Annotated in this window: 57 protein-coding genes, 2 tRNA genes and 1 riboswitch (1 of these 60 cut by a window edge); of the genes, 35 read left to right on the top strand and 24 right to left on the bottom strand. The window is 61.1% G+C overall.

Annotated elements, in window-relative coordinates:
- Together V6M90_RS03825 and V6M90_RS03820 are read left to right on the top strand one after the other, a co-directional pair.
- A protein-coding gene (locus V6M90_RS03825; protein WP_332846103.1) for a tRNA (adenine(22)-N(1))-methyltransferase crosses the window boundary here: on the top strand, positions 1–298 show its 3' end. It extends 398 nt beyond the left edge of the window; 298 of the gene's 696 nt are visible here — the last part of the coding sequence; its start codon lies off the left edge, out of view; the stop codon is at positions 296–298.
- Positions 299–656: 358 nt separating this feature from the next.
- On the top strand, positions 657–2714 hold the full coding sequence (locus V6M90_RS03820) for a methyl-accepting chemotaxis protein (RefSeq protein WP_078733976.1): 2058 nt from the start codon (positions 657–659) through the stop codon (positions 2712–2714).
- A gap of 114 nt (positions 2715–2828) precedes the next feature.
- Here V6M90_RS03820 and V6M90_RS03815 read toward each other — a convergent pair whose 3' ends face one another.
- Positions 2829–3950: a lactonase family protein gene (locus tag V6M90_RS03815; protein WP_305427534.1), complete on the bottom strand. Its 1122-nt coding sequence runs from the start codon at positions 3948–3950 to the stop codon at positions 2829–2831.
- Between the two features lie 126 nt (positions 3951–4076).
- Between V6M90_RS03815 and V6M90_RS03810 the strand changes: the two genes are divergently transcribed.
- From V6M90_RS03810 to V6M90_RS03800, 3 genes are all read left to right on the top strand, one after another.
- Positions 4077–4952 (top strand): hypothetical protein, encoded by an 876-nt coding sequence (locus V6M90_RS03810; protein WP_042945904.1) that lies wholly within the window; start codon positions 4077–4079, stop codon positions 4950–4952.
- A gap of 220 nt (positions 4953–5172) precedes the next feature.
- Complete coding sequence (locus tag V6M90_RS03805) at positions 5173–5631, top strand: REP-associated tyrosine transposase (RefSeq protein ID WP_332846102.1); 459 nt, start codon at positions 5173–5175, stop codon at positions 5629–5631.
- 160 nt (positions 5632–5791) lie between these two features.
- Complete coding sequence (locus tag V6M90_RS03800) at positions 5792–7528, top strand: OPT family oligopeptide transporter (protein WP_332846101.1); 1737 nt, start codon at positions 5792–5794, stop codon at positions 7526–7528.
- A 24-nt stretch (positions 7529–7552) separates the two neighbouring features.
- On the opposite strand, the gene V6M90_RS03795 is transcribed toward V6M90_RS03800, so the two are convergent.
- Both V6M90_RS03795 and V6M90_RS03790 read right to left on the bottom strand, forming a co-directional pair.
- The gene (locus V6M90_RS03795; RefSeq protein ID WP_078733974.1) at positions 7553–8179 is read right to left on the bottom strand and encodes a glutathione S-transferase family protein; all 627 of its coding nucleotides are present in this window, start codon (positions 8177–8179) and stop codon (positions 7553–7555) included.
- Between the two features lie 62 nt (positions 8180–8241).
- The gene (locus V6M90_RS03790; RefSeq protein ID WP_003175160.1) at positions 8242–8700 is read right to left on the bottom strand and encodes a VOC family protein; all 459 of its coding nucleotides are present in this window, start codon (positions 8698–8700) and stop codon (positions 8242–8244) included.
- 196 nt (positions 8701–8896) lie between these two features.
- On the opposite strand from V6M90_RS03790, the gene V6M90_RS03785 reads away from it, so the two are divergent.
- The 6 genes from V6M90_RS03785 to gbdR all read left to right on the top strand — a co-directional run bounded on the left by V6M90_RS03785 (position 8897) and on the right by gbdR (position 16229).
- Positions 8897–10948: a 2Fe-2S iron-sulfur cluster-binding protein gene (locus tag V6M90_RS03785; RefSeq protein ID WP_332846100.1), complete on the top strand. Its 2052-nt coding sequence runs from the start codon at positions 8897–8899 to the stop codon at positions 10946–10948.
- Between the two features lie 143 nt (positions 10949–11091).
- Positions 11092–11721, top strand: coding sequence for a glutathione S-transferase family protein (locus tag V6M90_RS03780; RefSeq protein ID WP_003175158.1), 630 nt, complete (start codon positions 11092–11094; stop codon positions 11719–11721).
- Between the two features lie 25 nt (positions 11722–11746).
- The gene (locus V6M90_RS03775) at positions 11747–12667 is read left to right on the top strand and encodes a LysR family transcriptional regulator (RefSeq protein WP_332846099.1); all 921 of its coding nucleotides are present in this window, start codon (positions 11747–11749) and stop codon (positions 12665–12667) included.
- Positions 12667–13563: a LysR substrate-binding domain-containing protein gene (locus V6M90_RS03770; protein ID WP_003175156.1), complete on the top strand. Its 897-nt coding sequence runs from the start codon at positions 12667–12669 to the stop codon at positions 13561–13563. Before V6M90_RS03775 ends, V6M90_RS03770 begins: the two co-directional genes overlap by 1 nt.
- A 150-nt stretch (positions 13564–13713) precedes the next feature.
- A complete protein-coding gene (gene gabP, locus V6M90_RS03765; protein ID WP_141063221.1) occupies positions 13714–15120 on the top strand; it encodes a GABA permease in 1407 nt (468 codons plus the stop codon).
- A 23-nt stretch (positions 15121–15143) separates the two neighbouring features.
- Positions 15144–16229, top strand: coding sequence for a choline metabolism transcriptional regulator GbdR (gene gbdR / locus V6M90_RS03760; RefSeq protein WP_003175154.1), 1086 nt, complete (start codon positions 15144–15146; stop codon positions 16227–16229).
- 37 nt (positions 16230–16266) lie between these two features.
- Here gbdR and V6M90_RS03755 read toward each other — a convergent pair whose 3' ends face one another.
- Together V6M90_RS03755 and V6M90_RS03750 are read right to left on the bottom strand one after the other, a co-directional pair.
- A complete protein-coding gene (locus V6M90_RS03755; protein WP_141063219.1) occupies positions 16267–16647 on the bottom strand; it encodes a cupin domain-containing protein in 381 nt (126 codons plus the stop codon).
- Positions 16648–16770: 123 nt separating this feature from the next.
- Positions 16771–17382 carry a LysE family translocator gene (locus V6M90_RS03750; RefSeq protein ID WP_003175152.1) on the bottom strand — a complete coding sequence of 204 codons (612 nt, stop codon included), beginning with the start codon at positions 17380–17382 and terminating at the stop codon, positions 16771–16773.
- Between the two features lie 114 nt (positions 17383–17496).
- On the opposite strand from V6M90_RS03750, the gene V6M90_RS03745 reads away from it, so the two are divergent.
- On the top strand, positions 17497–18360 hold the full coding sequence (locus V6M90_RS03745; protein WP_003175151.1) for a LysR family transcriptional regulator: 864 nt from the start codon (positions 17497–17499) through the stop codon (positions 18358–18360).
- A gap of 58 nt (positions 18361–18418) precedes the next feature.
- On the opposite strand, the gene V6M90_RS03740 is transcribed toward V6M90_RS03745, so the two are convergent.
- Entirely contained in the window at positions 18419–20185 is a 1767-nt protein-coding gene (locus V6M90_RS03740) for a S8/S53 family peptidase (protein WP_332846098.1), read from the bottom strand.
- A 129-nt stretch (positions 20186–20314) separates the two neighbouring features.
- Between V6M90_RS03740 and V6M90_RS03735 the strand changes: the two genes are divergently transcribed.
- The gene (locus V6M90_RS03735; RefSeq protein WP_332846097.1) at positions 20315–21790 is read left to right on the top strand and encodes an MFS transporter; all 1476 of its coding nucleotides are present in this window, start codon (positions 20315–20317) and stop codon (positions 21788–21790) included.
- Positions 21791–21813: 23 nt separating this feature from the next.
- Here V6M90_RS03735 and V6M90_RS03730 read toward each other — a convergent pair whose 3' ends face one another.
- Positions 21814–22233, bottom strand: coding sequence for a DUF6691 family protein (locus V6M90_RS03730; RefSeq protein WP_003175147.1), 420 nt, complete (start codon positions 22231–22233; stop codon positions 21814–21816).
- Positions 22234–22235: 2 nt separating this feature from the next.
- A complete protein-coding gene (locus tag V6M90_RS03725; protein ID WP_003175146.1) occupies positions 22236–22667 on the bottom strand; it encodes a YeeE/YedE family protein in 432 nt (143 codons plus the stop codon).
- A 153-nt stretch (positions 22668–22820) separates the two neighbouring features.
- Here V6M90_RS03725 and V6M90_RS03720 point away from each other — a divergent pair, with 153 nt between their 5' ends.
- Positions 22821–23324: a GNAT family N-acetyltransferase gene (locus V6M90_RS03720; RefSeq protein WP_042945036.1), complete on the top strand. Its 504-nt coding sequence runs from the start codon at positions 22821–22823 to the stop codon at positions 23322–23324.
- Positions 23325–23353: 29 nt separating this feature from the next.
- On the opposite strand, the gene V6M90_RS03715 is transcribed toward V6M90_RS03720, so the two are convergent.
- Positions 23354–23710 (bottom strand): hypothetical protein, encoded by a 357-nt coding sequence (locus V6M90_RS03715; RefSeq protein WP_003175144.1) that lies wholly within the window; start codon positions 23708–23710, stop codon positions 23354–23356.
- 480 nt (positions 23711–24190) lie between these two features.
- Here V6M90_RS03715 and V6M90_RS03710 point away from each other — a divergent pair, with 480 nt between their 5' ends.
- Complete coding sequence (locus V6M90_RS03710; RefSeq protein WP_141063216.1) at positions 24191–25513, top strand: chloride channel protein; 1323 nt, start codon at positions 24191–24193, stop codon at positions 25511–25513.
- Between the two features lie 19 nt (positions 25514–25532).
- On the opposite strand, the gene V6M90_RS03705 is transcribed toward V6M90_RS03710, so the two are convergent.
- Positions 25533–27152 (bottom strand): methyl-accepting chemotaxis protein, encoded by a 1620-nt coding sequence (locus V6M90_RS03705; RefSeq protein ID WP_332846096.1) that lies wholly within the window; start codon positions 27150–27152, stop codon positions 25533–25535.
- A 351-nt stretch (positions 27153–27503) separates the two neighbouring features.
- Here V6M90_RS03705 and V6M90_RS03700 point away from each other — a divergent pair, with 351 nt between their 5' ends.
- From V6M90_RS03700 to V6M90_RS03685, 4 genes are all read left to right on the top strand, one after another.
- Positions 27504–27857 (top strand): hypothetical protein, encoded by a 354-nt coding sequence (locus V6M90_RS03700; RefSeq protein ID WP_003175140.1) that lies wholly within the window; start codon positions 27504–27506, stop codon positions 27855–27857.
- A complete protein-coding gene (locus V6M90_RS03695; RefSeq protein ID WP_050784884.1) occupies positions 27858–28298 on the top strand; it encodes a hypothetical protein in 441 nt (146 codons plus the stop codon). It abuts the gene before it with no gap.
- 82 nt (positions 28299–28380) lie between these two features.
- Entirely contained in the window at positions 28381–28902 is a 522-nt protein-coding gene (locus V6M90_RS03690; protein ID WP_141063215.1) for a hypothetical protein, read from the top strand.
- A gap of 141 nt (positions 28903–29043) precedes the next feature.
- Positions 29044–30048 (top strand): tetratricopeptide repeat protein, encoded by a 1005-nt coding sequence (locus tag V6M90_RS03685; RefSeq protein WP_332846095.1) that lies wholly within the window; start codon positions 29044–29046, stop codon positions 30046–30048.
- 104 nt (positions 30049–30152) lie between these two features.
- On the opposite strand, the gene V6M90_RS03680 is transcribed toward V6M90_RS03685, so the two are convergent.
- Positions 30153–31094: a hypothetical protein gene (locus V6M90_RS03680; RefSeq protein ID WP_042945895.1), complete on the bottom strand. Its 942-nt coding sequence runs from the start codon at positions 31092–31094 to the stop codon at positions 30153–30155.
- Positions 31095–31406: 312 nt separating this feature from the next.
- Between V6M90_RS03680 and V6M90_RS03675 the strand changes: the two genes are divergently transcribed.
- The gene (locus V6M90_RS03675) at positions 31407–32009 is read left to right on the top strand and encodes a hypothetical protein (RefSeq protein WP_332846094.1); all 603 of its coding nucleotides are present in this window, start codon (positions 31407–31409) and stop codon (positions 32007–32009) included.
- Positions 32010–32114: 105 nt separating this feature from the next.
- On the opposite strand, the gene V6M90_RS03670 is transcribed toward V6M90_RS03675, so the two are convergent.
- Positions 32115–32753: a hypothetical protein gene (locus tag V6M90_RS03670; RefSeq protein ID WP_003175135.1), complete on the bottom strand. Its 639-nt coding sequence runs from the start codon at positions 32751–32753 to the stop codon at positions 32115–32117.
- Positions 32754–33312: 559 nt separating this feature from the next.
- Between V6M90_RS03670 and V6M90_RS03665 the strand changes: the two genes are divergently transcribed.
- Positions 33313–33669, top strand: coding sequence for a hypothetical protein (locus tag V6M90_RS03665; RefSeq protein ID WP_042945032.1), 357 nt, complete (start codon positions 33313–33315; stop codon positions 33667–33669).
- Positions 33670–33813: 144 nt separating this feature from the next.
- Here V6M90_RS03665 and V6M90_RS03660 read toward each other — a convergent pair whose 3' ends face one another.
- Complete coding sequence (locus V6M90_RS03660) at positions 33814–34203, bottom strand: hypothetical protein (RefSeq protein ID WP_332846093.1); 390 nt, start codon at positions 34201–34203, stop codon at positions 33814–33816.
- Positions 34204–34473: 270 nt separating this feature from the next.
- Between V6M90_RS03660 and V6M90_RS03655 the strand changes: the two genes are divergently transcribed.
- A complete protein-coding gene (locus V6M90_RS03655) occupies positions 34474–34707 on the top strand; it encodes a hypothetical protein (RefSeq protein WP_003175134.1) in 234 nt (77 codons plus the stop codon).
- 3 nt (positions 34708–34710) lie between these two features.
- Here V6M90_RS03655 and V6M90_RS03650 read toward each other — a convergent pair whose 3' ends face one another.
- The gene (locus V6M90_RS03650; protein ID WP_332846092.1) at positions 34711–34941 is read right to left on the bottom strand and encodes a DUF6124 family protein; all 231 of its coding nucleotides are present in this window, start codon (positions 34939–34941) and stop codon (positions 34711–34713) included.
- 377 nt (positions 34942–35318) lie between these two features.
- Between V6M90_RS03650 and V6M90_RS03645 the strand changes: the two genes are divergently transcribed.
- Positions 35319–35891 carry a nucleotidyltransferase family protein gene (locus tag V6M90_RS03645; protein WP_332846091.1) on the top strand — a complete coding sequence of 191 codons (573 nt, stop codon included), beginning with the start codon at positions 35319–35321 and terminating at the stop codon, positions 35889–35891.
- A gap of 19 nt (positions 35892–35910) precedes the next feature.
- Here V6M90_RS03645 and chrA read toward each other — a convergent pair whose 3' ends face one another.
- Entirely contained in the window at positions 35911–37122 is a 1212-nt protein-coding gene (chrA, locus tag V6M90_RS03640) for a chromate efflux transporter (RefSeq protein ID WP_332846090.1), read from the bottom strand.
- Positions 37123–37255: 133 nt separating this feature from the next.
- On the opposite strand from chrA, the gene tspO reads away from it, so the two are divergent.
- From tspO to V6M90_RS03620, 4 genes are all read left to right on the top strand, one after another.
- Positions 37256–37696, top strand: a complete 441-nt coding sequence (gene tspO, locus V6M90_RS03635) for a tryptophan-rich sensory protein TspO (protein WP_332846089.1) — start codon at positions 37256–37258, stop codon at positions 37694–37696.
- Positions 37696–38658 carry an alpha/beta hydrolase gene (locus V6M90_RS03630; RefSeq protein WP_003175129.1) on the top strand — a complete coding sequence of 321 codons (963 nt, stop codon included), beginning with the start codon at positions 37696–37698 and terminating at the stop codon, positions 38656–38658. Before tspO ends, V6M90_RS03630 begins: the two co-directional genes overlap by 1 nt.
- Before the next feature lie 103 nt (positions 38659–38761).
- Positions 38762–39301, top strand: coding sequence for a hypothetical protein (locus V6M90_RS03625; RefSeq protein ID WP_332846088.1), 540 nt, complete (start codon positions 38762–38764; stop codon positions 39299–39301).
- 85 nt (positions 39302–39386) lie between these two features.
- A complete protein-coding gene (locus tag V6M90_RS03620) occupies positions 39387–39611 on the top strand; it encodes a hypothetical protein (RefSeq protein ID WP_003175127.1) in 225 nt (74 codons plus the stop codon).
- 166 nt (positions 39612–39777) lie between these two features.
- On the opposite strand, the gene V6M90_RS03615 is transcribed toward V6M90_RS03620, so the two are convergent.
- Together V6M90_RS03615 and V6M90_RS03610 are read right to left on the bottom strand one after the other, a co-directional pair.
- Positions 39778–40410: an SMI1/KNR4 family protein gene (locus V6M90_RS03615; RefSeq protein ID WP_003175126.1), complete on the bottom strand. Its 633-nt coding sequence runs from the start codon at positions 40408–40410 to the stop codon at positions 39778–39780.
- A complete protein-coding gene (locus tag V6M90_RS03610; RefSeq protein ID WP_232291261.1) occupies positions 40411–40860 on the bottom strand; it encodes a hypothetical protein in 450 nt (149 codons plus the stop codon).
- Between the two features lie 296 nt (positions 40861–41156).
- On the opposite strand from V6M90_RS03610, the gene V6M90_RS03605 reads away from it, so the two are divergent.
- The gene (locus V6M90_RS03605; RefSeq protein WP_232291260.1) at positions 41157–41477 is read left to right on the top strand and encodes a GNAT family N-acetyltransferase; all 321 of its coding nucleotides are present in this window, start codon (positions 41157–41159) and stop codon (positions 41475–41477) included.
- A gap of 79 nt (positions 41478–41556) precedes the next feature.
- Here the strand turns inward: V6M90_RS03605 and V6M90_RS03600 are convergent, their stop codons facing one another.
- The 4 genes from V6M90_RS03600 to V6M90_RS03585 form a co-directional block, all read right to left on the bottom strand.
- Positions 41557–42321 carry an ABC transporter ATP-binding protein gene (locus tag V6M90_RS03600; protein ID WP_141063208.1) on the bottom strand — a complete coding sequence of 255 codons (765 nt, stop codon included), beginning with the start codon at positions 42319–42321 and terminating at the stop codon, positions 41557–41559.
- Positions 42318–43322, bottom strand: coding sequence for a FecCD family ABC transporter permease (locus V6M90_RS03595; protein ID WP_305427510.1), 1005 nt, complete (start codon positions 43320–43322; stop codon positions 42318–42320). Before V6M90_RS03595 ends, V6M90_RS03600 begins: the two co-directional genes overlap by 4 nt.
- Positions 43319–44329 carry an ABC transporter substrate-binding protein gene (locus tag V6M90_RS03590; protein WP_332846087.1) on the bottom strand — a complete coding sequence of 337 codons (1011 nt, stop codon included), beginning with the start codon at positions 44327–44329 and terminating at the stop codon, positions 43319–43321. Before V6M90_RS03590 ends, V6M90_RS03595 begins: the two co-directional genes overlap by 4 nt.
- Positions 44330–44443: 114 nt before the next feature.
- Positions 44444–44637, bottom strand: a riboswitch (cobalamin riboswitch).
- Positions 44638–44674: 37 nt separating this feature from the next.
- A complete protein-coding gene (locus tag V6M90_RS03585; protein WP_332846086.1) occupies positions 44675–45601 on the bottom strand; it encodes a DNA/RNA non-specific endonuclease in 927 nt (308 codons plus the stop codon).
- 132 nt (positions 45602–45733) lie between these two features.
- Between V6M90_RS03585 and V6M90_RS03580 the strand changes: the two genes are divergently transcribed.
- On the top strand, positions 45734–46795 hold the full coding sequence (locus tag V6M90_RS03580; protein WP_332846085.1) for a M4 family metallopeptidase: 1062 nt from the start codon (positions 45734–45736) through the stop codon (positions 46793–46795).
- Positions 46796–46823: 28 nt separating this feature from the next.
- Positions 46824–47129 carry a protealysin inhibitor emfourin gene (locus V6M90_RS03575; RefSeq protein ID WP_003175118.1) on the top strand — a complete coding sequence of 102 codons (306 nt, stop codon included), beginning with the start codon at positions 46824–46826 and terminating at the stop codon, positions 47127–47129.
- A 42-nt stretch (positions 47130–47171) separates the two neighbouring features.
- On the opposite strand, the gene V6M90_RS03570 is transcribed toward V6M90_RS03575, so the two are convergent.
- Positions 47172–48563 carry an aldehyde dehydrogenase family protein gene (locus V6M90_RS03570; protein WP_141063203.1) on the bottom strand — a complete coding sequence of 464 codons (1392 nt, stop codon included), beginning with the start codon at positions 48561–48563 and terminating at the stop codon, positions 47172–47174.
- Between the two features lie 103 nt (positions 48564–48666).
- Between V6M90_RS03570 and ptrR the strand changes: the two genes are divergently transcribed.
- Positions 48667–49545: a putrescine utilization regulator PtrR gene (ptrR, locus tag V6M90_RS03565; RefSeq protein WP_003175115.1), complete on the top strand. Its 879-nt coding sequence runs from the start codon at positions 48667–48669 to the stop codon at positions 49543–49545.
- A gap of 38 nt (positions 49546–49583) precedes the next feature.
- Here ptrR and V6M90_RS03560 read toward each other — a convergent pair whose 3' ends face one another.
- Complete coding sequence (locus tag V6M90_RS03560; protein WP_003175114.1) at positions 49584–49793, bottom strand: hypothetical protein; 210 nt, start codon at positions 49791–49793, stop codon at positions 49584–49586.
- Between the two features lie 99 nt (positions 49794–49892).
- Positions 49893–51089: an amino acid aminotransferase gene (locus tag V6M90_RS03555; protein WP_305427506.1), complete on the bottom strand. Its 1197-nt coding sequence runs from the start codon at positions 51087–51089 to the stop codon at positions 49893–49895.
- Positions 51090–51432: 343 nt separating this feature from the next.
- Between V6M90_RS03555 and uvrB the strand changes: the two genes are divergently transcribed.
- The 4 genes from uvrB to V6M90_RS03535 all read left to right on the top strand — a co-directional run bounded on the left by uvrB (position 51433) and on the right by V6M90_RS03535 (position 55495).
- A complete protein-coding gene (uvrB, locus tag V6M90_RS03550) occupies positions 51433–53448 on the top strand; it encodes an excinuclease ABC subunit UvrB (protein ID WP_003175112.1) in 2016 nt (671 codons plus the stop codon).
- Between the two features lie 187 nt (positions 53449–53635).
- Complete coding sequence (gene gltX / locus V6M90_RS03545; RefSeq protein WP_003175111.1) at positions 53636–55117, top strand: glutamate--tRNA ligase; 1482 nt, start codon at positions 53636–53638, stop codon at positions 55115–55117.
- 147 nt (positions 55118–55264) lie between these two features.
- Positions 55265–55340: transfer RNA gene (locus V6M90_RS03540), tRNA-Ala, on the top strand.
- Positions 55341–55419: 79 nt separating this feature from the next.
- Positions 55420–55495: transfer RNA gene (locus V6M90_RS03535), tRNA-Glu, on the top strand.

Below are 55495 nucleotides of genomic sequence, written 5' to 3'. Positions count from 1 at the left end.
GTTGATGCGCAACGGCTACCGTATCGTCAGTGAAGACCTGCTGCACGAACAGCGTTTTTACTACGAAATCATCGTCGCCGAGCGCTCGGAGCCGGTGGTGTATAGCGCTGAAGAATTGTATTTCGGCCCGCTGCAATTGCAGGCGCGCACACCGGTCTTCCTGGCCAAGTGGCAGCGCGCGTTGCGCCTCAAGCGCAAGACCCTGGCCGGCTTTGAACAGGCGCGGCAGACGGTACCCGAGGCGAAGCTGCAAGAGATTGCCCGGCAGATTCGGTGGATCACTCAATTGCTGGCTTGATCGCTACATGCACGCCAAATAGGGCGTTGCAACCGGCCTTGCGAATCACAGGTCCAGCCCTTCAAGTTTGATCGGTTCGCGGCCGATAACGTGTCTGTGACTGAAGGTGTTCAGGGAGGCACCTCGGGCAGCGTCTCCGTCGGTTACAGCGGCCTTGTCGACGCTGAGTGCTTTTGCCCCATTTTCGTGCGCGCCACCGGCTCCATAAGCACACCGAGCGCCCTGTTTCAGGGCTCCGTGCCGGCGGCCCGTATCTTGCTAGTGCCAAGCTAATCAATGACATGGCATTTTGCCGTTAGTCATTTCAAGGCTTGGCCCGCCATTTAATTGTGTGGGTTGTTTTTGGGAGTGGTCGGACATGCACAGCTTGTTATCACCCGGTATCCGCCTGCTCGGACGTTTCGGATTCGCACGTAAATTCCAGATTCTGTTTTTCCTGTTCATGCTGCCCCTGGCCGGTAGCCTGTGGATGATCGGGCAGGACTATCGCGACAAATTAAGCGTGATTTCCAACGAGCAGTCCGGCGTTCGCCAACTGTTGGCCCTGGACACGCTGGACGGGCAACTGACCGCGCAGCGCAACCTGGCCGCGCGCTGGAAGGCTGCGGACATCCTGCACGCCCCGACGCCGGCGGCGAAGGCAGCCATGGACAAGGTCGATGCCAATTTCCCGCTGATCCAGCAAAGCCTGCAAGCCTTGGGCGAGGCACTCAAAGCCCAGAACGCCAGCGCCGATATTCTCGCGCGCTTCGATGCGTTGCAGGCCACGGTCAAGGGCATGGACTCCGAGTCTCTGCGTACCGTGGGCTGGTGGCCGGACGGTTACGACCGTTTCACCTCGGCCCTGAGCGCCATGCAGACCCTGCGCGAGCAGATCACCCTGGACGCCGGCCTGATTCTCGATCCCTGGCTGGAAACCTACATGCTGATGCAGATGGGCACGCAACAGACGCCGGACCTGATCGAGCGCATCGGCCGTATGGCGAGTGTCGGGCAGTCATCCATTGCGTCCGGGCAGTTCACCCTGCAAAGCCGCTTGCAGATGCGCGACCTGCGCAGCCGCATTGGCGACGCGCGCGATCAGTTGGCCAAGGCTGCGACGGCGCTCAAAGCCAAGCAGTTCGACGGCATGCAACCCTGGACCGCGCAGTACGACAACAGCCTGCAGCTGTTGGATAACGAACTCAAAGTGCTCGATGACGGCGTGTTCGGCGGCAGTATCAAGCTTGACACCGCCAGCTTCGAGCGCAGTGTCGACGCCACGCTCGCCTCGCTCGGCGCGCTGCGCGTGCAGTCGCTCACCTCCCTGGACGCGCGCTTGAGCTACTACCACAACCACGCCAACCAGCGCTTCATTCCCCTGGCGCTGACGTTCAGCCTGCTGGCCTTGGCCGCGCTGTACCTGTTCATGTGCCTGCAAGCCTCCATCCGCCGCAGTGCCAGTGGCATCACCACCCTGGCTGAATCCCTGCGTGACGGTAACCTGTGTGTGGAAGTGGCGGTGCAGGGGCGCGACGAACTGGCCGTCATCAGCACGGCATTGAACGTGGCGGTGGTGCAACTGCGCACCAGCCTGCTCGGGGTCAATCACGAGACTCAGCAACTCGGCTCTGCCGTGCTCACGCTCAATTCGCAATCGGGCAGCACCCTCACCGAAGTCGAAGACCAGCAACATCAGATCAGCCAGATCGCCGCCGCCGCCACGCAGTTGGCCGCCACGTCCATGGGCGTCGCCAGAAGCTGCGAACAGGCCTCGGGCAGCGCCCAGCAAACCCGGCGCATCGCCGAAGACAGCAGCCGCGACAGCCAGCGCACCACGGCGAGCATCCAGCAGCTTAACCAACGCCTCACCGACACCGCCGAGGCGTTGCAGCAAGTAAGTCAGCAGGGGCAGCAGATTCAGTCGGTGGTCGACACCATTCGCGGCATTGCCGAACAGACCAACCTGCTGGCGCTCAATGCGGCGATCGAGGCGGCGCGTGCCGGTGAGCAGGGCAGGGGCTTTGCGGTGGTGGCCGATGAAGTGCGCAGCCTGTCACAACGCACCCAGGCTTCCACGGCGCAGATCGCCGGCACCGTGGACAGCCTGCGTGCGACTGTCAGCCAGGCGGTCACCCTCATGGGCGCCGCGTGCGAACAAGCACTCACCGATGCTGAATCCGTCACCGGCCTGGGCGCGCGGTTGGGCGAGATTGCCGGCGCGGTGCAGAACGTCACCGACACCCTGGCGCAAATTGCCACGGCGGTGGAGGAGCAAGCGGCGACGGCGGACGAAGTGAGCGGCAATATCCAGCAGGTCGACCAGGCGGCAGGGCGCTTGCTGGACGGCGCGCGGGCAGTCAATCGTGCGGCGGACACCCTGAGCAAGGGCAGCCAGGCGTTGAGCGACAACACCGCGCGGTTTCGTTTGGGCTGAAGGTCAAAATCGCCCGAAGAGCGAAAGGTCCATGGCGAATTTGCTGTTGTGGTGAGCGGGGCAAGCCCGGCTCACACATTTTTGAGCTGCATCGTTCGCGAATGGTACTGAGGGTTACTTCGCCTGGGTACGCAACACCTCAATCCACAACGCCCCCTTGCCCGACGCGGCTTGCGCCACCCGTTTCAGCGCCCCGTTGGCGCTGACCGCATAGGCACCGACCGTGTCGCTTTTTTCACCCGTCACCAACAACCACTGCCCGTTGGGCGAAAACGCGATATTGCGTGGCTGTTTCTCGGCCACCGGGTAATTGTCGAGAAAGCGCAGGCCGCCTGTGGCCGTATCCACTGCAAACGCCGACACCGAACTGCTGGTGCGTTCACTCATCAGCAGCAGCTTGCCATCCGGCGACAGGCGCAGGTCGGCGGCCCAGATCCGTGGCGTCGGGTCGTCCTTCAAATCATTGTTACGCGCGTCGCGCACTTCGCCGTGGGCCAGGTTCAAGCGCGCGGGGATGCCGTTGGCCACGCCGATCTGGGTCAGCGCGCCGGTGCTGTCGTCGATGGCGAACGCGGTCACGGTGCCGCTCATTTCGCCGACTACATACAGGTATTTGCCATCGGCCGAAAACGCCAGGTGCCGAGGGCCGGTATTGGCCGGCACGCTCACGAAGCCCGTGCCGATCGGCGTGAGTGCGCCGGTGTTGGCGTCGAAGCGGTATTGCAGCACATGGTCGGTGCCCAGGTTGCCCGCGTAGGCAAAGCGATTACTCGGGTCGGTACGCAGCGAGTGCGCGTGCAGGCCGGTCTTGTAGGTGAGGATTGGTTCGGCCTTGTCGACCGGCTGCACGCTGAGCAGGTCGGCACCGTAGGACGCCGCGAGCAGATAACGCCCGGCACGGTCGGTGGCCAGGTAGGCCATGCTGTCGGCCAATGGTGCCTTGGACGTTGGCGTCAAATGCCCGCTGGCCGGGTCAATGCTGAACGCCTGCACCTGAAACGGCTTGACCCGTAACGCGGCAAACAGGGTCTTGCCGTCCGGGCTCAGCGCCATGGGGTTGACCTGATCACCCGCCGTTACCTGCTCGACCAGGCTCAGCGCACCGTTGCTTTCGTCGAGGCGGTATTGGGAAATCAAACCATCGCCGGGGCTGGAGATGTAGGCAAAGGTGGCGGCACTGGCATGTGCGCCGAGGCCGCAGGCAATGGCGGCGGCCAGGATGAGGGGCTTATTCATGAGCGAACCTTTATTGCTTTGATTGTGGTCAGTCATCGTATGACTATGCGCGGATCTCGGCAATGGCTGTTTGGTCGGCTCACTTACTTCTTCATCTTGGTGCCTCACACGGGCATGATGCGGGCCATGAACGACGATCCCAACGCACGCTACTGGCGCTTCTATACACCTGATCCCGGCATTGGCCCGCGCGAACAGGCGCCGATACTCGCCCAGGAACTGGCCTGGGCCCGTGAGCATGCGAGCGGGCACCGCTTCAACTGGATTGTCGTGTTAACGCCGCCGTTGTGCTTTGGACTCTACCTGCCGAGCCTGGTGTTTTTACTCAGCCTGTTGCTGTATCGCGCCGTGTTCGAGGCGGGGTTGGACGTCGATCGCCTCATCGGTGACTCGTTTGGCTGGCAGACGCTGGCAGGGGTGGTATTCACCGCCGCCTGGGCGCTGCGTAACTACCGCCGCGATACCCATGACCCGATCAACCTTTACTGGCAAGCCATGCCGGACCAGGGCGTGATCGAGCTGGAACGCCACACCCTGGTGTCGGCCACCAGCCTGTGGGCTTCGGATTTCGATCCGGACTGCAACGCCCTCATGCAATGGAAAAACGGCCGTCTTGAACGCACCCAGAGCAGCGGGGTGTCGCAATGGATTATCGCCATGACCACGGCGGGGCACTGGCTGGTGATCAGGGACGAATACCCCGGCGACTTCACCTACAACCGGGTCGGGCACATGCCGCCAGCGGACAGACAACTGCAACCCCGCCAGCACCTGGCGATTGCCTTTGCGCCCCGCACCAACCTGGTACTGGGTCGTCGATTTGACGGCGAATCGATGCCCCTGACCCACACCGCCTATTGGTTGTCGGCCGATGAACTCAAGCGCCTGACCGACGTTGCACATCACTGGCGATTCTTTCCCCCGGACCGCTATGGCGTGGTGAATACCCAGGATGCGCCGTGGGTGCAGCGGCTGTTGGAGAAGGCAAACGGGTACCTTTAGTGAGCGGGCTTGCCCCGCGCTGGGCTGCGCAGCGGCCCCAAAACCCGATACCGCGATTGACCTGAAGTACACGGTGTTTTGGATGGGGCCGCTTCGCAGCCCAGCGCGGGGCAAGCCCGCTCACTACAGGGTATGGATACATTCGGTCATCAAGCGATACGGGGTCGTTACGCGCCACGCGCTAGCGTTAAAGCTCTTCAGGACTCTCAAGAGCAACGGAATGCGCCCTACGCCTCAATCACACCGTCTGCGTCACGGTCGTTACTCGGAACATAGCCGCAGCTACCTCATCACCCTCGTCGTTCATCATCGTCAGCGCCTGTTTACGGACCTTTATCTTGGTCGTCTGCTGGTTGCCGAGTTCCGGCAGGTTCACGAACTGGGGCTGGTCGATTCGCTGGCCTGGGTCATCATGCCCGACCACATCCATTGGTTGTTCGAGTTGAAGCAGCAGGGGTTGGCCGATGTGATGCGGCGTACCAAGTCGCGCAGTACGCTAAACATCAACCGGCGCCGTCAAAGCAAGGAGCGTGTCTGGCAACCCGGTTATCACGATAGAGCGGTGCGTGCAGAGGATGATATTCGCAAGATGGCGCGTTACATCATTGCCAACCCGTTGCGAGCCGGTTTGGTGGAGCGGGTAGGCGATTATTCGCTATGGGATGCTGCGTGGCTTTGAAGAGGGGAGCGGGCTTTTGTGGGGATTGAGGTCTCTGTGGTGAGCGGGACAAGCCCGCTCACCACAAAAGCGGGTGTGTCAGCGGCTGGCCCAGGAACCTTTCGCGCTCTACAGGGCTCACTTGTCAGGTCGCCCTGTTTCATCGCCGAAAGGAATCCGCATGCTTTCAGCCTCGCCAGCCCTTGCCCGGCACGCCCCCGTCGAACGCGAACTCAGCCTGCGCGCCGTCATCATGGGGACGCTGCTCGGGATCCTGCTCACCCCTTCCAACGTGTACGCCGGCCTGAAGATCGGCTGGTCGTTCAACATGTCGATCATTGCTCTGTTGGTGGGGTATGCGATCTTTCAGGGCCTGGCCAAGCGCTCGTCCGGGCAACTGCCGTGGACGCTGCATGAAAGCAATATCAACCAGACAGTCGCTTCGGCCGCCGCCTCAATTATCTCAGGCGGGCTGGTGGCGCCGATCCCGGCCTACACCCTGCTGACCGGACACCAACTGGACGCGCTACCGATGATCGCTTGGGTGTTTTCGGTGAGTTTCCTGGGCATCTGGATCGCCTGGTACCTGCGGCCGTCGCTCCTCAATGACAAGGCGCTGAAATTCCCCGAAGGCATGGCCACTCTGGAAACCCTGCTGCATATCTATAACCACGGCCGCGAAGCTGCGACACGCCTTAAGGTGTTGCTCAGCGCCGCGTTGTTGTCCGGTTTGGTGAAGTGGGTGGATACCTTTTTGTGGGCCTTCCCGCGCCTGTCGCCAACGGCCCAGCTGGAGCGCCTGACCTTCACGGCCGATCCTTCACTGTTGCTGCTGGGGTTTGGCGGCATCATCGGTATTCGCGTCGGCCTGACCCTGTTGCTCGGTGCCTTGCTCGCCTGGGGCGGCCTGGGTCCTTGGCTACTGGCGCAAGGCTTGGTGACTTTGCCGCCAGGCAGCACAGGCCCGCAGTTCGCCGCTTTGGTGGAGTGGCTGTTGTGGCCGGGCGTGAGCCTGATGGTGTGTTCGACGTTGGCGTCGTTAACGATCCGTCTGTGGGCGTTGCGCTCCTCCACCAAGGCCGGCGGTAGCGCCATCTGGACTCTGCCAAAACCTGGGCCCGCCGCAGGCTTCGTGTTGTCGATTGCATTCGTGGTGAGCCTGCAGGCGCTGTTGTTCGGCATCAACCTGTGGATGGCGTTATTGACCATCCCCTTGGCGATTTGCCTGGCCGCCGTGGCCGCCCGTGTAGTGGGAGCCACCGGCATTCCGCCGATTGGCGCCATCGGGCAATTGTCCCAACTGAGTTTCGGCATTGTCGCGCCCGGCCAGGTGCCGATCAACCTGATGAGCGCCAACACCGCCGGCGGCTCGGCCGGACAGTGCACCGACCTGATGAACGACTTCAAGGTAGGCAAGGCGATTGGCGCCACGCCGCACAAGCAGGTGATCGCGCAGATCCTGGGGATTTTCATCGGCAGCATCGTCGGCGTGTTCGCCTACCTGGCGCTGATTCCCGATCCGCAGTCCATGTTGCTCACCGAGCAATGGCCGGCACCGGCGGTGGCGACCTGGAAAGCCGTGGCGCAAACCCTCACCCATGGGCTGGATTCGTTGTCGCTGAGTATCCGCTGGGCGATTGCCATTGGCGCGGTGCTAGGCGTGCTATTGGGGGCGTTTGACAGCCTGTTGCCCGCGCACCGCTCCCGTTACCTGCCCAGTGCCGCCGCACTGGGGCTGGCCTTTGTGTTGCCAGCGTCGGTATCGCTGATGATGGCGCTGGGCGCGATACTGACCTGGCTGGTGAGCTGCCGCTGGCCGAGCCTCACCGAGCGCTTCGCGATTACCGCAGCGGCGGGGTTGATTGCCGGGGAGAGCATCACCGGGGTAGGGGCGTCGTTGTGGCAGATGCTCCGATAGCAGCCACAACTGAGTGCCTGTTATCTATTTGGCAAACGCATACTCGCCACCCTGTTCCAGCGCCTGGCGATACGCCGGCCGCGCCTGGAACCGCTGCACCCACGCCGCCAGATGCGGGTAGGCCTGCAGCTTGCCCTGGGCCTTGGCGATTTCGCCGATAAAGCTCATCTGGATATCCGCGCCGCTCAGCTCATCGCCCAAAAGGTACGGCGTCGTTGCCAGCGCGTCGTTGAGATAACCGAGGTAGTTGGCCACTTCCGATTCAATCCGCGGATGCAACGGCGCACCGGCATCACCCAGCCGCCCCACGTACAGGTTGAGCATCAGCGGCAGCATGGCCGAGCCTTCGGCGAAGTGCAGCCACTGCACGTACTGATCGTAGTCCGCGCTCGCCGGGTCCGGTTGCAGACGGCCTGCGCCATGACGGCGGATCAGGTAGTCGACGATGGCGCCGGACTCGATCACCACCTTGCCTGCGTCTTCGATCACCGGCGACTTGCCCAGCGCATTGATCGCCTTGAGTTCAGGCGGTGCGAGGTTGGTCTTCGGGTCGCGTTGGTAGCGCTTGATTTCGTAGGGCAGGCCAAGCTCTTCGAGCAGCCAGAGGATGCGCTGCGAACGTGAGTTGTTGAGGTGGTGAACAATGATCATGGGAACTCCAACGGGCAAGGGGTAGGTGTAGGAACAGACTGCTGTGCGGGCGCAGAGTGCCCTCAATCGGCAAACGCCGCCTCGATGAAAGCCTCCAGGCCTTTCTCTTCCAGAATCTCGATGGAGAAATGCCCAAAGCGCTTGGGCAGCCAGATAATGCGCCCGCCGGCCGGCGTTTGCAGGTTTGCCTTCGCCAGTGGCCGGCCGTTCTCATCTTCGGGTTGCACGCCCGAGGCCATCAGTTCGTCATAGGCGACCTCAATGTCCGGCGTCGTGTAGCAATGGCGATAAATCATGCCTTCGCCATGGGCGTCCAACAGCTCCCGCAGGTTGCCCGCGATCGGCTGAACCAGCATGAAGCGCTCCTGGCCCATCAGCGCCACGGCATAACGCACATGCAGGCCGCCACGGTCCCAGACGAACGTCTTGGAAATACGCGCCTTGAGGATTTGCGCGTAGTAGGTACAGGCCTCTTCAAGGTTGGCGACCAGTACGTCGACGTGACTGAATTTCAGGTCCATGGTGTGCCTCCATTACGAATCGACGACCATCGTAACCACGATAGGTATCACAGGGATATCCCATCTCGCCGACATCCTTTCAGGCACTGAAACACTGAATTGCCATTCGTGCAGGTTCCGTCCACGACCCGATAGCGCAAAAATCCAACCGCGCGCCGTGCTTGCTTAACCCGAGGCGCGACCGAGGAGAGCACCAATGGACGAGATCTCGACACTGCCGGCCTCACCCTGGCACGAAGGCGAGCTGGCCTTGCAACGCACGGTTGGCGCGGTAGACATGATGGCCGGCGTGGGCCAGCGGCAAATGGCTCGTGACTGGATGCCGGACCAGCACCGCGAATTCTATGGGCAACTGCCCTTTGTGGTGCTGGGCAGTGTGGATCGCCAGGGGGATGTGTGGGCGACCCTGCGCAGCGGGCAGCCGGGCTTCATGCACTCACCCACCCCGCATACCCTGCGGATTGCGCTGGCGCCACAGCCCCAGGACCCGGCCCAGGAGGGCTTGGGCGAAGGGCGCGCCATCGGCATGCTGGGCATCGAGTTGCATACCCGGCGCCGTAACCGCATGAACGGCATTGTGCGTCGGCAACTCAAGCAGGGCGTTGAGATCGAAGTCACCCAGGCCTACGGCAACTGCCCGCGTTATATCAACCTGCGTCAATACCGCGTGGTCGACGAGCTGCCCGGCGCGGCCATCGAATTACCCGCCAACGACCCGCTGATCCGACGCCTGGTGACCACGGCGGACTCATTCTACGTGGCCACTTACGTGATCCGTGACGGCCAGACGCAGGTTGATGCATCCCACCGTGGCGGGCTGTCGGGCTTCGTGCGCATGGAGGCGGACGGCAGCCTGACCATTCCGGATTTCTCCGGCAACCTGTTCTTCAACACCCTGGGCAATATTTTGCTGAACCCGCGTGCTGGCCTGACGTTCGTCGACTTTGGCAGCGGTGACTTGCTACAGATGAGCGGCAGCGCCCAGGTGCTGCTGGATGACCCCGAAATCGCCGCGTTCCAGGGCGCCGAGCGGCTGTGGCGGTTTACCCCGCAACGCAGCGTCTACCGCAAGGCCGCGCTCGGGTTGCGCTGGGAGGACCAGGCCGAAGGGGTGTCTCCCAGTTCATTGATGACGGGTAACTGGTCACAGACCGCCGAACGGCTCAAGGCCCAGGCCCTCAGCGCCCAATGGCGGGCGCTGCGGGTGGCGCGGGTGGTTGATGAGAGTGCTCACATCCGCTCGTTTTACCTGCATGCCGACGACGGTGCCGGGCTGCCCGTGTATGTGCCAGGGCAACACCTGCCGGTGCGCGTGACGTTGCCGGGCCATGCGGGGGCGATGATTCGCACCTACAGCGTCTCCAGTGCGCCATCCGATGAATTCCTGCGCATCAGCGTCAAGCGCGACGGCGCAGTGTCGTCGTACTTGCATGAACAGCTTCAGGTCGGCGATCGGCTGGAGGCGCGGGCGCCGCAGGGGCACTTCACGGTGCGGCCCGCCGAGCGTCGACCGTTGGTGCTGCTGGGCGCGGGTGTGGGGATCACGCCATTGCTGTCGATGCTGCGCGAGGTGGTGTACGAGGGCAAGCGCATCAACCGCATGCGCCCGACCTGGCTGATCCAAAGCGCACGCACCCAAGAGGCGTTGGCGTTCGCCGATGAGCTAAAGGCCTTGGTGGCGCGGGCCGGCGACAAGCTGCGCTGGCTGCGGGTCGTCAGTCAGGCGCCTGGTTCGGGGCCGGGGGAGGGCTACGACGCGGTGGGCAGGATCGACCTCGCGCTGCTCAAGTCAGTGCTGCCGTTGGACGACTACGACTATTACCTGTGCGGCCCCGGTACCTTCACCCAGGCGCTGTACGACGGCCTGCGCGGTTTGCGTATCCCGGACGAGCGCATTCATGCGGAAACCTTCGGGCCGTCCACGCTGGTGCGCGACGCTGAGGTCAGCGTGACGGCACCGCCACAGCCGCCGGTCTCCAGCGAACCGGTGAAAGTGCTGTTTGCCACCTCCGGCAAGGAAGCGCGCTGGGAACCCGGCACCGGCACCTTGCTGGAGTTGGCCGAAGCCCGTGGCCTCAACCCGGAGTTCAGTTGTCGCGGCGGCTCGTGCGGTACCTGCAAATCCACCTTGAGCCGTGGCCAGGTGCATTACCTCAACACCCCGGCCGAGCCTTTGGCACACAACGAAGTGTTGATCTGCTGCGCCGTGCCGGCCCAGGGCAGTGAGCCGTTGGTGCTGGATATCTGAGCGCCCGCCGTGCCGTCGATTGTTGCGGATTCTGAAATGCTGAACTGTAAACCGTGGTTATTCCGCTGTTGAACGCCGTAGCTGAACATAGCGCCACCGACGCACAACGCGTCGTCAACCCAACCTTGGTAATGGAGCACGTCATGTCCCTGAACGCGATCAAACTGTACCGCCACCCCCTGTCCGGCCACGCCCATCGGGTCGAGCTGATGCTGTCGTTGCTGGGCTTGCCCGTCGAGCTGATCTCGGTGGACCTTGCCAACGGCGCGCACAAGGCCCCCGAATTTCTGGCCCTCAATCGCTTCGGCCAGGTGCCGGTGATTGACGACAGCGGCACGGTGCTGGCCGACTCGAATGCGATCCTCACCTACCTCGCCGTCAAATATGGCAACGGCCAATGGCTGCCCGCCGATGCGCTGGCGCAGGCCAAGGTGCAGCGCTGGTTGTCGGTAGCGGCCGGCCAGATCAGTGCGGGTCCTGCCACGGCGCGGTTGATCACAGTGTTCGGGGCAGCGTATAACGCCGAGGACGCGATCGCGCGCTCCCATGCCTTGCTCAAAGTCATGGAGCAAGAATTGGGCGACAGTGCGTTCCTGGCCGGCGACAAGCCGACCATCGCCGATATCGCCGCCTACACTTACGTGTCCCACGCGCCGGAAGGCAATGTCGACTTGAGCGACTACCCGCAGGTGCGTGCGTGGCTGAGCAGCGTTGAAGCGTTGCCCGGTTTTGTCGGCATGCAGCGCACCGCGATAGGCCTGCAACAGGCGTGATTCACACCACCACAACGGGTTTGCCATGGATCGCTTTCAAGAAATGCAGGTGTTTGTCAGCGTCGCGGAAGAAGAGGGTTTCGCCGCCGCAGCGCGTCGCCTGCATATTTCCGCGCCGAGCGTGACGCGGGCCATTGCGGCCATGGAGGAGCGCATCGGCACGCAGTTGCTGGCGCGAACCACGCGCAGCCTGCACCTGACCGAAGCCGGCCAGCGCTACCTGGAAGATTGTCGGCGTATCCTGAGTGAACTGGACGAGGCCGAGCAATCCGCCTCGGGCGGCTACTCGTTGCCGCGCGGTCACCTCACGGTGACCGCGCCGGTGCTGTTCGGCGAACTCTACATCGCACCGTTGCTGACCGATTACCTCGACCTCTTCCCCGCCGTGCAGGTCAACGCCTTGCTGGTCGACCGGCTGGTGAACCTGTCGGATGAAGGGATCGATGTGGCCATCCGCATCGGCCATCTGCACGACTGCCAGCAACAGGCGATCAAGGTGGGCGAGGTGCGCCAGGTGATCTGCGGCGCGCCGGAATATTTCGCACGGCACGGCCGGCCCAGCCATCCACAGGATTTGAGCCGCGCCAACGTGGTGATGTCCAGCGCCAGCACGTTGTTGAGCGACTGGCACTTCAGCAGTGACGCCGGGCCACTGAGCGTGCGCGTGGAGCCGCGCTTGGTGGTCAGCGCCAACCAGGCGGCGATCCATGTCGCCCGTGAGGGCTGGGGGCTGACCCGGGTGTTGTCGTATCAAGTGGCGCAACGCGTGGCCGATGGCGAACTGGACCTGGTGCTCGAAGCGTTCGAGCCTGCCGCGTTGCCGATTCATGTGGTGTACCAGAACACCCCGAGGGTGCCGGCCAAGGTGCGCACCTGCGTGGACTTTCTGGTCGAGCGCCTGCGCGAGGATTTCAGGCTCAAACCTGTGAAGCCTGGCGCCGCTTGATGGACCGCTACCATGAGATGCGGATGTTCCGCGCCTTGTCGCAGCGCCCCAGCCTGGCCTCGGCGGCGCGCTTTCTGAATGTCTCCGGCCCGACGCTGGTACGCGCCATCGCCCGTCTGGAGTCGCGGCTTGGCGTGCCGCTGGTGGTACGCAGCACACGGGGCGTTGCGCTGACCGAGGCCGGTGCGGCGTTCATGGCCGACTGTTCGCGCATCCTCGATGATATCGAGCAGGCCGAAGTCTGCGCCAAGGGCTTGCACGTGCAGGCACAAGGCAGTCTGCGGGTGCATCTGCCGTTGCTGTTCAGTCGTTATGTCATGGCGCCGATGCTCACACGCTACATGGACCTGTACCCGCAGGTGCGGCTCTTTGCGCATTACCATGACCGCGTCGTCAACCTGCATGAGGAAGGCGTGGATGTGGCGGTGGTGATGGGCCATTTGCCCAGTTCCTCATTGATCGCACGCCCGGTCGGGCAGGTGCGCTCGATCGTCTGCGCCAGCCCAGCGTACCTGGCCATCCATGGCGAGCCCCTGGTTCCGGAGGACCTGCTGCGGCATCGGCTGATCGCCGTGCAGGCCCATCAGGACAAGGTGCAATGGCCGTTCCAGGTCGGTGCCGAGACCTGCCTGTTCAAGGCGCGCCCTCACCTCGGTTGCTCCACCGTCCAGGCGGCCATCAGCGCTGCCGCCCAGGGTGCCGGGCTGGTGCGGTGTGAAAGTTATCCGCTGTACGACTATTTGCAGAGCGGGCGGCTGCGCCCTGTGTTGGGCGCCTACGAGACCGCGTCGCTGCCGGTGCAGGTGGTCTATCGCGAAGGCCTCAAGGCACCGATTCGTGTGCGCAGCCTGGTTGATTTCCTGGTCGAGCACCTGCGCGAGCATCCGGCGTTGTGATTGAGCCGACAGCCACCGACACCCACGAACGGGGCGGGCGGATTGCCTGCGTGTCGACATCAAGCATGACAATGGCGCAACCAGGCTACTTGGGCATCGCCGAGCGCACTTAAGGTGGTGCGCATTCGGTCGCAGAGAACAACAAGAACAATGAATAGCTTGAACTCCATGGATTCCAACGCTCAGTTGGCGCAAGGCTTCAAGCCGCGCCACGTCACCATGCTGTCCATTGCCGGGATCATCGGCGCGGGGTTGTTCGTCGGGTCCGGGCACGCCATCGCGGCCGCCGGGCCGGCGGTGTTGCTGGCCTATCTGGCCTCCGGTTTGCTGGTGGTGCTGGTGATGCGCATGCTCGGCGAAATGGCCGTGGCGCGGCCCGACACCGGCTCGTTTTCCACCTACGCCGACCAGGCCATCGGCCCTTGGGCGGGGTTTACTATCGGTTGGTTGTACTGGTGGTTCTGGGTGTTGGTGATCCCGATAGAGGCACTGGCGGCGGGGCATGTGCTCACCCAGTGGTTCCCGCAGGTGGATGGTTGGCTGTTCGCCTTGCTGTCGATCATCCTGCTGGTGATCACCAACCTGTTCAGCGTGGCCAAGTACGGTGAGTTCGAGTTCTGGTTCGCGATGGCCAAGGTGATCGCCATCATCGGGTTTATCGGCCTGGGGTTCAGCGTGTTGATGGGCTGGATTCCCGACCGCGAAGCCAGCGGCCTGAGCCGGTTGATGCAGGAGCACGGCGGTTTCGCCCCCAACGGCCTGTCGGCGGTGGTGGGCGCGTTCATTACCATCATGTTCAGTTTCATCGGCACCGAAGCGGTGACCATCGCGGCGGCCGAGTCGAGCAACCCGGCGCAGAACATCGCCAAGGCCACCCGTTCGGTGATCTGGCGTATCGGCATTTTTTACCTGCTGTCGATCTCCATCGTGATTTCCGTGGTGCCGTGGAATGATCCGCTGCTGGCGTCGGTGGGCTCCTATCAACGTGCGCTGGAGTTGATGAACATCCCCCATGCCAAGTTCATGGTTGACCTCGTGGTGTTGATCGCCGTGGCCAGTTGCATGAACTCCTCGATCTACATCTCTTCGCGCATGTTGTTCTCCCTGGGCAAACGCGGCGACGCGCCGCAAGCTCTCAAACGCACCTCGGCGGCGGGCGTGCCCAGGGCCGCGGTGATCGCCAGCACCATCATCGGCGCGGGTGTGACGTTGCTCAGTTACTTCATGCCGGCCGGGTTGTTCCAGTTCCTGCTGGCCAGTTCCGGCGCCATCGCGTTGCTGGTGTATCTGGTCATCGCCATTTCCCAACTGCGCATGCGTCGGTTGCTGCGGCGGCAAAACGTCGAGTTGAGCTTTCGCATGTGGCTGTTTCCCTGGCTGACCTACCTGGTGATCGTGTTCATCTGCCTGGCGCTGGGGGTGATGATGGTCACGCCGGAACACCGCACCGAAGTGTCGTCGACCATTGGCCTGGCGCTGGCGATTGCCTTGATCGGCCTGGTCACGGCACGCCAGCACGGCCCGGCGGCCGAAGCGGTTTCGCTGGGGCAATCCTGATCAGCCACCGGGGAGTATCGGCCATGGCTCCTGACGCGCCTGCCTGCCAGACCATCGGCTTTTTGCTGCTGGACCAGTTCACCCTGATTTCCCTGGCTTCGGCGGTCGAGCCCTTGCGCATGGCCAACCAATTGGCCGGCGAAGAGCTCTACCGCTGGCAAACCCTCAGCTTCAACGGCCAGCCGGTGTGGGCGAGCGATGGCGTGCCGGTCACGCCGGATGCCTCGACGCAGGCCCCGCACAGCTTCGACGCCGTGATCGTGTGCGGCGGCGTGGGGATCCACACGGCGGTGAAGCCCGAACACATCGCCTGGCTGCGCAACCAGGCCCGCGTGCATTGCAAACGCCTGGGCGCGGTGTGCACCGGCAGTTGGGCGCTGGCCAAGGCAGGCTTGCTCGACGGCTTCCAGTGCAGCGTGCATTGGGAACTGATGGCGTCGATGCAGGAAGCCTTTGCACGGGTCACCGTCAGCTCCAGCGTGTTCACCCTCGACGGCAACCGCTTCACCAGCTCCGGCGGCACCGCGCCGCTGGACATGATGCTGCATCTGATCGGCCGCGATCACGGCCACGAACTGTCGGCGGCGATATCGCAGATGTTTGTGTACGAGCGCATCCGCAACGAACGCGACCACCAGCGCGTGCCGCTCAAACACCTGCTCGGCACGCAACAGCCGAAGTTGCAGGAAGTGGTGGCCTTGATGGAAGCCAACCTGGAAGAACCCATCGACCTCGACGACCTGGCGGCCTATGTGCAAGTGTCCAGGCGCCAATTGGAGCGCATGTTCCAGCGTTACCTGTACTGCACGCCGTCGCGTTATTACCTCAAGCTGCGCCTCACCCGTGCGCGCCAACTGCTGATGCAAACGCCTATTTCGATCGTGGAACTGGCGGTGATCTGTGGCTTCGTGTCCACGCCGCACTTTTCCAAATGCTATCGGGATTTCTTCGGCGTAGCGCCCAGTGACGAACGCTCCGACATGCGCCTGCACCCCCCGGTGGCGACTCGGCCGGTGGTGCATCCGCCTTCGCCGGCCCGGCCGAAGGACACCCTGGAACAGGCGCGCGATGAGCCGACGTTTGCGAGTGTGCAGATTCAACGACGTTGAGGCAGCGAGGAAGTCGGCGGGTGCAACGCGCCGGTTTTCAGATCCATAGATCATTCACGGCGGTGCGTTCGCCGCCTTCATGGCCGGTATTCAGGATACCGCGCGGTTCGATCATCATCAGTTTGGCTTCGCCTTCGGCGGCGGTCCTGTGTTCGACACCACGCGGCACCACATACAGCTCGCCCGGCGCCACGTACACCGGGCCGTCAGGCAGGTCGATGCGCAATGTGCCTTCGAGCACCAGAAACGCCTCGTCGGTCTCCGGGTGCGAGTGCCAGATGAATTCGCCCTCGATCCGCACCACCTTGAACTGGTAGTCGTTCATCTCGGCGACGACCCTGGGGCTCCACTGCTGGTCGATGAGCCCTGCTTTGTGTGTGAGATTGACCGGTTGTGCCGGCTGCTGTGCCTGAACCATGGTGGAGCCTCTGGTGTGTGAAAGATCCCAGGCTAACCAAGTAAGCGGCAGGCAGGCTTGTACGATCATGCAAGGTGCCCGTTCAGAGAGCATCGATCATCCACACCGTCAGGCAAGTGGTGTTTATCGCGCATGGAGTGGCAGCGCCAACCCAAACAACGCAAAGAAACCGCCACACACCTTATTGAACCGGCGCCCCGTCCTCGCCAACCAAGGCCTGACCCTATGCGCTGCACTGGCCACCAGGTACTCAACGATGAATTCCACCACGGCGTAGGTCAGCGCGATGGCGGCCGTCTGCGCGATGATGCTTCTGTGCGGGTCCAGGAAGGGCGGGATAAATGCCGTGAACAGCAGCAGCGCCTTGGGGTTTGAAATGGCCGATACCAGCCCTTGGCGAAACAGCGACCAACTGTTGAAGCCAGTAATGCTGGGCGTATCAAGACTCACGGGGGCCGACCGCCACAGCCCTATGCCCAACCAGATCAGGTACATCCCACCGGCAATCTTCAACGCGGTGAACCAGGCGGTCGACGCTTGGATCAGTGCGCCCAGACCCAGCGCGCAGAGGGAAAGCACCACGGCAAAACCGAGCACGCCGCCCGTGATGGTGAACAGTGTTTTACGACGCCCGTGAAGGGCGCCATGGGTCAGCACCAATAAAGCATTCGGCCCTGGCACCACCGCAATGCCGCAGCATGTCATCAAATAGAGCAACCAAGTATCGAGGGGCATGATCAGCGTCCCGTATGAGTGGGTTCAGGCAAATCATTTTTGCGGGTGGGCAAGCTTCATGAAAAGCGCATAATTCACATCGCAGTCATTCGATAAACGAATAGAGGGGCAACCATGCCTGCCAGTGATTTGCAGATTGATTGGCTCAAGTGCTTCGTGGCGGTGGTGGATGCGGGCTCGCTCTCTGGCGCTGCGCATGAGGTCAACCGATCGCAGTCCGCTGTGAGCATGCAGATGAAAAAACTGGAGGCCGCCCTCGGGCGACAGTTGTTGAGTCGAGGCCCGCGACATTTTGAATTGACCGATGACGGCCAGACGCTGCTCGGTTACGCCCGTCGCATGCTCATACTTCACGCCGAGACCCAAGCGGCTTTTCACGGCGAAGTACTCACCGGGCGTATTCGCCTTGGCGTCGCCGAGGACTACGCCGCCAGGTACCTCACTCCGCTGCTGAAGCGTTTTGCTCCGCGCTACGCAGGCGTGGAGATAGAGCTGACGTGTGAACAGTCGACCACGCTTATCCCGCGTGTGCGCAGCGGTGATCTTGATCTGGCCCTGGTGTCCCGGGACTCGCCGCAGAGCGGTACGTTTTTGTTCAAGGAACCCATGGTGTGGGTGGGCTCGCCCCAGTTCGAGCTCTGGCGGCGCGACCCATTGCCCATCGCTGTGTATGAAAGTGAAAGCCTGGCCCGGCGCTATGCGGTGCACTCATTGACCCAACAAGGGCGCCAATTCAAGGTGGTTTACAACAGCTCCAGCCTGGCCGGCCAGGTCGCCGCCGTCGAAGGAGGGCTCGCCATTGCCGCGATCACCCAGTGTACGGTGCAGCCATCGCTGCAGGTCTTGGGCAGCGAGCAGGGGTTGGGGAGCATTGAGCCGATGGACGTTTCGATTCTGCGCAGCCGCGCTTCACGCGGGTCCAGGGCTGTCAGCAGCCTTCACGCTTTCATCATCAGCGCGTTGAGACATCAGGCCTAGGCCAGCGGCCGCAACTGCAACATCGCTGGGCTTTAAGGTTAGGCTCAGCCTTTTTGTTTCAACGCACTCGCGTCCTGCTCTGCACCGCCAGGTCCAGGGCCTTTTGCATATCGAGCCGCGCCGAGCGGCCTACGTCCTTGTCATTGAGCTGATAGTTACGCTCCGATGGCAGGATCGGCGCGGTAAGGTCCTGGGCGTCGCTGCGTTCAAAGTCATGGTTGTCGCCAATGGCCATCGAACTGCGGCGCAACAGCGTGCGCAATTGCTCGGGTTGCAACTGCGGGTTGATCGACAGCATGGCCGCCAGCAGGCCCGCGACCATTGGCGTGGCGTAGGAGGTGCCGCAATGTACGGCGCCTTGCTCGCCGGCGTCGGCGGTGGATGCATGGGCGCAGGCGGCGGCGGTGATGTCGACGCGCATGTCGACGTTCGAGGAACTGCGCGTGACCGCATAGGCCGGGTCATCCACGGCGATAGCGGCCTGCTCGCTGCGCTGGTGGCCGCCCACCACCAGCAACTGTTCGGTGATGAACGAGGAGGGCAGGCGGTAGTCGTCCGTGCCCGAAAACGCCGAGCCGTTGCCGGCGGAGTTCACCACGATCACGTCGGGATGCTCCTTGCGCAGCCACAGGAAGAATTCCTCCAGCAATTCTTCGTAGCCGCTCATGGCGATGCCCGAGCGCACCAGCGAGTCGACGTCCTTGCCGTTGACGTCCTTGGTGCCGACGCGATGAATGCCCCAGCTCCAGTTGAGCACGCGAACGCCATCTTCCACGAGGTTGACCGAGGCGGCGATGTTTGCGGTAATTCCTGCATCGGAATTTCGCTCGACGATCACATCGAAGCCTCCGCCGGCCTTGTCCAGCCCACGCAGAAAACCGCTGTTACCGCCATCGTCCCAACGCGCCGCGAGGATGCCCGCGACGGTGGTGCCATGGCCGTCCGCCGCACCAGTGTCGCGTGCGTACACGCAGGTTCGCCTGGGCGCGCAGGCACCCAGGTACTCGGCGAAGTCCGCCGTGTCGAAGTCGACGCCGCGCTCGATCACCCCCACGCGCACCGGTTGCGGCACGATCGGCGTGTGTTGCCCCGGGATGCGCCGCTGGTAGTAGGCCACCGCGTCGAGAAAACGGTTGGCGGCCCATTCATCGGAGTCGGGTGCCGGTTTTTTCGGTGCTTCACGGCGCGTGGCGGTTTGCTCGGTTTCTTCGGCGGCGGACTCTTCGATCACCACGGCGTCCACGCCGGTCTCGCTGCCCAGGCGCAGCACCAGCGCATCGCGTTGCGTCAGGTCCTTGGCCGGCAGGCGCAACTGGTAGACGTTCAGCGGCGCGATGCTGCCGACCACCGTCGCTCCATACTTGCGCGCCAGGCGCTCGGCCTCCTGGCGACCGTTCTGGTCTTCTTCGATCAACACGCTGACCAGGTCCATATAGGTGGTCAGGCCGTCCATGTTTTTCGCCACTTCGTTGGCGCCTGCGGCCACCACATGGCTGTTGCGCAGCGTCAGCCAGGCCGCATTGCTGACGCGCGGGCCGTCTTCCAGCCACAACGGGCCGCTCTGCTCGCGGGCGCTGTCCAGGCGCACGCGCAATTGGTCGCCCTGGTGCTCAACGGTGCTCGCCGGCAGCGTCTTGCCCGCCAGTTTCAGCTGCGGCGTGGTGGTGCCCAGCCCGCGCACGCTGAGGCACCAGTCCTGCTGGCGGCTGTCCAGCAGGTTGCCGCAGCGCTTCAGGTTTTCCAGGCGCAACGCGTCCTGAGCCGCAGCGGGTGTGGCGGCAGCCAATGTGAACAGCGTGGCGAGTGCAGCGAAGCGTAAGGGCATGAGCGCATTTCCGTGCCGGGGCGTTTTGTTCCGACTGCGCCGGGGCGCGCTTCGTTCAGCGTGAACGCCATGCAACAACCGTTGAACTCGCCCTGGCCAAGCTCACTCCTAACCGAAGAGGGACTGCACATGACGGATGTGACCATGACCCAGCAACACCCACACTGCGGCGACACCGGCGCGGTCTTTGAAACCGACTTGCCCGCGCGCCTGGACCGCTTGCCCTGGGGCCGCTTCCACACCTTGCTGGTGTTCGCCCTGGGCATCACCTGGCTGCTCGATGGCCTGGAAGTGACCCTGGCCGGCTCGGTGTCCGGCGCGCTGAAAGACAGCCCCGAGCTGCGCATGAGCAACGTCGACATTGGCCTGGCCGGCGGCGTGTACATCGCCGGTGCCGTGCTCGGCGCGCTGCTGTTTGGCTGGCTCACCGACCGCCTGGGCCGCCGTAGGTTGTTCTTCATCACCTTGTGGCTGTACATCGGCGCCACTGCCGCCACGGCGTTCTCGTTCAGCCTGGAAAGTTTCCTGCTGTTTCGCTTCCTCACCGGCATGGGCATCGGCGGCGAATACACCGCGATCAACTCGACGATCCAGGAGTTCACCCCGGCGCGTTATCGCGGCTGGGTCGACCTGAGCATCAACGGCACCTTCTGGCTCGGCGCAGCACTCGGCGCCGGCGGCGCCATCGTGTTGCTCGACCCGCAAGTGGTCGGTGGCGACCTCGGCTGGCGGCTGTGCTTCGGCATTGGCGCGGCGCTGGGCCTGATCATCCTGGTGATGCGCCTGTGGCTGCCGGAGAGCCCGCGCTGGCTGCTGATCCACGGCCAACACGATGAAGCCCGGCGCATTGTCGAAGGCATCGAAGCGCGCCTGCGTGATCAGGGCCATGATTTGCCGCCCGTCACCAGCCCGCCCCTGCGCCTGCACGCCCGCGACCACACACCGCTGGCCGAGATCTTCCGCACGCTGTTCGTCAGCTTCCGCCGCCGTGCGCTGGTGGGCATGACGCTGCTGACCGCCCAGGCCTTTTTCTACAACGCAATCTTCTTCACCTACGCCCTGGTGCTCACCGACTTCTACCAAGTACCCGCCGAGCAGGTCGGCTGGTACGTCCTGCCGCTGGCCCTGGGCAATTTCTGTGGGCCGCTATTGCTGGGGCGTTTGTTTGATGTGATCGGCCGTCGCGTGATGATCAGCTTCACCTACGCCCTGTCCGGCGTGCTGCTGGCGTTGAGTGGCTATGCGTTCCAGCAGGGCTGGTTCGACGTGACCCAGCAGGCGCTGGCGTGGATGGTGATTTTCTTCTTTGCCTCGGCGGCGGCCAGCTCGGCGTACCTGACCGTGGCGGAGACGTTCCCGCTGGAGATTCGCGCGCTGGCGATTGCGGTGTTTTATGCGTTCGGCACGGGGTTGGGCGGGATCATCGGGCCGACGTTGTTTGGGCAACTGATCCAGACGCAGCAGAGCGGCAGTTTGTTGATCGGCTACCTGATTGGCGCGGCGCTGATGTGCGCGGCGGCGTTGGTGCAGGCGGTGTGGGGTGTGGCGGCGGAGCGCCAGGCATTGGAGCGGGTGGCGCGGCCGTTGTCCCAGGCCGCGGATTGAGGGGCTGGCGGTGGCCGTAATGTTCAGCGCTGCTTGCGTGATTCGAGACCTGCAAACACCAGCATGCCCGCCAGCATGGCCGCAGTGAACAGCACCGCCTGCCATCGCCCCGTCAGCAGCAAGGCCAAGGCCGGTCCGGGACAGAGCCCGGCAATCGCCCAGCCCATACCGAACACGATGCTGCCCAGCACCAGCCGGCGGTCGATGTTGCGCCGTATCGGCATCTGCATCGGCGCGCCGAGCAATGAGGTGTCACGCCGCCTGGCGAAGAAGAAAAACACGCTGCTCACCATCAGCGCTCCGAGCATGACCAAGGCCAACGAAGGGTCCCAGTCGCCAGCGAGGTCGAGAAAACCCAGCACCTTGGCCGGGTTTGTCATCCCGCTGAGGTACAGCCCCAGCCCGAAGATCAAGCCAGCAATCAACGCTGTGATTTTGCGCATGCTCAGGCCCCCAGTAGATGACGTAACACGTAGACGCCGGCAAAGCCGCTGCCCATGAAACAACCCACCGCTACCAGCGAGCGCATCGACAACCGTGAAAGCCCGCAGATCCCGTGCCCGCTGGTGCAGCCGGCGCCATAGCGCGTGCCGATCCCCACCAACAACCCCGCCAGTACCAGCGCCACGCCACCGGCCTGGAACGAGGGCTGCGGCAACGGCGCGCCGAGTGACCAGATCAGGGGCGAGGCGATCAACCCCGCGACGAATACCAGCGCCTCCCCACGGCCATCGCCACGCCTGGACAACAGGCTGCCGAGCAGACCGCTGATACCGGCAATGCGCCCGTTGAGCAGAATGAACAGGCCGGCGGACAAACCGATCAAGGCACCGCCGAGCAGGGAGGTCCATGGGGTGAAATCGGCGGAGAAGCTCATGGTCGGGGCAGCCTTCGGGGATTGGAGGGGAGTGCATCGATAGCACAGTTTTAACCCGTATTGCGTGAAATGTCGGTGGTAGAGGGGGTGGCTCAAGCGATGGCGCGCAAGCACCGCTATGATGTTCGATTACCCATTCACAGGCTAAGCACGATGCCAAACGCCACTGATCAAAACGCCGCGGTTGTTTTAAGCCCGGCGAGCCATGCAGACCTGGAACAGCTGGTTGCCATCAGAATTGAAGCCATGCGCGAAAGCCTTCAGCGCGTCGGACGATTCGACCCTGCGCGCGCGCGGGAACGGTTTGTGGCCGGGTTCGATGCCACCTGCACGCGCGGCATTGAAGTCGCCGGTGAGTTGGTCGGTTTTGTGGTGATCAAAGACCAGCAGGGCGAGCTTTTGCTTGACCACCTGTACGTAAAACCGTCAGCCCAGGGCGCGGGCATTGGTGCAACGGTGCTGGCGCAGATATTCAAGGAGGCCGATGAGCTGGGCCGATCGATCAGGGTCGGGGCGCTCAAGGAAAGCGCTTCAAACCGTTTTTACCAGCGCCATGGTTTTGTGTGGGTGCGGAGCGGTGAGTTCGATCATTACTATGTGCGCGTGAGCGGCAAGGGCGTTGCTAAGCCAGGCGCTAGATGGCCTGCCGGCGCGTAATTTTCCATCAGATTCGCCATGCTCATCCGTCAGCGACGTGCCAACCGCACGCGCCAGTCGCCGGCGTGCTTCAACTGGCATTCCTCTTCAGAATCAAACTGCACGCAGCGCGCCATGGGCAGGGGCGGCACGTCGGCCTTGTGCAGCGCAGCGGCGGTCAGCTCGCGCATGCGTTGATCGGCGCCGGCGGTGAGGGCTCGGTCCTTGTTGGCACGGCTGTCGAACACCCACGTCACGCGCAGGCTGTGGGGGAAGGCTGTGTAATCGACGGTGTGCGTCAGCCATTCGAACCCCGGGATTTCGGCTTTGGCGGTTTCGCAGGCGTCAGTCAGGGTGGCGATCAGTTGGCGTTCGAGGCGGGCGCTGTCGCGTTTGGTGGGCGGCATAGGGGGCTCCGGTTTCCGATGGACTGTTGTGGTGAGCGGGCTTGTCCCGCGCCGGGCTGCGCAGCAGCCCTAAAACCCTCACCTCGGTTAATCCTGACACACGGCGGTGATCTTATTGGGGCTGCTTCGCAGCCCAGCGCGGGACAAGCCCGCTCACCACAGGGAGGCTTTCCCGTTCTTAAAAACTGTGTCGCAAGGGCTGGAACAGGGGCGGCAGATAGCCGATCGTTTGTTTGGCGCAAGGACCGACGAGTAGCCTGATAAGGTCACCGCAGCCTGCCAGCATTAACCGGGATGCAGATTAGCAGTGTCCATACGTTATGCCGAATCTGCCGGGCCCAGGGAGCCGCCGTCGTCCGTCCAGAACCGGGACGATTCAGTGGCTATGATTTTCCGACCCAGCCGGTTGGACCTGACCGCTTAACCCGTTAATCTTGTATTGCGCCGATTATTGAACCTCAACCACGGGAATCCGCTCGGGTGATCAAACCGATATTGCTGATACGCCGTCGTTTTGCATCGATCCGCTGGCGTACTCGCGTCACGCTCTGGGTCGCCGCGACGTTGGCCGGGTTGCTGGTGGTGATGTTCGCCCGGCTGGCCGATCTGGCGTTGATGCAGTTCGCTCAACAGTCAACCGCACGGCCATGGCTCGCGTTTGTCTATACACCGCTGATCGGTATGTTGGTGGTGTGGCTGACCCACCGGTTTTTTGCCGGAGCTCAAGGCAGCGGTATTCCCCAGGTGATCGCCGCCACACGGTTGGCCCACCAGGGCAAGCCCGTGGATAAGTTGGTCTCGTTGCGTCTGGCCTTCGCCAAAATCGGTCTGGGTACCCTGGCCCTGACCGGCGGTTTCTCAGCCGGTCGTGAAGGCCCGTCGGTTCAAGTTGCCGCTTCAATCATGCATTTCTTTCACCGCTATCTGCCTAACGCACGCATCATCCGCCCTGAAGACCTGATCCTGGCCGGTGGCGCAGCGGGTATTGCCGCCGCCTTCAATACACCCCTGGCGGGCGTGGCCTTTGCGGTAGAGGAGTTGGGGCGCAAGTTGGAAACCCGCACCAGCGGGGTTTTGCTCAGTACGATCATCTTGTCGGGGATGGTCGCTATTGCCTTGCAGGGCAATTACAACTATTTCGGGCACTTTGACGTACAGGACGCCAATCTCACGATTGTTGTTCCGGTACTCGCAATCGGTATTGGCTGTGGCGTCATGGGGGGCTTGTTCAGCCGGATGCTTTTATGGCCACAGCGGTATCAGCGCTTTGTCGTCTGGGAATGGCGTCGCCTGCACCCCGTCTGGTTTGCAGGGGGCTGTGGCCTGATCGTGGCGATTCTCGGTTGGCTCAGCGGTGGAATGTCCTTTGGCAGCGGCTACGGGATCACGTCTCAGATCATCGTGTCCGATGTCGGTTTGCCATGGCACGCGCCGATCACGCGTTTTCTTGCGACCGTAGTGACTTATTTTTCCGGGATACCGGGTGGTATTTTTGCCCCGTCCCTGGCGGTAGGCGCCGCCGTCGGGGCTAATGTCGCTGAGTTCTTCACCTTGGCTGCCCAGCCCATCATCGCCCTGTGCATGGTGGGTTTTCTGGCGGCTGTCACGCAATCGCCGATCACCTCCGCGATCATCGTGATGGAGATGATTGACAGTCATGGGATGGTGATCAGTCTGATGGCTGTGGCGCTGATTGCCAAAGCCGTCAGCGCCAGGATGGGACCTGAGCTCTATCAACAACTGGCGCGTGGTTTTCTGCATTCGCCAGGCAGTGACCCCGCTGTGCAAAGCGCCAAATCATGAACGCGTGGCGCCTGATGTTTCAAACGACGAAGCGATTCACCATCCTATTAAGATCGACCGCCAACTTTGACATTTCTCCGCAGGCGCTGGCGGTTTGACTGGCGCCGGCAGAGCTCTGCACGGCAAGCTCTCGAATACTGACAAGATTACGGTCAACTTCACGAGCGACATGTGCTTGTTCTTCAGACGCAGTGGCGATCAAGGTATTGCGCTCATTGATCTGCGTAATGGCCTTGGCGATCTGATCCAGCGAACTGCTGGCCTCTTGTGCGACATCGAGGGATTGGGTCGCCAGCTCTTTGCTTTTGCTCATGGCTTCCACCGCTTCGGCTGAGTCGCTCTGCATGGCGGAGATCATTTGTTCGATCTCTTGAGTGGAAGACTGCGTTCGGTGCGCCAACGCCCTGACCTCGTCCGCGACCACGGCAAAGCCGCGACCTTGCTCACCGGCCCTTGCGGCTTCAATGGCTGCGTTGAGAGCCAGAAGGTTGGTCTGCTCGGCGATGGCCCTGATCACTTCGACGACTTTGTTAATACTTTGAGCACGCTGTGACAACACCTGAATCTTGTCACTCGTGGTGTCAACGTTGCCGCTCAGTTTTTCAATGGACTTCAATGTTTGAGCGACGCGCTCCAGGCCGGTCTCCGTGAATCCCTGTGTGCGACGCGACTCTTCGGAGGCCGACTCTGCATTGCGAGCCACCTCGTCAACCGCCGCGCTCATTTCGGTTACCGCGGTGGCCGCCTGGTTGACCTCATCATTTTGTGAAACAAGACCTCGACTGGATTCCTCCGTGACCGCCGTCATTTCTTCTGCGGCCGAGGCCAGTTGCGTGGATGAATCACTGATCTGCATGATGGTTTTGCGCAGGTTTTCCTGCATCTGGGCCAGCGCTTTTAACAGGCGTGCGGCTTCGTCCTTCCCACTGACCTGCACTTCTTTGGACAGATCACTGCCGGCAATGCGTTCGGCCACGGACAAGGCTGTCCCTATCGGGGTGGTGATGCTCTTGGTCAGAAGGGTTGCCAGCGCGACGGTCAGCACCACGACACCGGCGATAAGGCCAATGATGACCCAGATGCCTTCGGCGTAAGTAACGGTTGCGTATTGCCCAGCAGCTGTCGCGCCGTTGTCGTTGTAGTCAGTCAAGGCTTTGATCTCGCCCTCCAACCGATTCGTCAACGGGCGGATGCCTGTACTCACCTGGCTCACCGCTGCAGGTATGTCAGCGCGCGCCATTAAAGGTTCGAGAATGTCCAGCTGTTTGAAGTATGCATCGGCGGACGCTTTAACCACTAGATACAGGGTGCGCTCGTCGTTGCTCGCGATCAGAGGCTCATACTGGGCTACCGCATCCGCCAAGGCCTTCCGGTAGCCTGCAAAGGATGCAACGGTCGACTGAAGTGTTGTAGGGTCAGCGAGTGCGCGCTGAGTTTCGAGCCTCAGCCGCATCACACCGGAGTTAATTAATGCTGTTTGCCTGATACTTGGCAGCCAGTTAGTTTCAATGTCTTTTTCTGCGTCCCTCAGTTTGCCCATCTGCACCGCAGCGACTGCGCCGAGCACAAAGACCAATGCGATGATCGAGGCGAAAAACAAGGAAGCTCGTGGAGCTACGTTAAGGTTTCTAAGGTTCATGTGAGCTTCCTAGCTACGAGGTGGGGAGCGGGTTAGTCAGGTTATCGACCTGACGTTGGGAAACTTAATCGGGCCGTTTTGGTTATTCGTGCCACGTCGATGCGCCAGCTGTTACGGTGACCACTCGTGGAGCCAAGGCCGGTAAGGCACTGTGCATCCAGAGTCCATACTTCTGCCGTTGAACCGTAAGAAAGGGATTTTCATCAGAGCGTTTCTGATAGCCGGCCTGGCCTTTGCCGTGAGCGGCTGCGGCAATATTTCCAATATCCGTGCTTATTCCACGGCTTATGTTGAACCCGCCTCGGGTGATACCGCACGCTGCGCATCATTACCAATGGCATGGCGCGTGGCGTGCCGGGCAGCGATTGCATCGACTGGCGTGTTCCCGGCGCCGGCGTGATGGCGGTGTCTGAATCCGGCTTTGCCGACCAGAATAACGGCCGCAGCCTGTGCATGCCCGAGAGCAACCGCCGGGTGGAGGCGAAAGGCCAAGCGCTGGCGCGTACCGAACTGAAGGTCCCGGCGGGTAAACCGTTCGCGATGAACTTCCAGAGTGAAGGCCACGTTTCCGCCGGCTATTCCTATAGCTGCCAACAAACCTTTCGTTTCACCCCAACGGCACATCAGAACTATGAACTGATCCTGTTGGACAGTGGCCGGTGTCTGGTCGCGTTGCAGCGTTTGAGTCCGAGGGGGAACCTGTAAATGAGGCTGTTGAGAAGGCTGGGCTTTGTCGAGCGATGGATGTCTTTTAATGGCGTTCGTCTGTGCTTGTATTACGCCGCTGGGGAGCAAATAGCTGTAATCCATTTCCCCCTAGTTAAAAAATTTCAGTTCGGCTCACCAAACGACGAGGCTTTGGGCGGCCATCCGCTTATTGGACTTGGCCTCAAGCATTACCAAATTCATCGAATAGATAATTCTCCTTGGCTAGCAGAGCTTGAGCAGAGAAATGCCATTCATCCGCGACATGATAAACAGCGGTTTCTAAAAGATGCCATCCATTATGTCTTCACGTTTCAGGACTCTACCCTGGAATGCATCATAATTGAGGGGCAGTTCTGGCATGCAAAAGTACAAGTCTTTACCTCCGAGCAGAAGGCAAGGGATGTCTGGCGCGAACTGGTAAATTGCGTGGGCGCATGATCCCAATAGTCACGAGAGGCCGCTTTGGCTCGAAAGCAATCATCCACGACCGGCACCCATCGACCCGGAGCTGCCCAAGTCAATGGCGCGCCTCATCAACTGCCATCATCGGTTAGAATCCGCAGCTTATTTCGACAATACTTGCTACAAACGAGGAAATGCAATGACAAGGATGGCCGTTGTTCTCACTTTACTGAGTTGCATGGCGTCGACCTCTGCATTGGCGGCGTCTGATTGTCCGTTTCCGCAGGGAATGCAGGCATCCATCGGTGCGTCGAAGGAAGCTATTGCGGCCAGGCAAGCGGGCGTCGCCAAGGATGATCTGCTCACCAAGATTTCCCCCGCGGCCAACGGGCAGATGTCCCAGATGCTAAAGAGTATCGTCGACGAGGTTTACGATTATCCGGTACTGCTGCCCGAGGTGTACGCCGCCTTCCGGTTCGAGCGCTGCTTTGTTTCGCAGCAGCACGCCGAACAGGTCGCGGCGATGAAATTTGCCGATGCCTATCCGCTGCTTAAGAAATGCGAACAGCTCGACCCCCAAGGGGCTCGACCGCCTTGTGCAATGCGCGTCGTGCATACAGTGACCGGAATTCCCGAGTAAACGATCCGTTAATGTGCTCGCGGGATGCATGCGGTGTTGCTGCGTCCTTAAATCGAGAGCGAGAGGTCGCCTCCATTCTTGTCCGCCTCGAAGCCCGCTTCATTACCTCAATTTAATGACAGCTTTGGACCGAAAACAGCCATGAGTCAGATCTCCATCTCAAACCAAGGGACCTCCGTGCACATTCGTTGGCTGAAAGCTCTACGCCTGTTCTCATTGCTCCTCCTGATGTTTGGCGCTGAGGCCGCTCTGGGGGCGGCGAGCGACAAGGCGGTTAGCCTTTTCGAGGCAGGGCGGTATCAGGCGACGATTGAGGAAGCGGATCGCGTGCTTGCAACCGAGCCTGCCAACTCCGAGGCGTTGAATATCAAGGCGCTGGCAGTCTCCGTGCTGGGCGATGACCGTACTGCGGTCGTCCTGGTCACCCAGGCACTGGAGGCGGCTAAACAGAACGGACAGGCCTCCATTGCGCAACAGGCGACCTACTGGAACAGCCTCGGCTATTTTCACGAGCGACTACGCAATCTCGACATTGCCCTTGGCTACTATGAAAAATCCTTGAAAATGCGCCTTGCGGTACTCGGCACGGATGACCTGATGATTGCCGACAGCTACAACAACATCGGTACCGTGCAGAGCAAACTGGGCCGATATGAAGAGGCCTTCGAAAACCTGCGCAAAAATATCGCGTTGAGAAAGCGACTGCTGGGCGAACACGACGCTTCGGTAGCCGTCTCACTGAACAACTTGGGCAATGCCTATAACCTCCAGGGCAAGCACGAGGCGGCGCTGCCGCTTTTTCAACAGGCACTGGATATCGACATGGCCCTGCATGGTCCGCGCCATCCGACGGTCGCCATTCGCTGGAACAACCTCGGCGACGCCTATCGTGGCCTGGGCCAGTACGACAAAGCTGAAGCCTTCCTGACGATGGCGCTGAACAGTGACCGCGCAACGTTTGGAGAGAACCACCCCAAAGTAATTTTGCGCCACTTCAACCTTGCAAGAGTCTACGAGGCTGAAGGCGACACCGCCAAGGCGCGCGCCGCCTACACAAAGGCGCTTCAGATACTCAGGCAGGTCGACCCCGATGACTTGGCGCAAATCCGCTATTTCGAAGAAAAACTGCGGACACTGCAAGGCTAGTGCATGAGCATCGGTGGGCCATCTTTTTCATGCGGCCCACCTCATGCCGACGCTTGCGTCAGAACCCTTTGCTGACGCTGATGCCGCGCGTCGGCATCCTGCATTCAAGGATTGGCTTTCATCCGCCCCAGAACCGCCGTGCGCAGGCATTGCCAGGCGATAAACCCGATAATCAACACCTCGGCCACCCCCAAAAACACATTGAATGAAAACGCGACCGGTTGTTCGGCCCAGTAGAACGTCGTGTATCCCGATTTGCCGCTGATCCGCAACCTCCCGGTGAGCACCGCCGGCACCAGTGCGACGATCTGATTCAAATCCAGCACCGCCAGAAAAGCGCCCGCCAGCGTGAGCAGGGCGCGTGCGGGAATACCGAGTTGTTCGGTCGATTCAATCGTCGGCATGGGGCCTTGGGCTTTGCGCCGCCTGGCGATCTTCGCGGGTGTCGGAGTGGGCCGATAGGGTGCCGGCTGACCGACCGCGGAGCCAATGATGACCTCGGCTGGCACCGCCACGTTCAGGTAGTCGGCCAGCTCCCGCAGCCACGACTCGGTGCGTTTGCTGCCTGGCACCACCGGAACGTGATCGGTGGTCAAACGGTGCTCGCTGCCATCTCGCATCACCAGCCACAGCTGGGTATAGGCGGGCTCGGCCTGTTCGCGTCGACGCAGCTCCAAGGCGCGCGGGTTATCGAGGTTGAATACCGACTTCACCTGCTCGCGACGCCCGAAAAAGTTCTGCGTGCGGCGCTTGCCTTCCCCGTCGACGCGTGACAACAGCAACGACTCGCGCGAGCCCATGTACACCATCAGGGACAGGCCCAGGGCAGGCATCAGCAGCAGCGCCAAGACTAACAGCAGGGTCGACAGGGGATTCAGGTCGGCCAGTTGCGCTTGCCATTCGGTAAGCCAGAACCCAACGCAGGCTACCGGCAGGATCAAGGCGATTGCGCCGGTCAGCAGCATAAATGCGCTTTGCACAAGGTTGCGTGAGTGGATGTGCAGATCGCCGTTGGCGAGGTGTTCGAAGCGGTGGCCGATTAGCATGTCGAGATCCATAGGCGCCGGGCTCAATACCGCTTCAGGGGCCGGCAGGCTGGGGGCGAGGTTGATGCCGCGCAGAATACCGTATGCAGGGCCTGCTTTCTAAGCGCGCATACCCATCCAGATGACAGCCTCCGTCCATGCGGTCACCTTCGGTGCCAATACCCAGGGGTGGTTTCCGGGCTCGCCGACACCCTGTCATCGTCCCCAGTGAAACAAACAGATGCCCGCTGAACGTTGCTTAGAGTGAGCCAGCTGTGAAATTCATCTTCAGTTCTGTGGTCTGTACAACAATCCCGTAAAGGACTGGTTCCAATGTCTATTCGCCGTACCCTTTGTTTTCTGACGTTGCCGTTATTTGCCGGCTGTCAGTATTTTCCTCATTTCCATTACTTCAAAGCGCCTGAAAACGAGCCGAACCCCGCTTGGGTCAGAGTCGTCAACTTCACTCAGCATGCCGATATTTATCAATACGAGAACGGCGTGCGTTCGGGAGGCTCCGTCCGCACGGGGCCTCTTCCATTTACCCACACGCAAGACGTGGGCATGCCCAAGGCCGGGCAGAATTTGACTTCCGACTACTATGAAACACCCATAAGGCCGGGCATCGAGACGCAGGTGAGTATGTTCTGGAAGGGCTCGCGCACGCGCTCGTGCTACGTCACAACTCAATTCACGCCACAGGCCGGGCGCTACTATCAATTCAGGCTGACATCCGGTTCGGGGGGGACTTGTACGTTGTATCCGTCGCTGATCGAACGCGATAACGACGGGACCGGATGGCATCTGACGCCCAATCCTGAGGTTACGTACATAGGCGAGGGGCCTACAGCCAAAATGCATTACGACAATAGCCGCTTTGAAGACCCCAATTACCACCCACCTGCGGATCTCTATCCCGGCATCGACGTTAACTGAAGGGGGGATTTCGTAGAACGAATGGACTCGTCTGGCCGGAAATGACCAATGGAAGCCTGCGCCACTTGAGCTACAGCGGATCTTGCGGGATGACTATTCGCTCGACTAAGGCGAAGGTGCTGCGTTGACCGTATACCAGCCCGACGGTGTCTTTGCACACACTTGCGGTCTTAATGGTGTTTCGACTGTGGTAGCGGTCTGAGTGGATAGTTGTCGAACGGCAATCACGCAGCCTGCTTTCCACGTGCTGACTTTCACGATTTGAAGTTCCATTTCATAGTCTTTGCCAGGTTCGGGAATGAGCGTGACGGGGGCTGGAAAGCATGATATCTGCGAGCCCCCCATGGCGAACCCTGCAATAAAGGGTTTCCCGGCCGGGATGACATGCTCGTCAAACACCTTGGGTGACTGATTGATGGCTTTGCTCGCCTTACTGGCAGGCATGCCAATCACGGTGTTTTGGCTGTCTGTCGCCCGAAAAGGGTAGAGTCCGGCCGAGTCGACATGCGCCGTTTGCCATCCTGCTTCTTCAGGTGTTTTGGTGAGCAGGGATTCGTTGTAAAACGCCTCGCAGGTCTGGCCACTGATGAAGCCCGCATTGGTGGTGTCGCCCGTGATCAGGCGCACGCGAGCAGTGTTGGCCGGGTCATATTGGCTGATTTGTGCTTCGTTGCGAACATCGGTTTTAGTAGTGGCGCAGCCGATAAGGGTCAGGCTTACGGCCACCGGCAAGAGTAAACGCATGTGTAGCCTCCATATTCTGTGATGGTTGATGGCCTCAACCATACTAGGAGGGCACTGTACTCGGCCACTTGGCACGTGCTTTCAATTTTGACGAAGGCGCTATGTCGCTTGGCCGATAATATAAACGTTGGTGTAAGAGCGACCGCTTTTGGCCGATTTCTGCCTGTCGCGAGAGGCTGAAAACGGCCGATTCTGTTGAAAAAGTCGGCCTTGGTTTCCACTGCAGAAAAGTACGCGTCTGAGATTGAAATCCTTATTTTTGGTTAAGGCTTCCGGGCCCAGATTTCACGTAGCAATGTGCAAAAGTTGCATTTTTCCCGGTCAATATCCGGGCAGTTTGAGCGGAGCGACTTTTTCAACACAATCGGCCAAAAGCAGTCATTCATCCAGGCACCGTTTTCGGCCAAAAGCTGACGTCACCCAAGCCGCTTCCGCTAACGTCGGACGGTAAGCCTAGGTGGCCGCGCTAACAAATGGATATATGATCTGCCTACTAAATGAGAGCCGATTCAGGCCTATGCTTCTTCAACAACCACCTGTATGAAAAGAGCACGGCACGATGATAAATGATTCAGATTTGGCCGAAATGATTCCTTCCGCGCTAACAGGAGTAACTGTCGGGATCGGTTCGCAGATCCTGCTTTTTGGCGATATGGCTAGCGTGTTAATTCAGTGCCCATTCGCTTGTGATATCAATAGGGTATGCAAGTGGGGGCATGGTGAAGATGCTGCCACAAGCCCTTTACTTTTCGACTTTCTAAACCACGATGTAGAAGCTTTTTCAATTGATAGTTTTGGGGTTTTCACCATCACCTTCAGTACGCAAATGATCTTGAAAATCCATCCTGAGAAAAATGGATTGGAGTCTTATGTCGTGAGTACGCGGCGCGATATATTTCCCATCTTGGTGTGGTAGCCAGGAACGCGATGGCTATACGACGCGAGCCCCGGCCTCCGCTCTGACTCTGGTTGCTGAAACCTGTGGGTCGAAAGACGTCTTTCGGTAAAGACATCGGAACGTCGTACCCCGAAAACAAACCGGCTAGAAAAGGCTAAAGGTTCACTTTCCATCGGCTTGAGAGCCCAATCGCCCACCACCATAGTAATTCAAGAACTCCCACATAACCGGTGTAACAACCTCCTGCGAAGCAATCTTCCAGAACTTTCTCTCCCCCAAAACCGGTTCCAACCGCTTGATAAGTTCCTGCGCCGTATTGTGTTGGCCCGTACGCAGCCAGTGCCTGAACATATCCTCGTTTTCTTGCCTAGGTAGCTGCGCAGCCTGGACCAGTTTGAGTGTGTATCGGTAGTTCAGTGGCCACAGTTGCTTTAGAAAATCGAGTCTCTCAGCGATGGGAAGCCTCACTAACCAGTGCCTCACATCCTTATCCACCTGAGCAACGCCAGATCGAGACGCCACCTGTTCAGGTGTGAAATGAATGTCGTCCATGGTGTGCGAGGCCGAACTGTCTAAGGGAGATGTCATTCTGTCCCAAGCACAGGAATAACGGTCGTTTTTATTTTGTCGCTCGCACGACTCTCAATTCGCAGCCCATCCAAAAAAACGGGGTCAGACCACAGTTAAAGTAATTGTGGTCTGACCCCGTATTTCAATGCCCGTTTTTGGCCGAAAGCAACCCCTCTCCTCACAAACCGGTCTACTATGCCTCCCCCGGCAGTGGTTCCAAGCGCTACCGACTCAACTGTTAAAGGTATCGCAATGTCCATCGATCAAATATCCCTGCCCAAAGGCGTAGGCCCTCACGCCACCAAGCTCCTCGACGCCATCACCGGCGCCGCCACCCATGAAGAACTCAACCGCGCTGGCGGCAAGGCCGAGGGGTTTGTGCTCGGCCTTGAATCCACCAAGGCCATCAAAAGCCAGATAGCCGAGTCGTTGTATGTGGCCTATGACGACGCGGCGAGCAATCGGGCGAGTGAGTTGAAGGGCTGATGATCAGCCGGGGCAGGGCGCTTTGCGGTCCAGAAGTCTGGCGGTGAGAAGTACGCCCAGTTCGCTCAGTTGGTGAATGGCCAGGGCGATGTCGCGGTGTTTGCCGTTGAGGTCTTCGCACAGGTCGAGCAGCAGGGTGCTGACGCTGGTGAAGGTTTCGTAGCTGTTGGTGATGAGGGTTTCGTGGCTGGCGTTGGGTGCGACGCTGAAGAGGGTGGTTGAAGCGTTAACCATTGTTAAGTTCCTTGCTTGAGGCCACTGCCCAGTCGCTACTAAACAAGAGGGCGGTAGCTGTACGCAGGTTAGTAGACCGGTGGAACCTAACAAAACCGGCGCGCCCGAGGGCGCCCTGCGCACAGCCACCATCAAGCACAGACGGGAACGTCTGATGAGATGAAGCTTGTGCACTTGTTAGGTTAAACCGTGGGCTACTAAACCCGATCTCCGAGATGTCGGCGACCGAGCCACCTTAGAGACGGCTACCCAGGTGCACAAGTCGGCGGATTCTGACGCACGCGTAGGCAATGGAGCAAGTTGGAGTCGCTCGATTTTCGCTTGTGAGATCTTGTACAGTCAGCCCCTGGACAAGGACTGCTTACCAAGGACGCACCATGACATTGACCGTCGACACCTTCCTCGAACTGGCCATGGCCAACCCCATCAACGTTGAAATCACTGCGCGTCTACCCGACCTCGGTGTGGAGCAGTGCATGCTCACGGCGGGCTGTCTGTTCCAGGCGGTTTGGAATCATCAGATGAATCTGCCGGCCGATCAGGGGGTAAAGGACTACGATGTTTTTTACTTCGATACCGACCTGTCCTACGAGGCGGAAGATGTAGTGATTCGCAGGGCTGAAGGCTTGTTCAAGGACCTGGGCGTGAATGTGGAGGTCAAGAACCAGGCGCGGGTGCACCTTTGGTATGGACAGCGGTTTGGCCGGCCTTACCCGCAATTGCAATCGGCCCGGCAGGGGGTGGATCGTTATCTGGTGGCGGGGACGTGTATCGCGTTGGATATCGCTTCCGGTGAGGTGTATGCGCCGTATGGGTTGGCGGATGTGGAGCAGGGGGTGTTGCGGATGAATCCGTTGCATCCGGAGCCGGTGTTGTTTGCTGAAAAGGCCAGGAGTTATCAGGCGCGGTGGCCTTGGCTCAGGATCGTGGATCCGTCGGTCGAGCAATGAGGCCATTACTTCACGTTGATTATCCGGCAGTGAGGTTAAGTAACCCTCCCAGCCCGGCACTGGCCGCCACCACCAGCCACGGCGGCAACTTCCAGACCATCAACGCCACCAGTGTGAGCGCGGCCAAACCGAGGTCGTAGACGCTGAAGATCGCGCTGGTCCACACCGGGTGATACAGCGCGGCCAGCAGCAGGCCCACCACGCCGGCGTTCACGCCCGCCAAGGCCGCTTGGGTGCGCGGGCTGCGGCGCAGGGTTTCCCAAAAAGGCAGGGCGCCGAACACCAGCAGGAACGACGGGGCGAAGATAGCCAGCAGGCAGATCAGGCCGCCCAGCCAGCCGTTCGGGGCCGGCTGCATGGCCGCGCCGAGGAAGGCGGCGAAGGTGAACAGTGGGCCGGGCACGGCTTGGGCAGCGCCGTAGCCGGCGAGGAACAGGTCGTTGCTGAGCCACTGCGGCGGCACCACTTCGGCCTGCAGCAACGGCAGCACCACGTGGCCGCCGCCGAACACCAGTGCGCCGGCGCGGTAGAAGGCGTCTACCAGCGCCAGGCCTTGGTTGGGCAGCGTTTGCGCCAGCAGCGGCAAGGCCATCAGCAACAGCACAAACAGCAGTAACCACAGGGCCCCGGTGCGACGGCGGAGGGGCATGGGCAGTGCTTCGTGTTCGGCGTTTGGCGTGGGGGTTAAAAGCAGCAGGCCGATCACGCCGGCGACGACGATCACGCCCACTTGGCCCCAGGCCGTAGGCGCCAGCAGGGCCACGCACGCAGCGATCAGCATCAGGGTGATCCGGGTCGCGCCCTGGCACAGGTTGCGCGCCATGCCCCACACGGCTTGGGCGACCACGGCCACCGCGACGACTTTAAGACCGTGCAGCACGCCGAGCGGCAGGGCGTTGCTGTGGTGCGCAATGCCCAGGGCGAACAGCACCAGCAGCAGCGCGGACGGCAAGGTGAACCCGGCCCAGGCGGCCACGGCACCGCCGTAACCCGCCCGCGACAGGCCCAGCGCGATGCCGACCTGGCTGCTGGCCGGGCCGGGTAAAAACTGACACAGCGCGACCAGGTCGGCATAGCTGCGCTCGCTGAGCCAGCGCCGCCGCGTTACGAACTCGGCGCGAAAGTAGCCAAGGTGCGCGATGGGCCCGCCGAACGAGGTGAGGCCCAGGCGCAGGAAGATCAGGAATACCGACCAGGGGGTGTTGGATTGATCGGCGCGGGTATTGGTCACGGCTGGGGTCTCTGGTGGTGCTCAAAAAGGGTAGAAGAGTGCCATTTTTGCCGCCGTCATTGAATTTATTTGCGGTAGTTCGAGTCACTCAAGCATAGCGTTACTTTCTACCCCTCCACCTCAAGGATCGACCATGACCTTCTTCATCTTCCTGCTCGCCTGCGCCGCCGCCGCCAGCACCGGCATTATCTTCAAGCCCGGTGCCTGGTACGAATCGCTGGTCAAGCCCAGCTTCACCCCGCCCAATTGGCTGTTTCCGGTCGCGTGGACGATCATTTACCTGCTGCTGGCCTGGGCCGGTTATCGCCTGAGCCTCATACCGGGCAGCGAAATGGTTCTGGCGCTGTGGGCCGCGCAAATTGCGTTGAACACGCTGTGGACGCCGGTGTTCTTCGGTGCGCATCGCTTGTTCGCCGGGATGGTGATCATTGTGCTGCTGTGGCTCACCGTCGCGGCGATGGTGGTGTTGGCGGTGCGCCTGGATCTGATTACCGGCTTGATCCTGTTCCCGTACCTGGCGTGGCTGTGTGTGGCGGCGGCGTTGAATTTCTCGATCCTGCGCAATAACCGCTGATGGCTCTCCAACCGTGGCCGGCGAGCGAGGCCGAGCTGGCCCAGATGCGCCGCTTCAATCAAAAGCTTGCGTGGATGCCGCGCTTTAAAATCCGCAATCGCGTGACCCCGCGTTTGATCCAGGCGTTGCTGCGGGTCAGTCAAAAGGTCAAGAAAGCGCCTGCGGTTGAAACCCACCGAGTAGCGGGTGTGCCCGTGCGTATCCTGCGGCCGGAGGGGAAAATCAAAGGCGTGGTGCTGGATATCCACGGCGGCGGCTGGGTGATCGGCAATGCGCAGATGGATGACGACTTCAACCTGGGCATGATGCAGGCGTGCGGCGTGGCAGTGGTGTCGGTGGACTATCGGCTGGCAGTGGACACGCCGGTTGAGGGGCTGATGGAGGACTGCCTGAATGCAGCACGCTGGCTGCTCAGCAGTGATGAATTTGCCGATTTGCCGGTGTTCGTCGTTGGTGAGTCTGCCGGTGGGCATCTGGCGGCGGCAACCTTGCTGGCGCTCAAGCAATGGCCTGAGTTGCTCAAGCGCGTGAGCGGTGCGGTGCTGTACTACGGCGTATACGACTTGACCGGCACACCGAGCGTGCGTACGGCGGGGCCGCAGACGTTGTTGCTGGACGGGCCGGGAATGGTCGACGCGCTACACATGCTGACGCCGGGCTTGAAGGATGAAGAACGTCGGCAGCCGCCGTTGTCACCGTTGCATGGCGACCTATCCGGCTTGCCGCCGGCGTTGATGTTTGTCGGCGAACTGGACCCGTTGCTGGACGACACACTGCAGATGGCCGAACGCTGGGGCGCGGCCGCGCAGGTTGAGGCGCACTTGTTGCCGGAATCGGCCCATGGGTTTATTCATTTTCCGGTGGCGATGGCGGATGGCGTACTTGCTTACAGTCGGCGGTGGATATCGGCCAGGATCCAGACTGTTCATCCCGCACTCGTCGAACGACTCCTTCCAGCGTAGAGTCCTGAAAAGTGAAGATATAGTCGACGATATCTTTCAGAATTTCCTACAGCCCGCGTAACCTCTGACACCCTGATTTTCAGATTCCTGCAAGGACGCACACATGACCATTTCCCATGCAGTTGCAGGGCTATCGGCATTTTTGCTGGTGGCAGGTGTTCAAGCCGCCGAATACGATTTCTCGTTTGATGTGCCCTACGGGCAGTACGAGAGGCAATTCAAGATGAGGACCCCAGGTGACGGCTCGTTGAGCTGCACGGTGTTCATCAAAAAAGAGTACCGGGGCGAGAAGTGGGTGCCGGCTGTGATTCTGGCGGCTGCCGAAGACGATGCCGAAGACGACACGCTGTTTCTATCCAGTTCTACCGAGCCAAACGGCGGGCCGCGCACGTTTAAACTTCGCACGTTCAACCAGGCGAAGCCGGTTATCGACAAGGCGCTGTGGGAGGCCCCGGATGAGAAGGGCGTGTATAAGATGGCCGTGTCGTGGTATGCCAATGGCGCCATCGGTTATCAATACGGCATCTATGCGAGTTGGCAAGAAAAGCAGTTCGTCGAAAAACCAGGCTTTTCCACTCGCCATGTCAGCATTCATGCGTCGGGCGTGAAGGGCACTGCTTTTTGCTACGTGCATACCAAATGACACTGAACGAGTGGGTTGGGAACTTAAAAGCTGATCGATAAGTCAGGTTAATTAGTTGCTCCTCCCCCATCATCAGGACTGCACCATGCGCGAATACACCCTGAACTACCTGTTCAATGCCGAGCCCCGCACCCACGTGTTCGAACTCAAACAGCCGGAGTTGCCCATGCACGAGGCGGCGATACACCTGTTGCAGCTGCATTTTGGTGATGCGGAGAATGGCTTGATTCTGCCTGCTACGGATGCGACGCCAGAGCAGATTCTGGAACAGGCGCAGGTAATGGGTATTACGCAGATTGAGGTTGTATGAGCCAAAGATCCAGTACATCCACGAAGCATCGCCAATCAATGTGGGAGCTGGCATGCTCCCATCTTTGGATTGTGTGAAACCTTCCACCCACTCATCAGGTCTCCAATAGTGCCGTTGCCGAGTGAGTTTAAACGCCGACCTTTGCGTCTTGGCGGTCACTACTTCGTTAACGCATCCAATCCCGAAGCGCCGCTAACTCACGAGGCTTTGGGTTGCGAAGCTTTGCGATCAGCTGTCGCGCTTCATCCTGTGAAATGAAAGCCTCAACAGTCTTTTCTGGACTTTTCGACCCGGCCCGATAATTCATGGGTGTATGCGGCTTGGCAAACAAGGCCTGAAGAAGTTCGTAGTCCTGTGGACGCAATGCGGCCTGGATCAACGCTACCTCGGCGCTCAAAGCTGCACCGAAATCTGCCCGTAAAGGAAGGTTGGATAGATTGCTGGCCACGCGCACATATTCGCTGGCGACGAAAGTGGAAATATCGTCATAAGCCAGTGAGGTTAGTTGGCCAAAGTGCAGGATCTGCGCGACGCCGCAAGCCCGATCCTCCAGTCGAACCCAGCAGTAATGCTCGCCACCGCCGCTGCTGGCAAAAGGCATGAATACCCGGTGTGGTTGGTCATCCGGGTTAAGCCATTCATCAATCTCCCGTTGGGCTTGCTCGGCGTCTATCCAGAAAAAATCCTCCAGGCTCTCTAGTGTCTCAGGGTGACTCTCGCTTATTTTCAAAAGGGTCGCCAAGCGCTCTGGGAGCTCGATGCCGATGTCGCCTGCCAAGCTTTGGAACGATAGATGCATTTAGCTTGCGTCCTTAACCCATTCAAACCATCGGTCCTTCGCTTCTTCTTCGCAAGCAAACAGCTGTATCTGCGGCGACCAAAACTCGCCTTCGATCACCACACACTCCAGGGTCGAGTCTTGAAACGTGAACACATAGTGGGTGGCATCCTTCAAGAACAACGCGCGATCATGTCGCGGGTGCTTGGCATTTTGCTGCTCCAGTTCCGTAATCCAAGTTGAACGGTCGATGCGATTGACTTGATAAGGCCTGAGCCCCAACGCCGCCAGCGGATGGCTGCCCAGTGCCTCGTCGTTAGGTGAACCGAATTTGAATATTTTGACCAGTGGGAAACGAATCACCGCAAACGCTTGGTTGTCCGTGTGGTAGCGCAAACACAGCTGTGTTTCTGTGGCGAAAATAACGGCTTCGGGGGATGTAGTTGGCTGTGGCCAAGTAGTGAGCAACACAACTCTCGGAGATGGCATGGAGGGACCTGACTCAAAATGCGGTAGCGCAGGTATATCACGGCAAGTGAGTCAACTGAATCTATCCCCTTTTTCCAGCCGGCTTAGTAGCCTCTCGTCTCACAGGTTCATCCATCCTTCCAAGGAATGCATGTGAAGGTTCTTCAAGGAGTACCAGGGCTGTCGGCCCTATATCTAAGACCGGCCACGGTTGCCGATCTTCCATCGATCTATCGGGGCGAGCAGGCGTACATTCGGTGTGTTGGGAGCCTGACCACGAAACGGCGTGGCGGCTTCAATTGGAGCGCCACCTCGCACGCGGGGTCGATAACTTTGACCGGTTGACGGTGGCGGAGCTGGACGGGCAGTTCGCAGGTTATTCGTTGTGGTTGCCCGAAGCTGGGTTCGCCGAGCTGTGCACGATCAACGTCAGCGAAATTTGCCGGCGCAAGGGCATTGGCCGTGTGCTGCTGGATGTCTATGCGGTGATGGCTGGGCAGCGTGGTTTTGCGGATTTGAGCTTGAGCGTGCGTGCGGATAACCCGGCCCGATTGATGTATGAAACGGCTGGTTTTGTGTGCGTGGGAACAGCTGCCAACGGCTACTTGCGGTACGAGTGAGTGAGCCGAGGATGAATACCGGGCCGTTACCGCCACGCGTTTTTTATCGCGTAGCAGAGGGCTCTCGACCTGTGGCCGCTCAGTTAGAACGTAACCGCAATATCCGCGCCCCATCAAACGGGTCCGTCAGGTAATGCCCCCGCACCCCGAACGTCTCCTGCAACCGCTGCGATGTGAGCACGTCCATCGGTTTGCCCAGCGCCACCAACCGCCCGCGATCCAGCACCGCCAACCGATCGCAGGTCAGGGCCTGGTTGAGGTCGTGCAGCGCAATCAAAGTGGTCACCGGCAGCGCTTGCACGCCTTTCAGAATCGCCAGTTGATGCTGGATATCCAGATGGTTGGTCGGCTCATCCAACAACAGAATCTGCGGCCGTTGCGCCAGGGCGCGGGCGATGTGCACGCGTTGGCGTTCGCCGCCGGAGAGGCTGCGCCAGGCGCGTTGGCTCAGGTGGGTGGCATCCACGTCGTGCAGGGCCTGGCGCACGATGGCATCGTCTTCGCCAGACCACGGGCTCAACGCCGACAGCCACGGTGTGCGGCCCAGCGCCACGGCGTCGAACACGCGGATGGCGTCGTCGGTGTCGGCCTGCTGCTCCACCACCGCCAACTGTTGCGCGATGGTGCGGCGCGAGAGGTCGCCCAGGCGTTGGCTGCCGAGTCGCACCTCGCCGCTGGCGGGCACACGCAAACCGGCGAGCAATTTGAGCAGGGTGGATTTGCCCGAGCCGTTCGGCCCGACAATCCCCAAGGTTTCTCCCTGTTGAACCTGCAGGTGGATATCGCGCAGTAACTCGGCGTCGCGCACCTTGAAGCCCAGGCCCGTGCAACTGAGCACGGTCATCGCGCATTTCTCCGGCCAATCAGGATCAATGCAAACACCGGCGCGCCGACCAAGGCCGTGACTACACCGACGGGAATCACCTGGCCCTTGATCAAGGTGCGCGACAGCACATCAGCGGCGATCAAGAACAACGCGCCGCCCAACGCACTGGCCGGCAGCAGGCGCGAGTGCCCGGTGCCGAGCAACAGGCGCATGGCGTGGGGGATCACCAGGCCGACAAAGCCGATGGAGCCGACAATCGACACCATCACCGCCGTGACCAGCGCGGCGCAGCCCACCAGCACACACTGCACGCGGCGCACCGGGATGCCGAGGGACGCCGCGGAGTCGCTGCCGAAGGTGAACGCATCCAGCGCGCGACGGTGCCACAGGCACACGGCCAATCCCGCGACCGCCACCGGCACCGCCAGCCACACCGACGGCCAGCGCACGCCGCTGAGGTTGCCGAGCAGCCAGAACAGGATGCCGCGCGCCTGTTCCGAGCTGGCGGATTTGGTGATCAGGAACGCGGTGAGCGCATTGAACAGCTGCGAGCCGGCAATGCCCGCGAGGATGATCTGCCCGGTGCCGCTCAGGGAACCGCTGGCCCGTGTCAGCAAAATCACCAGCGCAAACGCCGCCATGGCCCCGACAAACGCGCCGGCCGACAGCGAAATCAAGCCGCCGCCCACGCCCATCAACGCCACCAGCACCGCGCCGGTCGAGGCGCCCGCGCTGATGCCCAGCAGGTACGGATCGGCCAACGGGTTGCGCAGCAATGACTGCAAAATCACCCCGCAGGTGGCCAGCCCGGCACCGCAGGCGGCGGCGACCAGGGCGCGGGTCAGGCGGTAATTCCACACCACGCCTTCGTCGATGGGGTCCAGCACGTAGCCGGCGTTCCACAGTTTGTTGGCCAGCACCTGCAACACCACCTGCGGTTCGATGGCGGTTTCGCCGATGGCCACGCCGGCAAGGACGGCGGCCAGCAGCAGCGCGAGGGCAAGTAAGGTACGGATCATTTGGACAGGTCGTAGCCGTCGATGGCCCCGGCCAGTTGTTCAAGGCCATCAAAGGTGCGCAGGCTGGCCTGCAGCGCCAGGGCGTCGAGGATGATGATGCGGTTGTTTTTTACCGCGTCCATGTTGCGCGTGACCGGGTCGCTGTGCAGGAAGGCGAGTTTCTTTTCATGGTCGTCGGCGGGGTAGCGGCGGCGGTCCATGCGGGCGATCACCAGGAAGGTCGGGTTGGCCTTGGCGAGGGTTTCCCAGCCGACGGCGGGCCACTCTTCATCCGATTGCACCACGTTGTGCAAACCAAGGGTGTCGAGCATGAATTCGGGAACGCCCTTGTGGCCGGCCACGTACGGGTCGCTGGCCATCTCCGCGCTGGAGAACCACACCAGTGCGCTGGCCTGTTTCAAGCCCTTGCCTTGCGCTGTGGCGACGGACTTGGCCAGGCGCGCCTTGAGTGCATCGTTCAGTTGTTCGCCGCGATCCTGGACGTCGAAGATCTGCGCCAATTGGTGGATGCTTTTGTAGATTGTCTCAATGTGGAACTGCTCCAGCCGCGTGCCGTCGGCGCCCACCAGGTTGTCCTTGCCTTCGCAGTCGGAGGGCAGCACGTAGGTGGGAATCTTCAGTTCATGGAATTGCTCGCGAGTGCCGACCACGCCTTGCGGGCCGACCACCCATTCCAGCTCGGCGGCCACCAGTTGCGGGCGCTTGGCGATCACCGCTTCAAAGCTTGGCTCGTTGTTAGCCAGGCGTTCGATGCCGTCGTTTTGCGCCTTGAACTGCGGCAGCACGCTGTTGAACCACAGCGAGGTGCCGACCACGGTGTTGCCCACGCCCAGGGCGTAAAGCATTTCGGTGGCGGCCTGGCCGATGGTCACGCTGCGTGTCGGGGCTTGCTGGAAGGTGACGCTGCTGCCGCAGTTTTCGACGGTCAGCGGGTAATGAGCGGGGGCCGCGTGGGCCAGGGCACAGAAGCCCAGCCCGGTGAGCAGGGCGGTAACGTGTGGCAGCATGGGGCGATCTCCGTGTGAACCGTACGTGAAGCAGGGGAGGTACGGCTCGGAAATACGCCCTCGAACGCTGCCGCTCGGGCAGGCGAGGATGTCCTTCCCGGACACCCCGCCGGTAGTGGTGTTGCTGGGCCGGCAGGTCTCCTGACTGATGCGTCGTCGCCTCGCTCCAGCCTTCCCGGACGGTGTCCAGTGGCGTTGAGGAGCAGGCTCGGCACCTACAGTTGCGGGGGCAGTTTCGATTGGCGCCGCGGGCGGCGCTTCGAATTCCCTATTAGTCCCGTGGGGGAACCGGCGGCGGTATGGTAGTTGATTCGGCGCGGGAGCGGGAGGTCGAAGTGACCCCGGTCACACGCGAATATCTTCAGGCCCCCGGATCAGCGCTTCGATGCGCGTCCCGGTAGCGCGCTCTTCATTGCTGAACCCGTCGTAATCGGCCAGGTTGCCAAAGCGAATGCCGGTCAAGCCTTCGATCTGGATCACGCTGCGCTGGTAGGTTCTGAGTTGCCCGAAGACCAGGTCGAGCTGACCCAGTTCACGGCTTTGGTCGATCATGTAGGCGCTGGCTGAAGGCTTGCCATCGTCGCTCAGGTACGCGACGACTTTCCAGAATGCCTTGGGAATTTTGACGCCACGGTACAGGCGGTCGTCGTCGGCGAAGACCGGGCCGGTGAACACCGTGGCACGGGCTTTCCAGCGCTGGGTGTTCTCGAGGATATAGTCTTCGAGTTCGAGCCAGGTCTTCTGGTTGAAGCCGCTCATCTGCGGTGAGCAGTTAGTGAAATGGAAGGTGTCGAGGTTGGCGGTGGTTGCCTCATCGCCCCAATTGGGGTCCTGGCGCCGTACCAGATGGCCGCGGTCCAGGCCGTTGCCGGCGTAGAGGTCCTCGCCCACCTGGGCGTCGAGCGGCAGGCGACCGTCGTAGGCCCAGCTGTCGTTGCTGCGCACGATGTCCACATGCCGTGCGCCGTCGATGTTGACCCCCACATAGTGGGCCAGTCGTCGGGAGCGTGACATCGTGATGGAAAAGTGCGTGTAGTCCAGCCGTGGTTGCACGTCAGCCGCCAACGTTTCGTTGACCGTAGGCCATGGCACCACGAAGCTGCCGAGGAAGTCTTCAGCGTAACCGCTGCGGTTGTTCAGGTCCTTGGCCGGCGTGGTGCGCGGCGTCGGGGCCCTGGCCTCCAGGAGTGTGGGAAAGGGCGCGATCAACGGGCGCAGATCGGCGAGCCTGGGGCGGTGGGACAGGTCGACATTGACTTTACGTGCGGGCATGGGCTGCTCCTTGCGGGCCTGAGATAAACATACTGCAACATAGGTTCATGACAATTTAGGCCAGGCACTGACAGCCGGACTATCCTGAAACGGTTATCCGGAGTTCACCACACGCCAGAATGGAGCCAGCTTATGTGTGTTCACCACCACCGCAATCCGATTTTTTGCCTGATTCCTCCGTACATGCTCGATCAGATCGCCCGTCACGGTGATAAAGCCCAGCGTGAAATTGCGTTACGCACACGGGCCAAGGACAGCACATTCCGCTCGTTGCGCATGCTCGCCGTGCCTGCCCGAGGCCCGGCCCACGTGGCTCTGGCCATTGGTGTGGGCAAACGCCGCTCGATCTACAGCGCCGACGGCACCGACACCCTGCCCGGCAAACTGATCCGTGGCGAGGGGCAGCCCGCCAGTGGTGATGCGGCGGTCGACGAGGCCTATGACGGCCTGGGCGCGACCTTCGACTTTTTCGACGAGGTATTCGACCGCAATTCCATCGACGATGCCGGCATGGCGCTGGACGCCACCGTGCATTTTGGCAAGGACTACAACAATGCCTTCTGGAACTCGACCCAGATGGTGTTTGGCGATGGCGACGGGCAGTTGTTCAACCGCTTCACCGTGGCCCTCGACGTGATTGGTCATGAGTTGGCCCATGGCGTGACCGAGGATGAGGCCAAGCTGATGTATTTCAACCAGTCCGGCGCGTTGAACGAGTCGCTGTCGGATGTTTTCGGTTCACTGATCAAGCAGTACGCGTTGCGGCAGAAGGCCGAAGATGCCGACTGGTTGATCGGCAAAGGGCTGTTTACCAAGAAAATCAAAGGCACCGCGCTGCGTTCGATGCAGGCCCCCGGTACGGCGTTCGATGACAAGCTGCTGGGCAAGGACCCTCAACCCGGACACATGGATGATTTTGTGCAGACCTACGACGACAATGGCGGCGTGCATATCAATTCCGGTATTCCCAACCATGCGTTCTATCAGGTGGCCACCCGGCTGGGTGGGTTCGCCTGGGAGCGCGCCGGTCGCATCTGGTACGACGCCTTGCGTGATGCGCGGCTGCGGCCGAACTCGGGCTTTTTACGTTTTGCCCGTATCACTTACGATGTCGCCGGTCGGCTGTACGGCATCAACAAGGAAGAGCAGAAGGCGGTCAAGGACGGTTGGAAAGCGGTGGGCATCAATGTCTGACAAGCCGCCAGGGCGGCGAGGAACAGTCATGCGAATTTCAATCAAGGAAAACGGCGGCCCGGCGTTTTTTCCGGGCCTGGCCAAGCCTCACAGCGTCGAACTGGACGCGCTGCCCGAGCCGGAGAGGCAAGAGCTGCGGCAACTGGTCGAGGCGTCTGACTTCTTTCAGTTGCCGCAAAGTACCGCTCCAGAGCCGGGTAAACCCGGCCAGGTGCATTACACCCTGACGGTGACCGAGGGTGAGCGCGAGCACACGGTGTGTGTGCTGGCGCCGGTGAAATCCCAGGCGCTGGATGGGTTGGTGCAGTGTGTACGCCGGCATGTTCGCTGTTGAGGCATCGTTTAACGTCAAAACAGCGCAGCTCCCCAGGACCTGTTATTTGCGATCCAGCCACACGGTCTGCGCGTTGCAGAACTCGCGCACGCCGAAGTGCGACAGTTCACGGCCGAACCCGCTCTTTTTCACACCGCCAAACGCCACCCGAGGGTCGGACACGCTGAAGGCGTTGACGAAGATCCCGCCGGTGTCCAGCTGGTTGGCGATGTCCCGCGCCTTCGCCGCATCGGTGGTGAAAATGCTGGCGGTGAGGCCGAACTCGCTGTCGTTGGCCAGGGCCACGGCGTGGTCGGCATCGCGGGCGGTAATGATCGAGGCCACCGGGCCGAACAGTTCCTGTTTGAACGAGGTCATCTGGTCGGTGACGTTTGCCAGTACGGTCGGCTCGTAATAGTTGCCGGCACCGGCGACTTTATTGCCGCCGAGCAGCAAGGTCGCGCCTTCTTCCAAGGTCGCCTGGACCTGGCCATGCAGCTCATCACGCAGATCGAAACGCGCCATCGGGCCGACGTAGGTGTCGGTCGAAGTCGGGTCGCCCATCACCAGTTTGCGGCTGGCCTCGACGAATTTAGCCGTGAAGGCTTCCACCACACCGGCTTCGATAATCAGGCGCTTGGCGGCGGCGCAGACCTGGCCGCTGTTCTGGAAACGCCCGATCACGGCGGCCTGCGCGGCGGCATCAAGGTCGGCGTCGTTAAGCACGATAAACGGGTCGGAGCCGCCCAATTCCAGCACGCATTTTTTCAGCGCTGCACCGGCCTGGGAGCCGATGGCGATACCGGCACGCACGCTGCCGGTGAGGGTGACGGCGGCGATGCGTGGGTCGGCGATGGCGCTGGAGACGCCGTCGGTGGTCACGTTGATCACTTCGAACAGGCCCTCGGCAAAACCGGCTTTCTGGAAGGCTTGCTGGATCAGGTAGGCGCTGCCCATCACGTTCGGTGCGTGTTTGAGTACATAGGTATTGCCCGCGAGCATGGTTGGTACCGCGCCACGCAGTACCTGCCATACCGGGAAGTTCCACGGCATCACGGCGAGGATCGGGCCCAATGGGCGGTATTCGATGTGGGCGGTGCCGTTGTCCACCAGGGTCGGCTCCGGCTCAAGCATGGCCGGGCCTTGGGCGGCGTACCATTCACTCAGTTGCGCGCATTTCTCGATTTCGGCACGGGCCTGGGCGATGGGTTTGCCCATTTCCAGGGTGATCATCTGTGCCATGGCTTCGGCTTGCTCGCGCAATGCACTGGCCAGGGCCAGCAGCCGTTCGGCGCGCTGGCTCACCGGTTGGCGGCGCCAGGTGCGAAAGGCTGCGGTGGCGCGGTTGAGGGCGGCGTCCAGCTGCGAGGCGGTTTCGTAAGGGTAGCTGCCGACGGTTTCGCCATTGGCGGGGTTGATCGACAGGGCGTGGGTCGGGTGGGAAATCATGTTCATGGCACCGTCCGGCTGAATGAGTGGAATGAGTTCAGCCTACGGAGCTTTATGTTTTCTGGAAACTGAATAATATTGAGCAATACATTCACGATTGGAGAATAACTTGGACCTGGTGCAATTGGAAATCTTCAAGGCCGTTGCCGAGCAAGGCAGCATCAGTGCCGCCGCGCAGTTGATTCATCGCGTGCCGTCGAACCTGACCACGCGCATCAAGCAACTGGAGCAGGACCTGGGCGTGGAATTGTTCATTCGCGAAAAGAGCCGTCTGCGCCTGTCGCCGGCTGGCTGGAATTTCCTCGGCTATGCGCGGCGCATTCTCGACCTGGTGCAAGAGGCCCGCGCCACGGTAGCGGGGGAGGAGCCCCAGGGGGCGTTCGCCCTGGGTTCGCTGGAAAGCACGGCGGCGGTGCGTATTCCGGCGTTGCTGGCGGCGTACAACCAGAAGCACACCAAGGTCGAACTGGACCTGAGTACCGGGCCGTCGGGCACGATGATCGAAGGTGTGCTGTCGGGGCGCCTGACGGCGGCGTTTGTCGATGGTCCGGTGCTGCACTCGACCCTGGAAGGCGTGGCCGTGTTCGAAGAAGAGATGGTGGTGATAGCGCCGCTGCATCACGCGCCGATCACGCGCGGGCAGGACGTGAATGGCGAGAACATCTATACGTTCCGCTCGAACTGTTCCTACCGGCACCACTTCGAGCGCTGGTTTTCACAGGATGGTGCCGTACCGGGCAAGATCTTCGAGATCGAGTCGTACCACGGCATGTTGGCGTGCGTCAGCGCCGGCGCCGGGCTGGCGCTGATGCCGCGCAGCATGCTGGAAAGCATGCCGGGGTGTGCGGCGGTGAGTGTGTGGCCGCTGGCCGATACATTCCGCTTCTTGAATACCTGGCTGATCTGGCGGCGAGGCACGGTGTCGCAGAGCTTGAACAGCTTTGTAAACCTGCTGGAGGAACGCAATCTGAAAGCGTCGGTGTCTTAATGTGGCAGAGGGCTTGCCCCTACCGCATTGACCCGGTTTCAGCCGCCGAACTGGAAGGTGCCCATGGCCAGTTTGGCCATGATTGCCGTTGCGCCCAACTGCACCAGCCATAACGCCAAGCCCCCCAGGAACACCCCCAGCGCCACTTGCAGCACCAGGCTTTTCTGGCGTTTGGCGTGCGGCGCGCGTGGGGTGTAGTCGTGCAGTTCGTCGCGGTCGGCACGCAGGTCCAGGTCATCGTTTCTCATAAGGCTCTCACAGCAAAGGGGCGATCAGGGTTCAGTCTAGGGGCTGGAGACGAAAAAGGGGAAGCCATCGGCTTCCCCTCCTGTGCCGCGCCAGCAGGTTTACAGCACCTGGACGATGGCCTTTGTGACCGCAGCAATGTTTGCCTGGTTCAGCGCCGCAACGCAGATACGCCCGGTATCCAGCGCATAGATGCCAAACTCGCTGCGCAGGCGGCCGACTTGCTCAACGGTGAGGCCGGAGTAGGAGAACATCCCACGCTGACGGCCGACGAAGCTGAAATCGTGGCCCGGGGCAGCCTTGGCCAGTTCGGCCACCATCTGCTCGCGCATGCCACGGATGCGCAGGCGCATCTCCGCCAGTTCGGCTTCCCACTGGGCGCGCAGCTCAGGGTTGTTCAACACGGCCGCCACAATCGCCGCGCCGTGGGTCGGTGGGTTGGAGTAGTTGGTGCGGATCACACGCTTGACCTGGGACAGGATGCGCGCGCTTTCTTCCTTGGAGTCGCCGACGATCGACAGCGCGCCCACACGTTCGCCATACAGAGAGAACGATTTGGAGAACGAGCTGGAGACGAAGAACGTCAGGCCCGATTCCGCGAACAGGCGCACCGCGGCGGCGTCTTCGTGGATGCCGTCGCCAAAGCCCTGGTAGGCCATGTCGAGGAAGGGGATGAGGTTCTTGGCCTTGACCACGTCCAACACGTTTTGCCAGTCGGCCGGGCTCAGGTCGACGCCGGTCGGGTTGTGGCAGCAGGCGTGCAGTACCACGATGGACTGCGGCGGCAGGGCATTGAGGTCTTCGAGCAGGCCGGCACGGTTCACGTCGTGGGTGGCGGCGTCGTAGTAGCGATAGTTCTGCACCGGGAAACCGGCGGTTTCGAACAGCGCGCGGTGGTTTTCCCAGCTTGGGTCGCTGATGGCGACGACCGCGTCGGGCAGCAGTTGCTTGAGGAAATCCGCGCCCAGTTTCAGCGCGCCGGTGCCACCGACGGCTTGCACGGTGACCACGCGGCCGGCTTGCAGCAGTGGCGACGCGTCACCGAACAGCAGGGTTTGCACGGCCTTGTCGTACGCGGCGATGCCGTCGATCGGCAGGTAGCCACGGGCGGCATGTTGCGCCACGCGAATGGCTTCCGCTTCGGCAACGGCACGCAAGAGTGGAATCTTCCCCTCCTCGTCGCAGTAAACGCCGACCCCAAGGTTGACCTTGGTGGTTCGTGTATCGGCGTTGAATGCTTCGTTGAGGCCCAGGATAGGATCGCGTGGTGCCATTTCGACAGCGGAGAACAGGCTCATTTTTGCGGCAGCTCTATGGGGGAAGGGAGGGACGTGTCGCGCTCCAGCCGAATGCACTAGAGCGGTGCACAAACGGGGAGCTAGTATAGAGGCCATCACGGCTGAGGGCGACCACCGAAACGGCTTTTCGGCCAAGTTTTTCGGTTTATTTGCCGACCGTTAGTCTTATTGCAACAACGCTGCTGCACGGCTGGGAGGGCGATTGCCTTGAAACCCGTCACATTCGCCACCACTTCTACAGCTATCATGGTTTTTTCCTGCAGCCTGCGACGACTATTCGCGGGTTGCTGAGCTATTTCGTCCCTGGCGGTTTCGAGTCTGGGGTGACTTCACGAGGTACGTTATGTCGGATTTCCAGCTCGTCACCCGCTTTGAACCCGCCGGCGATCAACCGGAAGCCATTCGCCAGATGGTCGAAGGCATCGAAGCCGGCCTGGCGCACCAGACGCTGCTCGGGGTGACCGGTTCAGGCAAGACCTTCAGCATCGCCAACGTGATCGCGCAGATCAACCGCCCGACGCTGGTGCTGGCGCCGAACAAAACCCTCGCCGCGCAGTTGTACGGTGAGTTCAAGGCGTTCTTCCCGAACAACGCGGTGGAGTACTTCGTTTCCTACTACGACTACTACCAGCCCGAAGCCTATGTGCCGTCGTCCGATACCTTTATCGAGAAAGATGCGTCGATCAACGACCATATCGAGCAGATGCGTCTGTCGGCGACCAAGGCGCTGCTGGAGCGCAAGGACGCGATCATTGTCACCACCGTGTCATGCATCTACGGCCTGGGCAGCCCGGAAACCTATTTGAAGATGGTGCTGCACGTCGACCGCGGCGACAAACTCGACCAGCGTGAATTGCTGCGCCGCCTGACGAGCTTGCAGTACACCCGCAACGACATGGATTTTGCCCGCGCCACTTTCCGCGTGCGCGGCGATGTGATCGACATCTACCCGGCCGAATCCGACCTGGAAGCCATCCGCATCGAACTGTTCGACGATGAAGTCGAGAGCCTCTCGGCCTTCGACCCGTTGACCGGCGAGGTAATCCGCAAGCTGCCGCGCTTCACCTTCTATCCGAAAAGCCACTATGTGACCCCGCGTGAAACCCTGATGGGCGCCATCGAGGGCATCAAGGTGGAATTGGCCGAGCGCCTGGACTACCTGCGCGCCAACAACAAACTGGTAGAGGCCCAGCGCCTGGAGCAACGCACCCGGTTCGACCTGGAGATGATCCTGGAGCTGGGCTACTGCAATGGCATCGAAAACTACTCGCGCTACCTCTCGGGCCGTGAATCCGGCGCGCCGCCGCCGACGCTCTATGACTACCTGCCGGACGATGCGCTGCTGGTGATCGACGAATCCCACGTCAGCGTGCCGCAAGTGGGCGCGATGTATAAGGGCGACCGTTCGCGCAAGGAAACCCTGGTGGAATACGGTTTCCGTCTGCCATCGGCGCTGGATAACCGGCCGATGCGCTTCGACGAATGGGAGGCCATCAGCCCGCAGACGATCTTTGTCTCGGCCACGCCGGGCAACTACGAGGCCGAACATGCAGGCCGCGTGATCGAGCAACTGGTGCGTCCGACCGGCCTGGTCGACCCTGAGATCGAGATCCGTCCGGCGCTGACCCAGGTCGACGACCTGCTCTCGGAAATCAACAAGCGCGTGGCCCTGGAAGAGCGCGTACTGGTCACCACGCTGACCAAGCGCATGTCCGAAGACTTGACCGATTACCTGGCCGACCACGGCGTGCGGGTGCGCTACCTGCACTCGGACATCGATACGGTGGAGCGTGTGGAGATCATCCGCGACCTGCGCCTGGGCACTTTTGACGTGCTGGTGGGGATCAACCTGCTGCGCGAAGGCCTGGACATGCCGGAGGTGTCGCTGGTGGCGATCCTGGATGCCGACAAGGAAGGCTTCCTGCGCTCCGAGCGCTCGTTGATCCAGACCATCGGCCGTGCGGCGCGTAACCTCAATGGCCGCGCGATTCTCTATGCGGACCGCATCACCGGCTCCATGGAGCGGGCGATCGGCGAGACCCAGCGGCGGCGCGACAAGCAGATCGCATTCAACCTGGAAAACGGCATCATCCCCAAGGGCGTGTTCAAGGACGTCGCCGACATCATGGAAGGCGCCACCGTGCCTGGTTCGCGCAGCAAGAAGCGCAAGGGCATGGCCAAGGCCGCCGAAGAGAGCGCCAAGTACGAGAACGAACTGCGCTCGCCGAGTGAGATCACCAAGCGCATTCGCCAGTTGGAAGAGAAGATGTACCAATTGGCGCGGGATCTGGAGTTTGAGGCGGCGGCGCAGACGCGTGATGAGATCGGCAAGTTGCGCGAGCGTTTGTTGGCTGTTTGATTTGCAGTGGCTTCACCGGCCTTATCGGGGCCAAGCCTCCTCCCACACTCTTATGCGTGAAACCGGTCAAATGTGGGAAGGGGATTTGCCCCCGATGGCCGCACCTCGGTTTTCCAGAAAACCCCCAGGCTGTTAACATTCGCCCCTTGTTTCAATTTTCAGCTTTATCGCCCATTCGAGACCCGCCATGACCACCGTCCGCACGCGCATCGCGCCATCGCCCACTGGGGATCCCCACGTCGGCACTGCCTACATCGCCTTGTTCAACTACTGCTTTGCCAAGCAGCATGGCGGTGAATTCATCCTGCGGATCGAAGACACCGATCAACTGCGCTCCACCCGTGAGTCGGAACAGCAGATTTTCGACGCCCTGCGCTGGTTGGGCATCACCTGGGCCGAAGGCCCGGATGTCGGCGGCCCGCACGGTCCGTATCGTCAGAGCGAGCGCAGCGACATCTACAAGCAGTACACCCAGCAACTGGTCGACATGGGCCATGCGTTCCCGTGCTTCTGCACCGCCGAAGAACTCGATCAGATGCGCGCCGAGCAACAGGCCCGTGGCGAGACCCCGCGCTACGACGGCCGCGCGCTGCTGCTGTCCAAGGAAGAAGTGGCGCGCCGCCTGGCCGCCGGCGAGCCCCATGTGATCCGCATGAAGGTGCCGAGCGAAGGCGTGTGCGTGGTGCCCGACATGCTGCGCGGCGACGTCGAAATCCCGTGGGACCGCATGGACATGCAGGTGCTGATGAAGACCGACGGCCTGCCGACGTACTTCCTGGCCAACGTGGTCGACGACCACCTGATGGGCATCACCCACGTACTGCGCGGTGAAGAGTGGCTGCCGTCGGCGCCCAAGCTGATCCTGCTCTACGAATACTTCGGCTGGGAGCAGCCGCAGTTGTGCTACATGCCGCTGCTGCGTAACCCGGACAAGAGCAAGCTGTCCAAGCGCAAGAACCCGACCTCGGTGACCTTTTACGAGCGCATGGGCTTTATGCCTGAGGCCATGCTCAACTACCTCGGCCGCATGGGCTGGTCGATGCCGGACGAGCGCGAGAAGTTCTCGCTGCAGGAAATGGTGGACAATTTCGACCTGTCCCGTGTTTCGCTGGGCGGGCCGATCTTTGATATCGAAAAGCTGTCGTGGCTCAACGGCCAGTGGCTGCGTGATCTGCCGGTGGAAGAATTCGCCAGCCGCGTGCAGCAGTGGGCGTTGAACCCCGACTACATGATGAAGATCGCGCCGCTGGTGCAGGGCAGGGTGGAAACGTTCAGCCAGGTCGCACCGTTGGCCAGTTTCTTCTTTGCGGGCGGCGTTAACCCTGATCCGAAGCTGTTCGAGTCCAAGAAGCTCTCGGGCGACCAGGTGCGCCAACTGATGCAGTTGATCCTGTGGAAGCTCGAAAGCCTGCGCCAGTGGGAGAAGGACGCCATCACCGCGACCATCCAGGCAGTGGTGGAATCCCTGGAGTTGAAGCTGCGCGATGCCATGCCGTTGATGTTTGCCGCGATCACCGGGCAGGCCAGTTCGGTGTCGGTGCTTGATGCGATGGAAATCCTCGGTCCGGACCTCACGCGTTTCCGTCTGCGCCAAGCCCTTGATTTGCTTGGTGGTGTGTCCAAGAAAGAAAACAAAGAGTGGGAAAAGCTGCTGGGCGCTATCGCTTAAGCAGGGCGCTGCAGCGACGAAACCCCGGTTTTCCGGGGTTTCGTCGGTAAGTGATTGTTATCCCGGCAAAAAATTTTGGAAATTGTTGAAAATAAATTTGACACACTTCCAAACGGCCATTAAGATTCGCCCCGTCCTCACCGATGAGGGGCTATAGCTCAGCTGGGAGAGCGCTTGCATGGCATGCAAGAGGTCAACGGTTCGATCCCGTTTAGCTCCACCAATTTACAGGTTCAAGGTCTGGCCACACCGTCCTTGAATCGATCAGGTCTCAGCTCTGATCACGTTGTACAGAAGGTTTTGTCCCCTTCGTCTAGTGGCCTAGGACACCGCCCTTTCACGGCGGTAACAGGGGTTCGAGTCCCCTAGGGGACGCCA

This window comes from Pseudomonas lactucae (assembly GCF_036688725.1).
Taxonomy (GTDB): domain Bacteria; phylum Pseudomonadota; class Gammaproteobacteria; order Pseudomonadales; family Pseudomonadaceae; genus Aquipseudomonas; species Aquipseudomonas lactucae.
Note: the sequence above shows the minus strand (reverse complement) of the source record. Positions and strands in the feature narration are given on the sequence as shown.

Excerpts from the sequence above, each read along its gene's own strand:
- V6M90_RS03820 (WP_078733976.1), top strand. The coding sequence starts at position 657 with ATGCACAGCTTGTTATCACCCGGTATCCGCCTGCTCGGACGTTTCGGA.
- V6M90_RS03815 (WP_305427534.1), bottom strand. The coding sequence starts at position 3,950 with ATGAATAAGCCCCTCATCCTGGCCGCCGCCATTGCCTGCGGCCTCGGC.
- V6M90_RS03810 (WP_042945904.1), top strand. The coding sequence starts at position 4,077 with ATGAACGACGATCCCAACGCACGCTACTGGCGCTTCTATACACCTGAT.
- V6M90_RS03805 (WP_332846102.1), top strand. The coding sequence starts at position 5,173 with ATGCGCCCTACGCCTCAATCACACCGTCTGCGTCACGGTCGTTACTCG.
- V6M90_RS03800 (WP_332846101.1), top strand. The coding sequence starts at position 5,792 with ATGCTTTCAGCCTCGCCAGCCCTTGCCCGGCACGCCCCCGTCGAACGC.
- V6M90_RS03795 (WP_078733974.1), bottom strand. The coding sequence starts at position 8,179 with ATGATCATTGTTCACCACCTCAACAACTCACGTTCGCAGCGCATCCTC.
- V6M90_RS03790 (WP_003175160.1), bottom strand. The coding sequence starts at position 8,700 with ATGGACCTGAAATTCAGTCACGTCGACGTACTGGTCGCCAACCTTGAA.
- V6M90_RS03785 (WP_332846100.1), top strand. The coding sequence starts at position 8,897 with ATGGACGAGATCTCGACACTGCCGGCCTCACCCTGGCACGAAGGCGAG.
- V6M90_RS03780 (WP_003175158.1), top strand. The coding sequence starts at position 11,092 with ATGTCCCTGAACGCGATCAAACTGTACCGCCACCCCCTGTCCGGCCAC.
- V6M90_RS03775 (WP_332846099.1), top strand. The coding sequence starts at position 11,747 with ATGGATCGCTTTCAAGAAATGCAGGTGTTTGTCAGCGTCGCGGAAGAA.
- V6M90_RS03770 (WP_003175156.1), top strand. The coding sequence starts at position 12,667 with ATGGACCGCTACCATGAGATGCGGATGTTCCGCGCCTTGTCGCAGCGC.
- gabP (WP_141063221.1), top strand. The coding sequence starts at position 13,714 with ATGAATAGCTTGAACTCCATGGATTCCAACGCTCAGTTGGCGCAAGGC.
- gbdR (WP_003175154.1), top strand. The coding sequence starts at position 15,144 with ATGGCTCCTGACGCGCCTGCCTGCCAGACCATCGGCTTTTTGCTGCTG.
- V6M90_RS03755 (WP_141063219.1), bottom strand. The coding sequence starts at position 16,647 with ATGGTTCAGGCACAGCAGCCGGCACAACCGGTCAATCTCACACACAAA.
- V6M90_RS03750 (WP_003175152.1), bottom strand. The coding sequence starts at position 17,382 with ATGCCCCTCGATACTTGGTTGCTCTATTTGATGACATGCTGCGGCATT.
- V6M90_RS03745 (WP_003175151.1), top strand. The coding sequence starts at position 17,497 with ATGCCTGCCAGTGATTTGCAGATTGATTGGCTCAAGTGCTTCGTGGCG.
- V6M90_RS03740 (WP_332846098.1), bottom strand. The coding sequence starts at position 20,185 with ATGCCCTTACGCTTCGCTGCACTCGCCACGCTGTTCACATTGGCTGCC.
- V6M90_RS03735 (WP_332846097.1), top strand. The coding sequence starts at position 20,315 with ATGACGGATGTGACCATGACCCAGCAACACCCACACTGCGGCGACACC.
- V6M90_RS03730 (WP_003175147.1), bottom strand. The coding sequence starts at position 22,233 with ATGCGCAAAATCACAGCGTTGATTGCTGGCTTGATCTTCGGGCTGGGG.
- V6M90_RS03725 (WP_003175146.1), bottom strand. The coding sequence starts at position 22,667 with ATGAGCTTCTCCGCCGATTTCACCCCATGGACCTCCCTGCTCGGCGGT.
- V6M90_RS03720 (WP_042945036.1), top strand. The coding sequence starts at position 22,821 with ATGCCAAACGCCACTGATCAAAACGCCGCGGTTGTTTTAAGCCCGGCG.
- V6M90_RS03715 (WP_003175144.1), bottom strand. The coding sequence starts at position 23,710 with ATGCCGCCCACCAAACGCGACAGCGCCCGCCTCGAACGCCAACTGATC.
- V6M90_RS03705 (WP_332846096.1), bottom strand. The coding sequence starts at position 27,152 with ATGAACCTTAGAAACCTTAACGTAGCTCCACGAGCTTCCTTGTTTTTC.
- V6M90_RS03695 (WP_050784884.1), top strand. The coding sequence starts at position 27,858 with ATGAGGCTGTTGAGAAGGCTGGGCTTTGTCGAGCGATGGATGTCTTTT.
- V6M90_RS03690 (WP_141063215.1), top strand. The coding sequence starts at position 28,381 with ATGGCGCGCCTCATCAACTGCCATCATCGGTTAGAATCCGCAGCTTAT.
- V6M90_RS03685 (WP_332846095.1), top strand. The coding sequence starts at position 29,044 with ATGAGTCAGATCTCCATCTCAAACCAAGGGACCTCCGTGCACATTCGT.
- V6M90_RS03680 (WP_042945895.1), bottom strand. The coding sequence starts at position 31,094 with ATGCTAATCGGCCACCGCTTCGAACACCTCGCCAACGGCGATCTGCAC.
- V6M90_RS03675 (WP_332846094.1), top strand. The coding sequence starts at position 31,407 with ATGTCTATTCGCCGTACCCTTTGTTTTCTGACGTTGCCGTTATTTGCC.
- V6M90_RS03670 (WP_003175135.1), bottom strand. The coding sequence starts at position 32,753 with ATGCGTTTACTCTTGCCGGTGGCCGTAAGCCTGACCCTTATCGGCTGC.
- V6M90_RS03665 (WP_042945032.1), top strand. The coding sequence starts at position 33,313 with ATGATAAATGATTCAGATTTGGCCGAAATGATTCCTTCCGCGCTAACA.
- V6M90_RS03660 (WP_332846093.1), bottom strand. The coding sequence starts at position 34,203 with ATGGACGACATTCATTTCACACCTGAACAGGTGGCGTCTCGATCTGGC.
- V6M90_RS03655 (WP_003175134.1), top strand. The coding sequence starts at position 34,474 with ATGTCCATCGATCAAATATCCCTGCCCAAAGGCGTAGGCCCTCACGCC.
- V6M90_RS03650 (WP_332846092.1), bottom strand. The coding sequence starts at position 34,941 with ATGGTTAACGCTTCAACCACCCTCTTCAGCGTCGCACCCAACGCCAGC.
- V6M90_RS03645 (WP_332846091.1), top strand. The coding sequence starts at position 35,319 with ATGACATTGACCGTCGACACCTTCCTCGAACTGGCCATGGCCAACCCC.
- tspO (WP_332846089.1), top strand. The coding sequence starts at position 37,256 with ATGACCTTCTTCATCTTCCTGCTCGCCTGCGCCGCCGCCGCCAGCACC.
- V6M90_RS03630 (WP_003175129.1), top strand. The coding sequence starts at position 37,696 with ATGGCTCTCCAACCGTGGCCGGCGAGCGAGGCCGAGCTGGCCCAGATG.
- V6M90_RS03625 (WP_332846088.1), top strand. The coding sequence starts at position 38,762 with ATGACCATTTCCCATGCAGTTGCAGGGCTATCGGCATTTTTGCTGGTG.
- V6M90_RS03620 (WP_003175127.1), top strand. The coding sequence starts at position 39,387 with ATGCGCGAATACACCCTGAACTACCTGTTCAATGCCGAGCCCCGCACC.
- V6M90_RS03615 (WP_003175126.1), bottom strand. The coding sequence starts at position 40,410 with ATGCATCTATCGTTCCAAAGCTTGGCAGGCGACATCGGCATCGAGCTC.
- V6M90_RS03600 (WP_141063208.1), bottom strand. The coding sequence starts at position 42,321 with ATGACCGTGCTCAGTTGCACGGGCCTGGGCTTCAAGGTGCGCGACGCC.
- V6M90_RS03595 (WP_305427510.1), bottom strand. The coding sequence starts at position 43,322 with ATGATCCGTACCTTACTTGCCCTCGCGCTGCTGCTGGCCGCCGTCCTT.
- V6M90_RS03590 (WP_332846087.1), bottom strand. The coding sequence starts at position 44,329 with ATGCTGCCACACGTTACCGCCCTGCTCACCGGGCTGGGCTTCTGTGCC.
- V6M90_RS03585 (WP_332846086.1), bottom strand. The coding sequence starts at position 45,601 with ATGCCCGCACGTAAAGTCAATGTCGACCTGTCCCACCGCCCCAGGCTC.
- V6M90_RS03580 (WP_332846085.1), top strand. The coding sequence starts at position 45,734 with ATGTGTGTTCACCACCACCGCAATCCGATTTTTTGCCTGATTCCTCCG.
- V6M90_RS03575 (WP_003175118.1), top strand. The coding sequence starts at position 46,824 with ATGCGAATTTCAATCAAGGAAAACGGCGGCCCGGCGTTTTTTCCGGGC.
- V6M90_RS03570 (WP_141063203.1), bottom strand. The coding sequence starts at position 48,563 with ATGAACATGATTTCCCACCCGACCCACGCCCTGTCGATCAACCCCGCC.
- V6M90_RS03560 (WP_003175114.1), bottom strand. The coding sequence starts at position 49,793 with ATGAGAAACGATGACCTGGACCTGCGTGCCGACCGCGACGAACTGCAC.
- V6M90_RS03555 (WP_305427506.1), bottom strand. The coding sequence starts at position 51,089 with ATGAGCCTGTTCTCCGCTGTCGAAATGGCACCACGCGATCCTATCCTG.
- uvrB (WP_003175112.1), top strand. The coding sequence starts at position 51,433 with ATGTCGGATTTCCAGCTCGTCACCCGCTTTGAACCCGCCGGCGATCAA.
- gltX (WP_003175111.1), top strand. The coding sequence starts at position 53,636 with ATGACCACCGTCCGCACGCGCATCGCGCCATCGCCCACTGGGGATCCC.